The sequence below is a fragment of the Streptomyces sp. NPDC002754 genome (assembly GCF_053592315.1).
The window spans coordinates 1-55986 of sequence record NZ_JBSFVM010000029.1 but is presented as its reverse complement, the minus strand read 5'-3'; the positions used below and the strand labels follow the sequence as shown (position 1 = coordinate 55986).

53 protein-coding genes, 4 tRNA genes and 1 pseudogene (1 of these 58 only partly in view) are annotated in these 55986 nt (G+C 70.1%); 18 read left to right on the top strand and 40 right to left on the bottom strand.

Annotated features, from left to right (window positions below; genetic code table 11):
- From rplA to ACWD2L_RS33985, 5 genes are all read right to left on the bottom strand, one after another.
- A protein-coding gene (gene rplA / locus ACWD2L_RS34005) for a 50S ribosomal protein L1 (protein ID WP_351338310.1) crosses the window boundary here: on the bottom strand, nucleotides 1-677 show its 5' portion. Its footprint begins 55 nt before the window's first position; 677 of the gene's 732 nt are visible here — the first part of the coding sequence; the start codon lies at nucleotides 675-677; its stop codon lies off the left edge, out of view.
- 77 nt (nucleotides 678-754) lie between these two features.
- Entirely contained in the window at nucleotides 755-1189 is a 435-nt protein-coding gene (gene rplK, locus ACWD2L_RS34000; RefSeq protein ID WP_351338313.1) for a 50S ribosomal protein L11, read from the bottom strand.
- Between the two features lie 203 nt (nucleotides 1190-1392).
- On the bottom strand, nucleotides 1393-2274 hold the full coding sequence (nusG, locus tag ACWD2L_RS33995) for a transcription termination/antitermination protein NusG (protein ID WP_351338316.1): 882 nt from the start codon (nucleotides 2272-2274) through the stop codon (nucleotides 1393-1395).
- A 78-nt stretch (nucleotides 2275-2352) separates the two neighbouring features.
- A complete protein-coding gene (gene secE / locus ACWD2L_RS33990; RefSeq protein WP_351338318.1) occupies nucleotides 2353-2637 on the bottom strand; it encodes a preprotein translocase subunit SecE in 285 nt (94 codons plus the stop codon).
- Nucleotides 2638-2744: 107 nt separating this feature from the next.
- Nucleotides 2745-2817: transfer RNA gene (locus ACWD2L_RS33985), tRNA-Trp, on the bottom strand.
- A 201-nt stretch (nucleotides 2818-3018) separates the two neighbouring features.
- On the opposite strand from ACWD2L_RS33985, the gene ACWD2L_RS33980 reads away from it, so the two are divergent.
- The gene (locus tag ACWD2L_RS33980) at nucleotides 3019-4266 is read left to right on the top strand and encodes a pyridoxal phosphate-dependent aminotransferase (RefSeq protein ID WP_351338321.1); all 1248 of its coding nucleotides are present in this window, start codon (nucleotides 3019-3021) and stop codon (nucleotides 4264-4266) included.
- Nucleotides 4267-4392: 126 nt separating this feature from the next.
- The gene (locus ACWD2L_RS33975) at nucleotides 4393-5415 is read left to right on the top strand and encodes an adenosine deaminase (RefSeq protein WP_351338324.1); all 1023 of its coding nucleotides are present in this window, start codon (nucleotides 4393-4395) and stop codon (nucleotides 5413-5415) included.
- 12 nt (nucleotides 5416-5427) lie between these two features.
- Here the strand turns inward: ACWD2L_RS33975 and ACWD2L_RS33970 are convergent, their stop codons facing one another.
- The gene (locus ACWD2L_RS33970; RefSeq protein WP_351338326.1) at nucleotides 5428-6033 is read right to left on the bottom strand and encodes a TetR/AcrR family transcriptional regulator; all 606 of its coding nucleotides are present in this window, start codon (nucleotides 6031-6033) and stop codon (nucleotides 5428-5430) included.
- A gap of 106 nt (nucleotides 6034-6139) precedes the next feature.
- Between ACWD2L_RS33970 and ACWD2L_RS33965 the strand changes: the two genes are divergently transcribed.
- Entirely contained in the window at nucleotides 6140-6772 is a 633-nt protein-coding gene (locus tag ACWD2L_RS33965) for an NAD(P)-dependent oxidoreductase (RefSeq protein WP_351338329.1), read from the top strand.
- Nucleotides 6773-6787: 15 nt separating this feature from the next.
- Here the strand turns inward: ACWD2L_RS33965 and ACWD2L_RS33960 are convergent, their stop codons facing one another.
- The 9 genes from ACWD2L_RS33960 to ACWD2L_RS33920 form a co-directional block, all read right to left on the bottom strand.
- Nucleotides 6788-7909 (bottom strand): UDP-N-acetylmuramate dehydrogenase, encoded by a 1122-nt coding sequence (locus ACWD2L_RS33960; protein WP_351338332.1) that lies wholly within the window; start codon nucleotides 7907-7909, stop codon nucleotides 6788-6790.
- Nucleotides 7906-8286 carry a DUF3291 domain-containing protein gene (locus ACWD2L_RS33955; protein ID WP_351338334.1) on the bottom strand — a complete coding sequence of 127 codons (381 nt, stop codon included), beginning with the start codon at nucleotides 8284-8286 and terminating at the stop codon, nucleotides 7906-7908. The genes ACWD2L_RS33960 and ACWD2L_RS33955 overlap by 4 nt, the downstream gene beginning before the upstream one ends.
- Nucleotides 8287-8315: 29 nt before the next feature.
- Nucleotides 8316-9752, bottom strand: a complete 1437-nt coding sequence (locus ACWD2L_RS33950; RefSeq protein WP_351338336.1) for an MFS transporter — start codon at nucleotides 9750-9752, stop codon at nucleotides 8316-8318.
- A gap of 87 nt (nucleotides 9753-9839) precedes the next feature.
- Nucleotides 9840-10403 carry a TetR/AcrR family transcriptional regulator gene (locus ACWD2L_RS33945; protein ID WP_351338339.1) on the bottom strand — a complete coding sequence of 188 codons (564 nt, stop codon included), beginning with the start codon at nucleotides 10401-10403 and terminating at the stop codon, nucleotides 9840-9842.
- A 138-nt stretch (nucleotides 10404-10541) separates the two neighbouring features.
- Nucleotides 10542-10970 carry a MaoC family dehydratase gene (locus tag ACWD2L_RS33940; protein ID WP_351338342.1) on the bottom strand — a complete coding sequence of 143 codons (429 nt, stop codon included), beginning with the start codon at nucleotides 10968-10970 and terminating at the stop codon, nucleotides 10542-10544.
- A gap of 5 nt (nucleotides 10971-10975) precedes the next feature.
- Nucleotides 10976-11428: a MaoC family dehydratase N-terminal domain-containing protein gene (locus ACWD2L_RS33935; RefSeq protein ID WP_351338344.1), complete on the bottom strand. Its 453-nt coding sequence runs from the start codon at nucleotides 11426-11428 to the stop codon at nucleotides 10976-10978.
- Nucleotides 11429-11526: 98 nt separating this feature from the next.
- Nucleotides 11527-11691, bottom strand: coding sequence for a 50S ribosomal protein L33 (gene rpmG, locus ACWD2L_RS33930; protein ID WP_351338345.1), 165 nt, complete (start codon nucleotides 11689-11691; stop codon nucleotides 11527-11529).
- A gap of 89 nt (nucleotides 11692-11780) precedes the next feature.
- A tRNA-Met gene (locus tag ACWD2L_RS33925) sits at nucleotides 11781-11853 on the bottom strand.
- Nucleotides 11854-11887: 34 nt separating this feature from the next.
- Nucleotides 11888-11960, bottom strand: a tRNA-Thr gene (locus tag ACWD2L_RS33920).
- Between the two features lie 228 nt (nucleotides 11961-12188).
- Between ACWD2L_RS33920 and ACWD2L_RS33915 the strand changes: the two genes are divergently transcribed.
- Complete coding sequence (locus tag ACWD2L_RS33915; RefSeq protein ID WP_351338348.1) at nucleotides 12189-13439, top strand: amidohydrolase family protein; 1251 nt, start codon at nucleotides 12189-12191, stop codon at nucleotides 13437-13439.
- 70 nt (nucleotides 13440-13509) lie between these two features.
- Nucleotides 13510-14166: an SDR family oxidoreductase gene (locus tag ACWD2L_RS33910; RefSeq protein WP_351338351.1), complete on the top strand. Its 657-nt coding sequence runs from the start codon at nucleotides 13510-13512 to the stop codon at nucleotides 14164-14166.
- A gap of 33 nt (nucleotides 14167-14199) precedes the next feature.
- On the opposite strand, the gene ACWD2L_RS33905 is transcribed toward ACWD2L_RS33910, so the two are convergent.
- The 4 genes from ACWD2L_RS33905 to ACWD2L_RS33890 form a co-directional block, all read right to left on the bottom strand.
- The gene (locus tag ACWD2L_RS33905) at nucleotides 14200-14418 is read right to left on the bottom strand and encodes a hypothetical protein (protein WP_351338354.1); all 219 of its coding nucleotides are present in this window, start codon (nucleotides 14416-14418) and stop codon (nucleotides 14200-14202) included.
- 90 nt (nucleotides 14419-14508) lie between these two features.
- A complete protein-coding gene (locus ACWD2L_RS33900; RefSeq protein WP_351338356.1) occupies nucleotides 14509-15141 on the bottom strand; it encodes a DUF5825 family protein in 633 nt (210 codons plus the stop codon).
- Nucleotides 15138-17030: a RiPP maturation radical SAM C-methyltransferase gene (locus ACWD2L_RS33895; RefSeq protein WP_351338358.1), complete on the bottom strand. Its 1893-nt coding sequence runs from the start codon at nucleotides 17028-17030 to the stop codon at nucleotides 15138-15140. The genes ACWD2L_RS33900 and ACWD2L_RS33895 overlap by 4 nt, the downstream gene beginning before the upstream one ends.
- 220 nt (nucleotides 17031-17250) lie before the next feature.
- Nucleotides 17251-17332: transfer RNA gene (locus tag ACWD2L_RS33890), tRNA-Tyr, on the bottom strand.
- A 235-nt stretch (nucleotides 17333-17567) separates the two neighbouring features.
- Between ACWD2L_RS33890 and ACWD2L_RS33885 the strand changes: the two genes are divergently transcribed.
- A complete protein-coding gene (locus ACWD2L_RS33885; protein WP_351338360.1) occupies nucleotides 17568-18056 on the top strand; it encodes a YajQ family cyclic di-GMP-binding protein in 489 nt (162 codons plus the stop codon).
- 94 nt (nucleotides 18057-18150) lie between these two features.
- Here ACWD2L_RS33885 and ACWD2L_RS33880 read toward each other — a convergent pair whose 3' ends face one another.
- A complete protein-coding gene (locus tag ACWD2L_RS33880) occupies nucleotides 18151-18423 on the bottom strand; it encodes a GlsB/YeaQ/YmgE family stress response membrane protein (RefSeq protein ID WP_351338362.1) in 273 nt (90 codons plus the stop codon).
- A gap of 168 nt (nucleotides 18424-18591) precedes the next feature.
- Between ACWD2L_RS33880 and ACWD2L_RS33875 the strand changes: the two are divergent.
- Nucleotides 18592-19847 (top strand): annotated as a pseudogene (locus ACWD2L_RS33875) (APC family permease).
- On the opposite strand, the gene ACWD2L_RS33870 reads toward ACWD2L_RS33875, so the two are convergent.
- The 13 genes from ACWD2L_RS33870 to ACWD2L_RS33810 all read right to left on the bottom strand — a co-directional run bounded on the left by ACWD2L_RS33870 (nucleotide 19844) and on the right by ACWD2L_RS33810 (nucleotide 31516).
- A complete protein-coding gene (locus tag ACWD2L_RS33870) occupies nucleotides 19844-20236 on the bottom strand; it encodes a YccF domain-containing protein (protein WP_351342367.1) in 393 nt (130 codons plus the stop codon). The pseudogene ACWD2L_RS33875 and the gene ACWD2L_RS33870 sit on opposite strands and share 4 nt — an antisense overlap.
- Nucleotides 20233-21096, bottom strand: a complete 864-nt coding sequence (gene htpX / locus ACWD2L_RS33865; protein ID WP_351342365.1) for a zinc metalloprotease HtpX — start codon at nucleotides 21094-21096, stop codon at nucleotides 20233-20235. Before htpX ends, ACWD2L_RS33870 begins: the two co-directional genes overlap by 4 nt.
- Nucleotides 21097-21280: 184 nt before the next feature.
- Entirely contained in the window at nucleotides 21281-21736 is a 456-nt protein-coding gene (locus tag ACWD2L_RS33860) for a large conductance mechanosensitive channel protein MscL (RefSeq protein WP_351342363.1), read from the bottom strand.
- Between the two features lie 83 nt (nucleotides 21737-21819).
- Entirely contained in the window at nucleotides 21820-23331 is a 1512-nt protein-coding gene (locus tag ACWD2L_RS33855; protein WP_351342370.1) for an NADH-quinone oxidoreductase subunit N, read from the bottom strand.
- Between the two features lie 20 nt (nucleotides 23332-23351).
- Entirely contained in the window at nucleotides 23352-24944 is a 1593-nt protein-coding gene (locus ACWD2L_RS33850; RefSeq protein ID WP_351342361.1) for a complex I subunit 4 family protein, read from the bottom strand.
- Nucleotides 24945-24950: 6 nt separating this feature from the next.
- On the bottom strand, nucleotides 24951-26978 hold the full coding sequence (locus tag ACWD2L_RS33845; RefSeq protein WP_351342359.1) for an NADH-quinone oxidoreductase subunit 5 family protein: 2028 nt from the start codon (nucleotides 26976-26978) through the stop codon (nucleotides 24951-24953).
- A complete protein-coding gene (nuoK, locus tag ACWD2L_RS33840) occupies nucleotides 26975-27373 on the bottom strand; it encodes an NADH-quinone oxidoreductase subunit NuoK (protein ID WP_351342357.1) in 399 nt (132 codons plus the stop codon). Before nuoK ends, ACWD2L_RS33845 begins: the two co-directional genes overlap by 4 nt.
- Complete coding sequence (locus tag ACWD2L_RS33835; RefSeq protein ID WP_351342355.1) at nucleotides 27373-27984, bottom strand: NADH-quinone oxidoreductase subunit J family protein; 612 nt, start codon at nucleotides 27982-27984, stop codon at nucleotides 27373-27375. Before ACWD2L_RS33835 ends, nuoK begins: the two co-directional genes overlap by 1 nt.
- Nucleotides 27981-28589: a NuoI/complex I 23 kDa subunit family protein gene (locus ACWD2L_RS33830; protein ID WP_351342354.1), complete on the bottom strand. Its 609-nt coding sequence runs from the start codon at nucleotides 28587-28589 to the stop codon at nucleotides 27981-27983. Before ACWD2L_RS33830 ends, ACWD2L_RS33835 begins: the two co-directional genes overlap by 4 nt.
- Nucleotides 28589-29557, bottom strand: a complete 969-nt coding sequence (locus ACWD2L_RS33825) for a complex I subunit 1/NuoH family protein (protein WP_351342352.1) — start codon at nucleotides 29555-29557, stop codon at nucleotides 28589-28591. The genes ACWD2L_RS33830 and ACWD2L_RS33825 overlap by 1 nt, the downstream gene beginning before the upstream one ends.
- Entirely contained in the window at nucleotides 29554-30483 is a 930-nt protein-coding gene (locus tag ACWD2L_RS33820; protein ID WP_351342350.1) for an NADH-quinone oxidoreductase subunit C, read from the bottom strand. The genes ACWD2L_RS33825 and ACWD2L_RS33820 overlap by 4 nt, the downstream gene beginning before the upstream one ends.
- Complete coding sequence (locus ACWD2L_RS33815) at nucleotides 30480-31112, bottom strand: NADH-quinone oxidoreductase subunit B (protein ID WP_351342348.1); 633 nt, start codon at nucleotides 31110-31112, stop codon at nucleotides 30480-30482. Before ACWD2L_RS33815 ends, ACWD2L_RS33820 begins: the two co-directional genes overlap by 4 nt.
- A gap of 5 nt (nucleotides 31113-31117) precedes the next feature.
- On the bottom strand, nucleotides 31118-31516 hold the full coding sequence (locus ACWD2L_RS33810; protein WP_351342346.1) for an NADH-quinone oxidoreductase subunit A: 399 nt from the start codon (nucleotides 31514-31516) through the stop codon (nucleotides 31118-31120).
- 194 nt (nucleotides 31517-31710) lie between these two features.
- On the opposite strand from ACWD2L_RS33810, the gene ACWD2L_RS33805 reads away from it, so the two are divergent.
- The 8 genes from ACWD2L_RS33805 (at nucleotide 31711) to ACWD2L_RS33770 (ending at nucleotide 42467) form a co-directional block, all read left to right on the top strand.
- The gene (locus tag ACWD2L_RS33805) at nucleotides 31711-32904 is read left to right on the top strand and encodes a sensor histidine kinase (protein ID WP_351342344.1); all 1194 of its coding nucleotides are present in this window, start codon (nucleotides 31711-31713) and stop codon (nucleotides 32902-32904) included.
- Between the two features lie 167 nt (nucleotides 32905-33071).
- Entirely contained in the window at nucleotides 33072-34526 is a 1455-nt protein-coding gene (locus ACWD2L_RS33800) for a sensor histidine kinase (protein ID WP_351342342.1), read from the top strand.
- Between the two features lie 496 nt (nucleotides 34527-35022).
- Entirely contained in the window at nucleotides 35023-35682 is a 660-nt protein-coding gene (locus ACWD2L_RS33795; protein ID WP_351342368.1) for a response regulator transcription factor, read from the top strand.
- A 250-nt stretch (nucleotides 35683-35932) separates the two neighbouring features.
- Nucleotides 35933-37879, top strand: coding sequence for a 2-oxoacid:acceptor oxidoreductase subunit alpha (locus ACWD2L_RS33790; protein ID WP_351342340.1), 1947 nt, complete (start codon nucleotides 35933-35935; stop codon nucleotides 37877-37879).
- Nucleotides 37872-38957 (top strand): 2-oxoacid:ferredoxin oxidoreductase subunit beta, encoded by a 1086-nt coding sequence (locus ACWD2L_RS33785; RefSeq protein WP_351342339.1) that lies wholly within the window; start codon nucleotides 37872-37874, stop codon nucleotides 38955-38957. The genes ACWD2L_RS33790 and ACWD2L_RS33785 overlap by 8 nt, the downstream gene beginning before the upstream one ends.
- A gap of 192 nt (nucleotides 38958-39149) precedes the next feature.
- Nucleotides 39150-40163: an EamA family transporter RarD gene (gene rarD, locus ACWD2L_RS33780; protein WP_351342337.1), complete on the top strand. Its 1014-nt coding sequence runs from the start codon at nucleotides 39150-39152 to the stop codon at nucleotides 40161-40163.
- Entirely contained in the window at nucleotides 40160-40609 is a 450-nt protein-coding gene (locus ACWD2L_RS33775) for a VOC family protein (protein WP_351342336.1), read from the top strand. The genes rarD and ACWD2L_RS33775 overlap by 4 nt, the downstream gene beginning before the upstream one ends.
- 259 nt (nucleotides 40610-40868) lie before the next feature.
- On the top strand, nucleotides 40869-42467 hold the full coding sequence (locus ACWD2L_RS33770; protein ID WP_351342334.1) for an SLC5/6 family protein: 1599 nt from the start codon (nucleotides 40869-40871) through the stop codon (nucleotides 42465-42467).
- A 22-nt stretch (nucleotides 42468-42489) separates the two neighbouring features.
- On the opposite strand, the gene ACWD2L_RS33765 is transcribed toward ACWD2L_RS33770, so the two are convergent.
- From ACWD2L_RS33765 to ACWD2L_RS33750, 4 genes are all read right to left on the bottom strand, one after another.
- Nucleotides 42490-43359, bottom strand: a complete 870-nt coding sequence (locus ACWD2L_RS33765) for an ABC transporter permease (RefSeq protein ID WP_351342332.1) — start codon at nucleotides 43357-43359, stop codon at nucleotides 42490-42492.
- Nucleotides 43346-44302: an ABC transporter ATP-binding protein gene (locus ACWD2L_RS33760; protein WP_351342330.1), complete on the bottom strand. Its 957-nt coding sequence runs from the start codon at nucleotides 44300-44302 to the stop codon at nucleotides 43346-43348. Before ACWD2L_RS33760 ends, ACWD2L_RS33765 begins: the two co-directional genes overlap by 14 nt.
- 66 nt (nucleotides 44303-44368) lie before the next feature.
- On the bottom strand, nucleotides 44369-45619 hold the full coding sequence (locus ACWD2L_RS33755) for a LolA family protein (RefSeq protein WP_351342328.1): 1251 nt from the start codon (nucleotides 45617-45619) through the stop codon (nucleotides 44369-44371).
- Between the two features lie 334 nt (nucleotides 45620-45953).
- Nucleotides 45954-46964 (bottom strand): polyprenyl synthetase family protein, encoded by a 1011-nt coding sequence (locus ACWD2L_RS33750; protein WP_351345868.1) that lies wholly within the window; start codon nucleotides 46962-46964, stop codon nucleotides 45954-45956.
- A 215-nt stretch (nucleotides 46965-47179) separates the two neighbouring features.
- Here ACWD2L_RS33750 and ACWD2L_RS33745 point away from each other — a divergent pair, with 215 nt between their 5' ends.
- Nucleotides 47180-48676: a peptide MFS transporter gene (locus ACWD2L_RS33745; protein ID WP_351345871.1), complete on the top strand. Its 1497-nt coding sequence runs from the start codon at nucleotides 47180-47182 to the stop codon at nucleotides 48674-48676.
- Nucleotides 48677-48685: 9 nt separating this feature from the next.
- Nucleotides 48686-50695 carry a CocE/NonD family hydrolase gene (locus tag ACWD2L_RS33740; protein ID WP_351345874.1) on the top strand — a complete coding sequence of 670 codons (2010 nt, stop codon included), beginning with the start codon at nucleotides 48686-48688 and terminating at the stop codon, nucleotides 50693-50695.
- Nucleotides 50696-50858: 163 nt separating this feature from the next.
- Here the strand turns inward: ACWD2L_RS33740 and ACWD2L_RS33735 are convergent, their stop codons facing one another.
- The 3 genes from ACWD2L_RS33735 to ACWD2L_RS33725 all read right to left on the bottom strand — a co-directional run bounded on the left by ACWD2L_RS33735 (nucleotide 50859) and on the right by ACWD2L_RS33725 (nucleotide 54298).
- Nucleotides 50859-51662 (bottom strand): HAD family hydrolase, encoded by an 804-nt coding sequence (locus tag ACWD2L_RS33735; protein ID WP_351345829.1) that lies wholly within the window; start codon nucleotides 51660-51662, stop codon nucleotides 50859-50861.
- 164 nt (nucleotides 51663-51826) lie between these two features.
- Nucleotides 51827-53029 (bottom strand): FAD-dependent oxidoreductase, encoded by a 1203-nt coding sequence (locus tag ACWD2L_RS33730; protein ID WP_351345827.1) that lies wholly within the window; start codon nucleotides 53027-53029, stop codon nucleotides 51827-51829.
- Nucleotides 53030-53056: 27 nt separating this feature from the next.
- Nucleotides 53057-54298 carry a carboxylate--amine ligase gene (locus tag ACWD2L_RS33725; protein ID WP_351345832.1) on the bottom strand — a complete coding sequence of 414 codons (1242 nt, stop codon included), beginning with the start codon at nucleotides 54296-54298 and terminating at the stop codon, nucleotides 53057-53059.
- Between the two features lie 246 nt (nucleotides 54299-54544).
- Here ACWD2L_RS33725 and fahA point away from each other — a divergent pair, with 246 nt between their 5' ends.
- A complete protein-coding gene (gene fahA, locus ACWD2L_RS33720; protein ID WP_351345825.1) occupies nucleotides 54545-55861 on the top strand; it encodes a fumarylacetoacetase in 1317 nt (438 codons plus the stop codon).
- Nucleotides 55862-55986: the final 125 nt, after the last annotated feature.

Genomic DNA, 55986 nt, shown 5'->3' with positions numbered 1-55986 from the left:
AGCTGAATGCCGGGGCCCATCGTGGTGCTGATGGCGGCCCGCTTGATGTAGCGACCCTTGGCGGCGGACGGCTTCAGACGAAGGATCTCGTCCAGGGCCGCGCCGTAGTTCTCCACCAGCTTGGTGTCGTCGAAGGACACCTTGCCGATGATGAAGTGCAGGTTCGCGTGCTTGTCGACGCGGAACTCGATCTTGCCGCCCTTGATCTCGTTCACGGCCTTGACCACGTCCGGGGTCACCGTGCCGGTCTTCGGGTTCGGCATGAGGCCACGCGGGCCGAGCACGCGGCCGAGACGGCCGACCTTGCCCATGAGGTCCGGGGTGGCGACGACGGCGTCGAACTCGTTCAGGCGGTTGCCCTTGGCGATCTCGGCGATCAGTTCGTCGGAGCCGACGATGTCGGCGCCGGCGGCTTCCGCGGCCGCAGCACGGTCACCGGTCGCGAAGACCAGGACCCGGGCGGTCTTACCGGTGCCGTGCGGGAGGTTCACGGTGCCACGGACCATCTGGTCGGCCTTGCGCGGGTCAACGCCCAGGCGGAAGGCGACCTCGACGGTGCCGTCGAACTTCGACGTGGAGGTCTCCTTGGCGAGACGGACGGCCTCGAGCGGGGCGTAGGACTTGGCCCCGTCGATCTTGGCGTCCGCAGCGCGGAGAGACTTGCTGCGCTTGCTCACTTGCTTCTCCTGAGTTCTAGAGGAGGCGTGGTGCGGGCCGAGCAGGCCCTGCCACGGATGGATCTGCGAGGTGGAGGTCAGCCCTCGACCGTGACGCCCATGGAGCGGGCGGTGCCGGCAATGATCTTGGACGCGGCGTCCATGTCATTGGCGTTGAGGTCGGGCATCTTGGTGGTGGCGATCTCGCGGACCTGCGCCTCGGTGATCTTGGCGACCTTGGTCTTGTGCGGCTCGCCGGAGCCCTTCTCGACACCAGCGGCCTTGAGGATCATCTTCGCGGCCGGCGGGGTCTTGGTGATGAAGGTGAACGAACGGTCTTCGTAGACCGTGATCTCCACCGGGATGACCCAACCGCGCTGCGACTCGGTCGCGGCGTTGTAGGCCTTGCAGAACTCCATGATGTTCACGCCGTGCTGGCCCAGCGCGGGGCCGACAGGCGGGGCCGGGTTGGCGGCGCCGGCCTGGATCTGGAGCTTGATGAGCCCCGTGACCTTCTTCTTCTTGGGAGGCATGTGCTCTCTCTCCGGGTCTTAGTGAGAGTGTTCAGCCGCCATCCTGATCAAGGCTGATCGATGATCGTCCAGATCATCCGGATGGAGGCATACCGCACAACGATAACGGGTATCCATGCGCGGCTAAAAACCGAGCAGGTCAGACAGGCTTTGCAGCCCATCTGACCTGTTCGGAAGCGTGTGCCCAGAAGGCGCCGAAAGGGCTAGTTCTTCTGGATCTGGTCGAAGCTCAGCTCGACCGGGGTCTCGCGACCGAAGATCTCGACAAGGCCCTTGACCTTCTTCGAGTCGGCGTTGATCTCGTTGATCGTCGCCTGCAGCGTCGCGAACGGGCCGTCGGTGACGGTGACCGAGTCGCCGACCTCGAAGTCCAGGACCTGAACCTCGACCTTGCGCTGCGGCGCCGGCTTGCCCTCGGACTCGGCCGCCTCGCGGGCGGCCTTCTCCTCGGCCTCCGGGGCGAGCATCTTGACGATCTCGTCCAGGGTCAGCGGGTACGGGTCGTAGGCGTTGCCCACGAAGCCGGTGACACCAGGCGTGTTGCGGACGACGCCCCAGGACTCGTTCGTCAGATCCATGCGGACGAGCACGTAGCCGGGCAGCTTGTTCTGCCGGACGTTCTTGCGCTCGCCGTTCTTGATCTGGACGATCTCTTCCTCGGGCACCTCGGCCTGGTAGATGAACTCCTCGACGTTCAGCGAGACGGCGCGCTGCTCCAGGTTGGCCTTCACGCGCTTCTCGTAGCCCGCGTAGGTGTGGATCACGTACCACTCGCCGGGCAGGCCACGCAGCTCGTCGCGGAGCGCGGTGACCGGGTCGACCGGCTCTTCCTCGACGACCTCGACCTCAGCCTCGACGGCGTCCTCGGCCTCGGCCGGGGCCTCCTCCGTCCGGGCTTCCTCGGCGGCCTCGGCCTCGGTGTCCACCACGGTCTCGACCGCGGCTTCCTCGGCGGGCTCGCCGGCGGCGATGTCGGCAGCCTCTGCCTGGTCCGGGTCCTCGGCGTCCGCCGCCTCGACGATGTCGAGCTCGTCCTCAGCGGACTCGACCGGCTCGATCGCCTCGTTCAGGTTCGGGTCAGACACTGTGGCTGCTTCTTCCTGGATACATAGGGGTGGAACGCGCGAAAGGGGCGCCGGACTCGGCGCCCTCCGCTTTTCGGCTCAGCCGAATACGTACTTGACAAGGTGGTTGAAGCCATAGTCAATCACGGTGACAAGACCGATCATGATGACGACGAACACAATCACCACTGTGGTGTACGTCGAGAGCTGATTGCGAGTCGGCCAGACGACCTTGCGGAGTTCCGCGACGATCTGGCGGTAGAAGAGCGCGAGACGGCCGAAGGGGCCCTTCTTTCCGCGCTTGCCGCCCTTGCGGGCCTTCTTGGACCCCAGCGATTCGTCCTGGGCATCAGGTTTGTCGATGGAGCCCACGGCGTCCGTCACTCGTCCTCACCTGATTCCGGGTCGTGGCCGTGCCGCGCCCGGTGGAGCCGCACGGCGGTGCAATGCAGTACGTACATGCGCACACATCCTGGCGAAGGAGTGTGTAGCAGGGCCGGAGGGACTTGAACCCCCAACCGCTGGTTTTGGAGACCAGTGCTCTACCAATTGAGCTACGACCCTTTGTCTCCCCCAACGTACCGCATCCGCCCGGACGCACGGAGTGCAGTCGGAAGGCGCGGCCGGTGAAGGCCAACGAGCAGTGAGTGTACGTGTTCCGGAGCCCCCCGTCGAACGAGCAACATCCGCAAGTGGATCAAGAGTGGTTTCCCGCTCTTCGAAACCCGTGTGCCCCGCGCCATTCCGGTCTGGAACGATGGGGCCATGAGCGCTGCAACTCCTTCTCCGTCCGCAGGTTCCTCTCCCACCGAGCGTCGGGTGTCGGCCCGGGTCGGCTCGATCTCCGAGTCCGCGACCCTCGCCGTCGACGCCAAGGCCAAGGCCCTCAAGGCCGCCGGGCGTCCGGTGATCGGCTTCGGCGCCGGTGAACCCGACTTCCCGACGCCGGACTACGTGGTCGAGGCGGCCATCGAGGCCTGCAAGAACCCGAAGTTCCACCGCTACACCCCGGCCGGCGGTCTGCCCGAGCTGAAGGCCGCGATCGCCGCGAAGACGCTGCGCGACTCCGGCTACGAGGTCGACGCCTCGCAGATCCTGGTGACGAACGGCGGCAAGCAGGCCATCTACGAGGCGTTCGCCGCGATCCTCGACCCGGGCGACGAGGTCATCGTCCCGGCCCCGTACTGGACCACGTACCCGGAGTCGATCCGCCTCGCGGGCGGTGTGCCGGTGGAGGTCGTCGCCGACGAGACGACCGGCTACCGCGTCTCCGTGGAGCAGCTGGAGGCCGCGCGCACCGAGCGCACCAAGGTCGTCCTGTTCGTATCGCCCTCGAACCCGACGGGCGCCGTGTACAGCGAGGCCGACGCCGAGGCCATCGGCCGCTGGGCCGTGGAGCACGGCCTGTGGGTGATGACGGACGAGATCTACGAGCACCTCGTCTACGGAGACGCGAAGTTCACGTCGCTGCCCGCGCTGCTTCCGGAACTGCGCGACAAGTGCATCGTGGTCAACGGCGTGGCGAAGACGTACGCGATGACCGGCTGGCGCGTCGGGTGGATCGTCGGCCCGAAGGACGTCGTGAAGGCCGCGACGAACCTTCAGTCGCACGCCACGTCGAACGTCTCCAACGTGGCGCAGGCGGCCGCGCTCGCCGCCGTGTCCGGCGACCTGACGGCCGTGGAGAAGATGCGTGAGGCCTTCGACCGTCGTCGCAAGACGATCGTGCGGATGCTCAACGAGATCGACGGCTTCGTCTGCCCGGAGCCCGAGGGCGCGTTCTACGCGTACCCGTCGGTGAAGGGGCTGCTCGGCAAGGAGATCCGCGGCAAGCGTCCGCAGAGCTCCGTCGAGCTGGCGGCGCTCATCCTGGAGGAGGCCGAGGTCGCGGTGGTGCCGGGCGAGGCCTTCGGTACACCGGGCTACCTGCGGCTCTCGTACGCGCTCGGTGACGAGGACCTCGTCGAGGGCGTCTCGCGCATCCAGAAGCTGCTCGCCGAGGCGCGCGACTGAGCTTCTACGTAAGCGTGTGCAAGCGGGCCGTCTCCCTACGGAGGCGGCCCGCTTGTTCGTTCGGACGAGCCCCCGAAGGTGGAAAGGCGCTATCGGTACGACCGGTGTGTACGGCAGGATCTTGGGATGGAGCGTGTAGGACGTGATGTACGTCAGTTGCCGAAGGCCCACCTGCATCTGCACTTCACCGGGTCGATGCGGCCCACGACCCTGCTGGAACTCGCCGACAAGTACGGAGTGCGGCTCCCCGAGGCGCTGACCGGGGCCGAGCCGCCGAAGCTGCGGGCGACGGACGAGCGCGGCTGGTTCCGCTTCCAGCGGCTCTACGATGCGGCGCGTTCCTGCCTGCGGGCCCCCGAGGACATTCAGCGTCTCGTGCGGGAGGCCGCGGAGGAGGACATCGCGGACGGGTCCGGGTGGCTGGAGATCCAGGTCGACCCGACGTCGTACGCGCCGCGTCTCGGCGGCCTGATCCCGGCTCTGGAGATCATCCTCGACGCCGTGGACAGCGCCGCGCGGGAGACCGGGCTCGGGATGCGCGTCCTGGTCGCCGCGAACCGTATGAAGCATCCGTTGGACGCCCGTACGCTGGCGCGCCTCGCGGTGCGGTACGCGGACCGGGGCATCGTCGGCTTCGGGCTCTCCAACGACGAACGGCGGGGCATGGCGCGGGACTTCGACCGGGCCTTCAACATCGCGCGGGAGGGCGGGCTGCTGAGCGCGCCGCACGGGGGCGAGCTGTCCGGGCCCTCGTCCGTGCGCGACTGCCTCGACGACCTGGACGCGACGCGGGTCGGCCACGGCGTGCGGGCCGCCGAGGATCCGCGGCTGCTGAAGCGGCTCGCGGACCGGGGCGTCACCTGCGAGGTGTGCCCGGCCTCGAACGTCGCCCTCGGCGTCTACGAGAAGCCCGAGGACGTGCCGCTGCGCACGCTGTACGAGGCGGGGGTGCCGATGGCGCTGGGCGCGGACGACCCGCTCCTGTTCGGCTCGCGGCTCGCCGCCCAGTACGACATCGTGCGCCGCCACCACGGCTTCTCCGACGCCGAACTGGCCGACCTTGCCCGGCAGTCGGTGCGCGGCTCCGCGGCGCCGTACGACGTCAAGGAGAAGCTTCTGGGTGGCATTGAGGAGTGGCTGGCCGCCTGACGGGCGCTGGGCTCAGGCGATCCCGTTGAGGAGCGTGCGCGCGATGTGGGCCGCGAACTCGTCCACCGGCTGCGGCGGCTTGCGGTCCGGGGCCATGTCGTAGGCGAAGGCGCGCTGTGAGCATGCGCCCAGCAGGAGCGAGGCGGCCGCGTACGTATCGGCCGCGGCGCTGATGCGTCCGGACTTCCGTTCGGCCCGCAAGTAGGCGTCCAGTCCCTGGATCGGCTTGTGCGGCCCTGTGCCCAGTTCCCGCATCACCTCTTCGTGGCGGCGCTTGAGCTTGGGCTCCGCGTACAGGGACGCCGCCATCGGAAACGTCTGCTCGTAGAAGAGCGCCGCTTCGTGGGCGATGTCGGTGAGGTTCTGCTCGACCGTGCGATCGGGGTCCCCCGCCCCCTCCTTGAGGAGCCTGCCGAGCAGGGAACCGAGCTTCGGGAGGCGCTCGCCCAGCACCGTCACGAAGAGCTCCTCCTTGTTGGCGAAATACTTGTAGAGCGCCGCTTCGGAGCAGCCCGCCGCTTTGGCGATCTCCTTGGTGGTCGTCCGGGCGAGACCGATGCTCAGCATGAGTTCGTGGGCCGCGTCGACGATGCGGACACGGGCCGGCTTCTGGTCCATGCAGGCTCCAACCAAGCTTGACGCGGGGTGAGTACTCACTCACTCTAAAGGTGAATCGCGGTGAGTGAACACTCACCCACTACGCGAGCACACCTGGAGGCACGCCATGAAGCTCACGGTTTTCGGCGCGACGGGCGGCATCGGACAGGAGATCGTCAGGCAGGCCCTGGAGGCCGGGCACGAGGTCACGGCGGTGGTCCGCGATCCGGCGCGGTTCACGGTGACCGGTGAGCGCCTGGAGGTGGTGCGCGCCGACCTGAAGGACCCCGAGTCGCTGCGTCCGGCGGTCGCGGGCCGGGACGCCGTGCTGTCCGGCCTGGGCGCCCGCAGGCGCGCGGACGCGGGCATCGCCACCGAGCTCACACGGTCGGTCCTGAAGGCGATGGAGGCGGAGGGGGTGCGCCGGCTGGTGGTGGTCAGCGCGGGTCCGGTGGGGCCGCAGCCCGCCGACTCGCCGCTCGTCGACCGCGCGATGATCGGCATGATCGGCCGGCTCCTGAAGCCCGTCTACGTGGACCTGGCCAATATGGAGGGCGAGTTGGCGCGCAGCGCCACGGACTGGACCTCGGTGCGGCCGCCCCGCCTCCAGGACAAGCCGGTCACCGGTTCGTACCGCACGGTCGTCGGCGGCTTCCCGCGCGCGGGTCGCTTCGCCGGCCGCGCGGACGTCGCGCACGCGATGCTGGCGATGGTGGACGACCCTGCCACGGTGAAGCAGGGGGTCGGGGTCGCGTACTGACCGGGGCGGCCGTCGTCAGAGGCTGACGCCGACCGCCACCGGCTCGTTGACCAGCGTCACGCCGAAGACGTCCCTGACCCCGGCGACGACCTCGCGGGCGAGCGCGAGCAGGTCCTCCGTGGTGGCCTCGCCGCGGTTGGTCAGGGCGAGCGTGTGCTTGGTGGAGATGCGGGCCGGTCCTGTGCCGTAGCCCTTGGTGAAGCCCGCCTTGTCGATGAGCCAGGCCGCCGATGTCTTGGTGAGACCCTCCCCCGCGGGGAACGCGGGGGCCTTCGCGTTCGCCCCCAGACGCTCGACCACGCGCGCGTGGAAGGCCGCGAACTCCGTATCCGTAAGGATCGGGTTGGTGAAGAACGAGCCCGCCGACCATGTGTCGTGGTCCTCCGGGTCGAGCACCATGCCCTTGCCGCCGCGCAGCTTCAGGACGGTCTCGCGCGCGAGGACGGCCGACACCCGGTCGCCCGCCTCGACGCCGAGGGTGCGCGCGGTCTCCGGGTACTTCAGGGGAGCGCTGAGGCCGCCCGCGTCCTCCAGCTCGAATCGCACACGCAGCACTACGTAGCGGTCGGGTTCGGCCTTGAAGCGGCTGTGCCGGTAGGAGAAGGCGCACTCGGCGTTGGGGATCGTGACGGTCTCGCCGGTCGTGCGGTCGTAGGCGATCACCTCGGTGATCGTGGCGGAGACCTCCTGGCCGTACGCCCCCACGTTCTGGATCGGCGTCGCGCCCGCGGAGCCGGGGATCCCGGCGAGGCACTCGACACCCGCGAGTCCGGCTTCGACGGTCCGCTCTACGGCGTCGGTCCAGACCTCACCGGCCGCCAGTTCCAGCCGCGTGCCGTCGAGTTCGAAGCCCTTGGTGGCGATGCGCAGGGCGGTGCCCGCGAAGCCCTTGTCGCCGATGACGAGGTTGCTGCCGCCGCCGATGATCAGCAGCGGCGTGCCGGTGGCGTCGGCCTCGCGCACCGCGTCGACCACCTCGGCGTCGGTGGTCGCGGTGAGCAGCCGGGTGGCGGGCCCGCCGAGCCGGAAGGTGGTCAGGGGGGCGAGAGGGGCGTCGTGGAGTTCCTGCACGCGCTCAAGGGTACGAGAACGGCCCCGCCGCTCCGACGGGGCCGCCGCTGCCGTGGCCGGGCTCACTGGAAGCGCGACAGGACGTCCTTCCAGTGGAGCGGCAGCTCGTCGGTCGACGCCTTCCAGGTGAGGAAGGTCGAATCCTTCATCTGCCCCCGCAGTCCCGCGGAGATCGCCGCGTGCGGCTCGGTGACCGCGAAGTCCCGCAGGGCCTTGGGCGACTCCCATACGGACAGGGTCCAGAAGGTGCGCCGTAAGGGCGCCGCCTTCAGGGTCGCTCCGTAGACGCCCGGTGCCCGCCCCACCTGTCGCCAGATGGTGGGCGTACGGGCGAAGAACTTCAGGGAGCCCCACAGGGTCCGGGTCTCGAAGCGGGAGGCGAAGACATGGGCCTCCACGCGCGCGGGTGGGGTGTTCGGGGTGGTCCAGGGCAGGGTCGGCATGGCGTTCCTCCCGGTTGGATCTCCAGTGATCAGGCGTTTTCCAGGGCCGGAGCAGGCTCAGGATCCTGCGCGACGGGCTTGGCGCGCCCCGCTCGCGGGATGAACAGGGCGGCGACACCGGCCACGGCCACGATCCCGGCGCCGACCCACAGCGCGGGCTCGATCCCGTCCACGAAGTGCTGTGCGGAGTCGTAGCCGCCCTGAGCCGAGAAGACCGACGACATGACCGCGATGCCGAGCGCACCGCCGACCTCGCGCAGCGCGTTGTTGGCGCCGGAGGCGATGCCCTGCTCCTGCGGCAGGACGCTGGACATGACCAGGTTGGCGGCCGGGGCGAAGTAGAGAGCCATGCCGATGCCACTGACGATCAGGGCCGGCAGCTGGGCGGCGTACGAGACGTCGGCGGAGACCACGGCGGCGAACCAGCCGAGCCCGACGGCCTGGAGGAACAGCCCCGTCGCGACGACGGGACGGCCGCCTATCCGGTCCGAGAGGATCCCGGCGATCGGTGCGACGAGCATCGGCATGCCGGTCCAGGGCAGCATCCGCAGGCCCGCCTCGGTCGGCGAGTAGCCGAGCACGCCCTGCAGGAACTGGCTGAGCAGGAAGATCGAGCCGAACATCCCGAGGAACATCAGCAGGCTCGCGGCGTTGATCCCCGCGAAGGCCCGGGAGCGGAAGAGCCGCATGGGCAGCATGGAGTTCTCATTGCGGATCCCGTGGCGCACGAACCCGGCGAGCAGCGCCGTCCCCGCGAACAGGCCGGTCAGCACGAGGGTGTCGGTCCATCCGACGACGGGCGCGCGCACCAGGCCGTACACGATGCCGAACAGACCGCCGCTGGCGAGCAGGGTGCCCAGGAGGTCGAGCCGGGAGCCGGAGCCGTAGGACTCCTTCAGGCGCAGCCGGGCGAGCGGCAGCAGGGCGAGGCCCAGCGGAACGTTCAGCCAGAAGATCCAGTGCCAGGAGATGTGTTCGGTGAGGCTGCCGCCGATGAGCGGACCGGAGGCGACCGCGAGCCCGTTGACCGCGCCCCAGATCCCGTACGCCAGACCGCGCTTGGCCACCGGGACGGCCGCGGTGAGCAGGGTCAGGGTGAGCGGCATCATGATCGCGGCGCCGACGCCCTGCACGGCGCGGGCCGCGATCAGCGAGTCGATGCCGGGTGCCATGGCCGCGGCGGCGGAGGCCACGGTGAAGACCGTGAGCCCGACCAGGAAGAGCCGCCTGCGCCCGAAGCGGTCCCCCAGCGCCGCGCCGAACATCAGTAGAACGGCGAAGGTCAGCGTGTAGGCGCTGACCGTCCACTCCAGGTCGTCGAGGGCCCCGCCGAGATCCTCGCGGATGGACGGCAGGGCCGTGGTGACGACGAGGTTGTCGAGGGCCGCCATGAATCCGGCGACGCTGGTGATGAGGAGGGCCCACACGGCCCCTCCGCGATTCTGTTCGGCCGGCTGCTGTGACATTGCTTCCCCTTGGAATCCCTAGGTTAGTTATTGATTACTAACTTTCACGGGCATAAAAGTGCGCACCCCCGTGACACAGGTGATGGCTTACCGCCCCGGCTGCGCCGAGGTGTCGAATCCGGCCCAGACCCGGTGATCGGGCTGGAAGCCCATCGAGACAAGGACGTTGATCAGCATTCCGTAGGCGAGGAATCCGGTCGTCTCCCCCACGTCCGCACCCGTGGCCTCGCTGACCACGTCCCACATCTTCATCCACTCGACGCGCAGGGCCTCGCCGAACTCGTGGTCACCCGCCGCCTCGGCAGCGGAGACGGCCACGTACATCTGCATCTGCATGTGCAGCTTTTCGGGGTCGTCCGAGATGAGCGACTGGTACGCCTCACCCATGCACTGCATCGACTCCTCCCCCTCGGCCGCCGCCCCGTCGTACGCCTTGCGGAACACGTCGGTGACGTCCTGGCAGCAGCGCCGGGCAGCCGCGAAGAAGATGGCCTGCTTCCCCGGGAAGAGGCGGAAGAGGTACGGCTGGGAGACGCCGACCCGTTTGGCGATCGTCTCGGTCGAGGTGCCGTTGTAGCCACCCCGCGAGAACTCGGTGATCGCCGCACGGATGACGCTCTCGCGCCGCTCTTCCGCACTCATCCTGACCATGCGGCCAAGTTAGTGGCCAATCACTATCTACGTCAATCCCTCAGTGGACCGGCGCACGCAACCGGCGCGGGCAGCCGGCACACGTAAGGGGCGCCTCCCCATGAAGACGCCCCTTACTCACAGCTACGTAGACGGCGATCAGGCGAGCTGAACGACCGCCCGCGACATCCCGAGCACCTTCTGCCCCGCGCTCATGGCGGTCAGGTCGACCCGTACGCGGTTGTCGTCGAGCTTGGCCGCGACCTTGGCGCTGACCTCGATCTCGGCACCCTTGTCGTCGTTCGGCACCACGACCGGCTTGGTGAAGCGGACGCCGTACTCGACGACGGCGGCCGGGTCGCCGGCCCAGTCGGTCACGACACGGATCGCCTCGGCCATCGTGAACATGCCGTGCGCGATCACGTCCGGCAGGCCGACCGCGACCGCGAACTTCTCGTTCCAGTGGATCGGGTTGAAGTCGCCGGAGGCGCCCGCGTACTGCACGAGCGTGGCACGTGTCACAGGGAAGGACTGTGCGGGCAGCTCGGTGCCGACCTCGACATCGGCGTACTTGATGTTCGTCGCCATGGCGATCAGGCCTCCTCAGCGGCGCGCGAGACGAGCTTGGTCCAGGCGGTCACGACGTGCTCACCGGCCTCGTCGTGCACCTCACCCCGTACGTCGATGATGTCGTTGCCCGCGAGCGACTTGATGCCCTCGATGGTCGAGGTGATCGTCAGCCTGTCGCCGGCCCGCACCGGGCGCGTGTAGGCGAACTTCTGGTCGCCGTGCACGACGCGGCTGTAGTCGAGCCCCAGCTCCGGGTCGTGGATGACCTCGCCCGCGGCCTTGAAAGTGATCGCGAACACAAAGGTCGGCGGGGCGATCACATCGGGGTGACCGAGTTCCTCGGCGGCGGCACGGTCGACGTACGCGGGGTTCGTGTCCCCCACCGCCTCCGCGAACTCACGGATCTTCTCCCGGCCGACCTCGTACGGGTCGGTGGGCGGATAGGTCCGCCCCACGAAGGACTGGTCGAGCGCCATCGGCTCGGCACCTCCTGGATGTGTTCTCGATCTGCCTGATCCACAAAACGACACGAGGCCGCCCCCGTAGTGGGGACGGCCTCGTGTACGAGCCTGTTTTATCGCGTTTCGCGGTGCGCGGTGTGCGCGTTGCAACGCGGGCAGTGCTTGTTCATCTCAAGACGGTCCGGGTTGTTACGCCGGTTCTTCTTGGTGATGTAGTTCCGCTCCTTGCACTCCACGCAGGCCAGCGTGATCTTCGGGCGGACGTCGGTGGCAGCCACGTGAGTGCTCCTTGACGGACGGGACGGATGGTTTAACGCATAAAAGAGTAGCCGATCGAAGGACCGACCCCGCAATCGGCTACCGTTAGTAGCGGTGACCGGACTTGAACCGGTGACACAGCGATTATGAGCCGCTTGCTCTACCGACTGAGCTACACCGCTGCGATGCATGCGCTGCGTTGGACGCGTACACCAGAGCCCCAATGCGGAATCGAACCGCAGACCTTCTCCTTACCATGGAGACGCTCTACCGACTGAGCTATTGGGGCGAGCGAGGAAGACATTACACGGTCGCGCGCCGATCGCCCAAATCCGTTTCACGCCCCCACCCGCCGGGAACGATGCCGCGTTTCCGTGCCAGGCACATGAGCCCCTCGGGCCCCACCAGTACGACTATTTCGGCGGTCCTCGGAGCGCCTCTGTCGCAGTTCTAGGCTCGACCCACCTTGCGTGATCTTGTGACGCGACACGCGTCCTCGCCGAACCCCAGGAGCGCGATGCCCGACAGCCCCTCCCAACAGCCACCGTCACCCGGCGCGCCCGAGGGCTCCGGACTGTTGCTGAGCGGCGCCCGGCTCACCGACGGCCGGACCGTGGACGTGCGGCTCGACGGCGGGCACATCGACGCGGTCGGCACGGCCGGCAGCCTCACCGCGCGCGGCTCGCGCCTGGACCTCACCGGCTGCCTACTGCTCCCCGCCCCCGTCGAACCGCACGCGCACGCCGACACGGCCCTTTCGGCCGACTGCGAGGGCCCCGTCCCGTACGCCCCCGAGGACGTCCAGCGCCGGGCCACCGAGGGCACCCTGCTGCAGCTCGGCCACGGGGCCACCGCCCTGCGCTCCCATGTGCGGATCGGCGGCATGGAGGGGCTCGGTTCCATGGAGGCGGTGCTCCAGGCGCGGCGTTCGCTGGTGGGGCTCGCGGATCTGCGAACGGTGGCGATGCCCCGGCTGCTGACCGGGCTCGCCGGGGCCGACGGTCTCGCCATGTTGCGGGACGCCGTCAAAATGGGCGCCTCCGTAGTAGGCGGTTGCCCCGACCTGGACCCCGACCCAACGGGCTACGTAGAGGCGGTGCTTGAAGTCGCCGCCGAACACGGGTGTCCGGTCGACCTGCACACGGACGGAGCCGATCCAGTGCGGCTCGCGCGGCTCGCGGCGGCGGTGGGCGGGCTGCGCACGGGCGTCACGGTCGGACCGCTGGGCGGGCTCTCCCGGTTGCCGGAGGAAGCGGCACGGCCCGCCGTGGACCGGCTCGCGGCCGCCGGGGTGACGGTGACGTGCCTGCCGCAGGGAGGGTGCGCGGGGGTCGACGGGCGGGCCGTCGCGCCGGTGCGGCTGCTGCGGGCGGCCGGGGTGCCGATCGCGGCGGGCAGCGGGGCGCTGCGCGACGTCTCGAACCCTGTGGGGCGCGGCGACCCACTGGAGGCCGCCTACTTGTTGGCATCGCGCTACGGGATGCGGCCGGAGGACGCTTACGAAGCGGTGAGTTCGACGGCCAGGGCGGCGCTCGGCCTGCCGGAGGTACGCGTGGAGGCGGGATTCCCGGCAGAGCTGCTCGCGGTGCGGGGCGAACGGCTCTCGGGGGCGCTCTCCCTCGCGTACAGCCGGATCGTCGTGCACCGGGGGCGCGTCGTGGCGCGGACCAGCGCGGTGCGGGAGTACTGCGACTCGGCCGCCGTGGTCGCCCTGGATCTGCCGCGGCAGGGGCGGGCGGCCAAGTACGGCGGTGGGAGCCCCGCTTGAACACCCGTACGGGGCCCGGTCGCGCATGGTTGCACGGTGAACCGTCCGTCCCGGGCGTACCGTCGAAGACATGCGCATTGTCATCGCTGGGGGTCATGGTCAGATCGCGCTGCGGCTCGAGCGGTTGCTCTCCGCGCGCGGGGACGAAGTAGCGGGGATCATCCGCAGGCCGGAGCAGGGTGACGCCCTGCGGTCCGCCGGCGCGGAACCCGTCCTGTGCGACCTGGAGTCGGCGTCCGTGGAGGAGGTCGCGGCGCATCTGCAGGGTGCGGACGCGGCCATTTTCGCGGCAGGCGCGGGTCCGGGCAGCGGTGTCGGCCGAAAGGACACCGTGGACCGGGACGCCGCCGTGCTGTTCGCGGATGCCGCGGAGCGGGCCAAGGTGCGCCGCTACATCGTGGTGTCGGCGATGGCGGCGGACGCCGCGCACCAGGGCGACGACGTCTTCGACGTGTACCTGCGGGCCAAGGGTGCGGCAGACGACAACGTACGGCGCCGTACCGGGCTCGACTGGACGATCCTGCGGCCCGGTCAGCTGACGAACGACGCGGGGACCGGGCTCGTCCGTCTGGAGGCCTCGACCGGGCGCGGGCCGGTGCCGCGCGACGACGTGGCGGCCGTCCTGGCGGAGCTGGTGGACACGGCCGCCACGGCGGGGCTGACGCTGGAGCTGATCTCCGGCTCCACGCCGGTCACGGTGGCGGTGAAGTCGGTCGCGGGCAACTGAGTCGCGTACTCCCGCGAGGCTGCTGTACGGGCCTCAGAACAGCGGCATCTGGCCTGGCACGTGCGGGACCACGTACCCGTCGAGCGCGTCCTGGACGGCGCCCAGCTGGGCGGGGCGGCGGGAGCCGGGGCAGGAGACCAGCTCTCCCGCGGCGCGGGTGCCGGGCGGATCGTGGCGGGCGTAACGGCCTGCCACGACCGCGATCTCACGGCGGCATTCGGGGCAGTGTCGGCGGCGGGATGTGGTCGGCATGGGTTCAGTCTGCGTCGTGATCGCCGCGGGCACACGGTGAAACCCCCTCAGGAACGGCCCTGAGGGGGTTTCTTGCAGTGCGACGCGGCGTCAGATCCCCATGCACGGCACGGGCCAGCGGCGCATACGTGGCGGCAGCGCCACCGCCCATCCGTCCACGATCAGTGCGAGCCCTTCCTCGGCCAGGTGGCGGGCCGCCTCTTGGTGGGCGGGGGCGAGCGTGTCGAGCCGTGTGGCGTCGCTCAGCGTGTCGAACGCGGCGAGCAGATCGGGGTGGTCGAGCGTGAACCGCGCCGAGGCGGGGCGCTCTCGTCGGTCCATGATCGTGACGAATCCCGGACCGCGGCGGTGGTAGAGCATTCCGTAGGTGTGCTCGGCGCGCCAGGCCGCCAACTCGCCTGGCTCATCGGCCTGTTGGGTCGGAGGCGGAAGGTGGTGCAGCGTGCGGAGGTTATACGTAACACGGTCCGTGGGGGCGGCGCCGTCATACGTAACACCTGCCGCGCCCTCAGGAGCCCCGGATCCGTCATACGTATGACGCGGGACGCCGACCGCCTCCCAGTGGGTGCTCAGCCCCGCAGCCTGGCACTCGCGGAGGAACTGGACTGCCCGAGTGGTGGCGCGACCGTCGCAGGGCAGTGGCAGCGGCAGGGGCAGCGGCTCGCTCACGCGGACGCGGGTGCCGATGACGCGATGCGGGACGAGGGCGGGGAGCGCGGTCATCCGGAGGCCGCCGGGGCGGTCGGACCGGAGGGTTCGTTCGCGATGCGGATCGGCGCGGTGCGGGTCGGCAGGGACACGTAGGTGCCGGTGTCGCGGAAGAGGAGGCCGAACGTGACGGCCTGCGCGACCCACTCCCCCAGTTCCTCGGCCGGTACGTCGTGGCCCGCGTCGGCGAGTTTGCGCTGCAGGGCGGGTTCGCCGGCGCCCTCCTCCAGGATGCGCAGAGCGGCCGCCTCCCAGCCGTTGAACCAGTAGGTGCGGCGCGGCCAGCCCTCGCGGCGGTCGCGTACGAGGAGTGTGTTCTCGTCCTCGCCCGCCTGCTCCATGACGAGGGTCGACGAGGCGTGCTGGGCGCGCCATTGCGCCACGGCCCGCAACAGCCGGCCCTCCGTGTCGCCGCCGATACCGGCGTCCTCGGTGTCGAACAGGTAGACCAGATCGGCGAGTTCGGACTCCGGGAGCTCGTACACGTGCTGGTACATGTCAGCGGGGCGCCGCTTGCCGAAGCCCAGGGTGGGGTCGGTGAAGTGCGGGCTGAAGCGCTCCAGTTGGATGCGGAAGGCGCCGCTCGGCGGCTGGAGGTGCACGAGGGCGGGCATCTGGTCGAGCACGCGCGCGTAGTCGCGCACGGTCTCGCCAGGGAACCCGTAGAGGTAGTTCCAGGTGCAGGTGACCTCGTGGTTGTCGAACTCGCGCAGCGTGCGGATGTTGCGAGCGCCGGTGACGCCCTTGTCCATCAGGTCGAGGACGCGGTTGCTGAGACTCTCGATGCCGGGCTGGATCAGCACGACGCCGGCGGCGCCGAGTTGGGCGATCTGCTCCCGGTTGAGGTTGGACTTCACTTCGTAGTGGATCCGCAGGTCCCAGCCGCTGTCGGCGGCGAGCGGCAGGAAGTCCTTGAAGTACGCCATGTCGATGATGTTGTCGACGGTGACGATGTCGAGGATGCGATGGCGGCGCACGAGGTGTTCGATCTCGTCCCACAGCCGCTCGCCGGGCTTGGCGCGAAACGCCATGGTGCTGCCGTTGAGGCCGCAGAAGGTGCAGTGGTGCTTCTCGCCCCACCAGCAGCCGCGGGCTCCCTCCACAACCAGCTTGGGGTACACGTATTCGAGGACCGTCGACGCCTCGATGTCCGTCTGCCACTGGTCGTAATCGGGCGACGGTATGTGGGCCGGAGCCACCGTGCGCTGGGGGTCGGTGTTGGCCCGGGAGACGCCGCCGTCCCACCAGCAGAGGCCCGGGACGTCCTCGGGGGGCGTGCCCGAGTCCAGGTGGGCGAGGAGGGCCGGGAAGGCGTACTCCCCTTCGCCGCGCACGACATGGTCCACGTAGGGGTGGTTGCGGTGCAGTGCGTGACCCATGGGGCCCTCGCAGTTGCTGCCGCCGAAGACGACGGTCAACTTCGGGTGACGGCGCTTGAGCTCCCTGGCGAGGGCGAGGGACGCCACGTTCTGCATGAACGTGCTCGTGAATCCGACGACGTCGGGCTCGTGCGCCAGCACCTCGGTCGCGCAGCGCTCGATGTACTCGGCGGCATGGCGGCGCATCTCGAAGGCCGTGTCCAGGGTGTCGCCGGGCACACCGCGCTCGCGCGCATACGACCGCAGTTGTGCGGCTCCCCAGCCCTCGTCGTCGTAGAGGACTCCGGAGAACACCCAGTCGCCGATCCCATGGAAGATCGAGTCGCTGCCGATCGCCTCGTAGTCGCTGGGGCTCAGGCGACCGCCCGAGCGCTCGAGCAGCAGCTCCGCCCAGCGCAGCGAGCCGTGGAACTCGCGCACCTCGTCGGCCGGGCGGGCCTCGCGCAGCAGTTGGTGCAGCAGACCCACCTGAAGGGAGGGCAGGTCGATCGCGTGCCAGGGCATGGTCACCAGCCCAACGCGCATGACGTCCCGCCTCTTCTTGCCACCACAAGCCGGCTCACCCTATGAGCGCCCCATCCGCCGCACAAGGGCGTGCGGGCGGACCACATAGATCCCTCACACGTCCGCGCAATGTGATGCAGGTCACCGGGTTTCGATTCCATCGGAAAGATCACCGCCCGAACACGACGAAGCCCCCTCTGAACTGCGTAAACGCAGTTCAGAGGGGGCTTCCCCCAAAGTGTGGCGGCGCCAGGATTCGAACCTGGGAAGGCTGAGCCGGCAGATTTACAGTCTGCTCCCTTTGGCCGCTCGGGCACACCGCCTTGGGTTCGCTGCCCCGGGCCCCGCTTTGCGGCGGTGCTCGCTGGCAACGACGTAAACAATACCTGATGCACAGGGGTGCTTCGCCACCCGATTGATCGGCGGCCGGACGCGGCACGGTGGCTAGGCTGCTCTGGGTGCGACGTCCCCGGCGCGCAGCCCGAGCAGAACCCGGTCGGGACCCGAGCAGAACCCGACCAGTACCCGATCCACCCCCGATACAAGGAGCCACAGGACATGGCCGACTCCAGTTTCGACATCGTCTCGAAGGTCGAGCGGCAGGAGGTCGACAACGCACTCAACCAGGCCGCCAAGGAGATCGCACAGCGCTACGACTTCAAGAACGTGGGCGCCTCGATCTCCTGGTCCGGCGAGAAGATCCTGATGGAGGCCAATGGCGAGGAGCGGGTCAAGGCCATCCTCGACATCTTCCAGACCAAGCTGGTCAAGCGTGGGATCTCGCTGAAGTCGCTGGACGCCGGTGAGCCGCAGCTGTCCGGCAAGGAGTACAAGATCTTCGCCTCTATCGAGGAGGGCATCTCCCAGGAGAACGCCAAGAAGGTCGCGAAGACCGTCCGCGACGAGGGCCCGAAGGGCGTCAAGGCGCTGGTTCAGGGCGACGAACTGCGCGTCAGCTCCAAGAGCCGTGACGACCTGCAGTCCGTACAGCAGCTGCTCAAGGGCAAGGACTTCGACTTCGCGCTGCAGTTCGTGAACTACCGGTAGGACTGGACCGCCTACAGGGAAGCTTTGTAGCGGCCTACGTAAGCGAAGGGGCGGCACCCGACGGGTGCCGCCCCTCCTTGCTGCCGGCTGCAGCTCAGCGGCGACTGCGCGAGTTGCCGAAGAAGATGCGGTAGGCGACCAGGAGGACGAGGGCGCCGCCGATCGCGGCGACCCAGGTCGCGCCGTCGTAGAAGTCCGTGGATATGGGGCGGTCCAGCCAACGGGACGATATCCAGCCGCCGATGAAGGAGCCCGCGACCCCGATGAGGGTCGTGCCGACCAGGCCGCCCGGATCCTTGCCGGGCAACAGGAACTTGGCGATGGCACCGGCCAGCAGTCCAAGGATGATCCAGCCGATGATGCCCATGCCGCGTTCTGCCCCTCTGTAGTGCTGTGGCGCGTACTGCCTTGCCGTAGCGCCTTGTTACGTCATTCTTGCCGGGTCGCCGTGTGCGTCGACGCCCTGGCTCCCTGCTGCCCAGAAGGACGACAGGTAGGCATCGTGTGGTTGCACGAGCCCTTTAGTGTGCGGCACATGACACAGCCGGGAACTCCACTTCGCAGGGCGCTGGGTGTGCGGGACGCCGTCGTCGTCGGTCTCGGATCGATGATCGGGGCGGGTGTCTTCGCCGCGCTCGGGCCCGCGGCGCGGGCGGCCGGCACAGGGGTGTTGTACGCACTCGCGGTGGCTGCCGTGGTGGCCTACTGCAACGCGATGTCGTCGGCGCGGCTCGCGGCCGTGCATCCCTTTCCGGAGGCACGTACGTGTACGGGCGGGAGCGGCTGGGGCCCTTCTGGGGGTATCTGGCGGGCTGGGCGTTCGTCGTCGGCAAGTCGGCCTCGTGCGCGGCGATGGCGCTGACCGTGGGGACGTACGTGTGGCCGGGGCAGGCGCACGCGGTGGGAGTCACCGCGGTCGTGGCGCTGACCGCCGTGAACTGCTTCGGGGTGGAGAAGTCGGCCTGGCTGACGCGGATCGCCGTCGCGGTCGTGCTCGCCGTCCTGGCGGCCGTCGTGGTGGCGTGTGCGGGCTCGGGGAGCGCCGAGGGCGGGCGGCTCGGCCCGAGGCTCTCCGAGGGCGTGGGCGGCGTGTTGAGCGGCGCCGGGCTGCTGTTCTTCGCCTTCGCCGGGTACGCGCGCGTGGCGACGCTCGGCGAGGAGGTGCGGGATCCGGCGCGGACCATTCCGCGGGCGATCCCGATGGCGCTCGGGATCACCCTGGTCGTGTACGCCGCCGCCGTCGCCGTGCTCGGCGTGGACGGGCTCGCGCGGGCCTCGGCCCCGCTGGCCGACGCCGTACGGGAGGCGGGCGGCGACGGCCTCGTGCCGGTGGTGCGGGCGGGGGCCGCGGTGGCGGCGCTCGGGTCGCTGCTGGCGCTGATCCTGGGCGTGTCCCGGACGACGCTCGCGATGGCGCGGGACCGGCACCTGCCGGGCGCCCTGGCGGCCGCGGCACCCGCGCTTCCGGGTGCCGCGGCGGGCCGAGCTCGCGGTCGGGGTCGTGGTGGCTGTCGTGGCGGCCTTCGGCGACGTACGCGGGGCGATCGGGTTCTCGTCGTTCGGCGTGCGGGTGTACTACGCGATCGCCAACGCCTCGGCGTGGACGCTGAGTTCCGCGGTACGCGCGCGGGTGCTGCCGGCGTTCGGGGCCGCGGGGTGCCTGGCGCTGGCGTGCTCGCTGCCCGCGTCGTCCGTCGCGGCGGGTGCGGGTGTCATCGCCCTGGGGCGCTCGCCTACGTGGTCCGGCTACGCGCGCGTAGTGCGCACGGCACCGGAGGCCGCGAGGCCTAGCGTGCCGCGAACGGCTGGTCCGTGGGCACGATTTCGCGGCCGAGCGGCAGCAGTGAGACCGGGATCAGCTTGAAGTTGGCGATGCCGAACGGGATCCCGATGATCGTCACGCACAGGGCGAGGCCCGTGAAGATGTGCGCCAGGGCCAGCCACCAGCCCGCGAGGATCAGCCACAGGACGTTGCCCACGCAGGAGGGCGCGCCCGCGTCCCTGCGCTCGACGGTCGTCTTCCCGAAGGGCCACAGGGCGTAGACGCCGATCCTGAAGGAGGCGATACCGAACGGGATCCCGATGACCGTGATGCAGAGCAGCACGCCGGCCAGCAGGTAGCCGAGGAACAGCCAGAAGCCGCTCAGGATCAGCCAGATGACGTTGAGGATTGTCTTCACTGTTGGCGACCTGCCATCTGCTCGAGCCGGGAAATGCGCTCCGCCATCGGCGGGTGCGTGGAGAACATCTTCGACATTCCCTGGCCGGGGCGGAAGGGGTTCGCGATCATCATGTGGCTCGCCGTCTCGATGCGTGGCTCCGGGGGCAGGGGCAGCTGCTTCGTGCCCGCCTCGAGCTTGCGCAGGGCGCTCGCCAGGGCCAGCGGGTCCCCGGTCAGCTGGGCACCGGAGGCATCGGCCTCGTACTCGCGGGAGCGGCTGATGGCGAGCTGGATCAGGGACGCCGCGAGCGGCCCCAGGATCATGATCAGGAGCATTCCGAAGATGCCGGGTCCCTCGTCGTCGTTCGAGCGGCCGACCGGGATCAGCCACGCGAAGTTGACCAGGAACATGATCACGGAGGCGAGGGCTCCGGCGACCGAGGAGATCAGGATGTCCCGGTTGTAGACGTGGCTCAGCTCGTGCCCGATGACACCGCGCAGCTCGCGCTCGTCCAGGATGCGCAGGATTCCCTCGGTGCAGCACACCGCGGCGTTGCGCGGATTGCGGCCCGTCGCGAACGCGTTCGGCGCCTCCGTAGGAGAGATGTACAGGCGCGGCATGGGCTGACGCGCCTGTGTGGAGAGCTCGCGCACCATCCGGTACAGCGCGGGTGCCTCGAATTCGCTCACCGGGCGGGCGCGCATCGCACGCAGGGCCAGCTTGTCGCTGTTCCAGTACGCGTACGCATTCGTCCCCAGGGCGATGACGAGCCCGACGATGAGCCCCGTACGGCCGAAGAAGCTGCCGATGACGAGGATGAGGGCGGACAGGCCTCCGAGGAGTACGGCGGTCTTCAACCCGTTGTGCCGGCGGTGCACGGTACGTCCTCCTGATGGTGCGGCAGGGGAACCCACTGCTTGCTGATCTGCTGCTTCCACTGGGGCTGGAGTCTGTGTGTGTTTCCACGTCCAGTGGACCCTCCCTGACTGGTCAACGCCAGACGAGGAGGACGAGTTCCCTTGTCCGCCCGGGACGCGCCGTGCGGGCGGTAGGCCGACCGGGTCAGCGCTGCTGCGGCATACCCGCCAGCTCCAGGGCGTTCGAGTCCGCCTCGATCTCGCTCGTGCAGTGCGCACAGCGGGTGGCGATGCCGGGGATCTGGGTGTAGCAGCGCGGGCAGTCGCGCAGGGCCGCCTTGATGTCGACGGGCTTGCCGCGGTCCAGGCGTGCCTGGAGCTTCATCATCGGGACGACGATGCAGAAGTAGAGCACCGCGGCGGTGATCAGGAAGGCGATGATCGCGCTGACGAACTTGCCGTACGGGAAGTCGGTGCCCTCGACCGTGAAGTGCGCCTCACCGAAGTCGCCGGTGGACTTCGTGGCGACGCCGATGAGCGGCGCGATGAACGCCGTACTGAGTGCGGTGACCACAGCCGTGAACGCGGTTCCGACCGCGAGGCCGATGGCCATCGTGATGATGTTTCCGCGAAGGATGAAGTCCTTGAACCCGCTCAGCACGACGCCTGTCTCCTTGATGTGGGGCTGTGGTCATTGGTGTGGGGCCAGTGGCGGCCCGTACGTGTGGTGCCGTACGAGGGTGCCTAGAAGAGGCCCGTCGAGGCAAAACGAAGGACCAATTGGGGTGCGCCGGAGAGAGCCACTCCGATGACGGCTGTGACGGCGATCGCCGCGGTGAGCGGCCTGGACGCACGGTGGACGGCGGGTTCGCCTTCAGGAGCGCGGAAAAGGGTCGCGGTCCACTGGAGGTAGTAGACGAGCGCGATCACGACGTTCACGGCCATGACGACGGCGAGCCAGCCGAGCCCCGCGTCGACGGCCGCAGAGAAGACCGTGACCTTCGCGAACAGGCCGATGATGCCCGGCGGCAGGCCCGCAAGGCACAGCAGGAAGAAGCCCAGGACGAGCGCGGCGAGCGGGTGCGAGGCGTACAGGCCCCGATAGTCGCTGAGGCGGTTCAGCGGCTTCGTACGGGCGACCAGAGCGGCCACCGCGAACGCGCCGAGGTTCACTGCGGCGTACATGAGTGCGTACGCGAGGGTGGAGCCGATCGATTTCTGGGGGTCGTCCGAGTAGGCGGCCGCGGCGATCGGCACCAGGAGGTAGCCGGCCTGGCCGACGGAGGACCAGGCGAGCAAGCGGACGGCGCTGTACGCGCGCGTGGCCTGCTGGCGGATGGCGGCCACGTTTCCGACGGTCATGGTCAGCGCGGCGAGCGCGGCGAGGGCCGGACCCCACACGTCGGCGTACGAGGGGAACGCGACGACCGTGACGAGGATGAGGCCGGAGAAGCCGACGGCCTTGCCGATGACCGACAAGTAGGCGGCGATCGGCAAGGGCGCGCCTACGTAGGTGTCGGGTACCCAGAAGTGGAACGGTACGGCGGCCGTCTTGAAGGCGAAGCCCACGAGGGTGAGTGCGACGCCGGTCTGGGCCAGGGTGTGGAACTGCCCGTCCACGTGGGTGAGTTCGGTGGCGATCCGCGTCAGGTGCAGGGTGCCCGTGGAGGCGTACACGAAGCTCACGCCGAGCAGGGTGACGGCGGTCGCGGTGACCGAGGAGAGAAAGAACTTCAGGGCCGCGTCGGAGGAGCGCCTGTCACCGTGCTTGAGGCCCACGAGGGCGAAGGCGGGGAGCGAGGCGACTTCCAGGGCGACGACGAGCGTGGCCAGGTCGCGGGACGCGGGCAGCAGGGCCGCGCCCGCGGCGGAGGACAGCAGGAGGAACCAGAACTCCCCTTCGGGGAGAGGCTTCTTCGCGTCCTTCGCGTCTTTCAGGGAGCTGATCGAGAGCAGCGCGGTGAGCAGTGCGCCGGCCAGGACCAGGAACTGGATGACGAGCGTGAAGCGGTCCGCCGTGTAGCTGCAGGCGTCGTACGAGGCACCCTTGAGGCAGAACGTGGAGCGCTCGTCCCCGATCAGCGGCAGCAGCGCGAGCGCCGCGGCCACCAGGCCCGCGACGGAGATCCAGCCCAGGAGCGGCTTGCGGCGCTCTTCCACGAACAGGTCGGCGACCAGGACGACGAGGGCCACGACCGCCGCGATCGTGGGCGGCGCGATGGCGACCCAGTCGACGGACTGGACGAGGGACGCCACGGAGGGCGCGGCGACGGCGATCACTGGATGCCTCCTGCGAGGAGCTTCTGCACGGCGGGGTTCGTGAGGCCGAGCAGGGCGGCGGGCCACAGGCCCGCGAGGACGGTGAGGGCGACGAGCGGGGTCCAGGTGGCGAACTCGTAGCCGCGCACATCGGCGAGCACGGGTGCCTCAGGAGCCGCCGGGGCTTCCTTCGGGCGGGGGCCCATGCAGACGCGGCGGACCACGATGAGCATGTACGCGGCGGTGAGCAGTGTGCCGAAGGCCGCGATCGACATGAAGACCAGGAACGCCGGGCGGCTGAGGTCGTCGGCGGGCTTGAACGCGCCGAACAGCGCGAGCATTTCGCCCCAGAAACCGGCGAGCCCCGGCAGTCCGAGCGAGGCGACGGCGGCGAACGCGAGGAGGCCGCCGAGCCGGGGCGCCTTGCCGTACAAGGCCATGCCGCCCTGCCCGGCCAGCGCGTCGAGGTCGCTGGTACCGGCCCGGTCCTTGAGCGCGCCGACGAGGAAGAAGAGCAGGCCGGTGATGAGGCCGTGGGCGATGTTGGCGAACAGTGCGCCGTTCACGCCGGTCGGGCTCATCGTCGAGATGCCGAGCAGCACGAAGCCCATGTGACCGACGGAGGAGTACGCGATGAGGCGCTTGAGGTCGCCCTTCGCGCCCTGCTTGGCAAGGTTCAGGCAGGCCAGGGACCCGTAGATGATCCCGACGACGGCGAGCGCGGCTAGGTACGGCGCGAAGGTCAGCATCCCGTCGGGCGCGATGGGGAGCAGGATCCGGACGAACCCGTACGTGCCCATCTTCAGCATGACGCCGGCGAGGAGGACCGAGCCGACGGTCGGGGCGGCGGTGTGGGCGTCGGGCAGCCAGCTGTGCAGCGGCCACATCGGGGTCTTCACCGCGAGCCCGATCCCGATCGCCAGAACGGCGATGACCTGTACTGATGTGGTCAGGCCCCGGCCGTTGTCAGTGGCGAGTGCCATGATGTCGAACGTGCCCGACTTAACGCCGATAAGGAGAAGACCGAGCAGCATCACGACCGAGCCGAGCAGCGTGAAGAGGATGAACTTCCAGGCTGCCTGCGCTCGTTGCTCGCCGCCCCAGCGGGCGATGAGGAAGTACATCGGGATGAGGACCATCTCGAACGCGAGGAAGAAGAGAAGGAGGTCCAGGACGGCGAAGGTCGCGAGCGTGCCCGATTCCAGAACGAGGATCAGGGCGACGAAAGCCTTGGGGGACGGCCCGGCCGGCATGTGGAAGTAGGAGTACAGCGCGCACAGGAACGTCAGCAGCGCCGTGAGCACGAGGAGGGGGAGGGAGATGCCGTCGATGCCGAGGTGGATACGCACGTCGAGCGCGGGGATCCAGCTGATGTCGGTCGTCGCCTGCATCCTTGACGGCTGGTCGTGGTCGAAGCCGAGCGTGAGGACGATCGCGGCGATGAGGATCACGCCGGTCACGGTCACGCCGTGGCGGAGCACGGCCTGGTCCGGGGAGTTCCCCTTCAGCCCTGGAGGGGCCGGGAGGAGAGCGAGAGCGGCACCGATGAGCGGGCCGACGACGATCAATGCGAGAAGGAACTGCATCACGGATTCGCTGATATCGATCACGGCTGCTCACGCTCCGGCGGTGGCGACGAGGACGACGGCGACCACCAGAACGACGGTGCCTGCGAGCAGTGCGCTGAGGTAGGTCTGCACGTTTCCGGTCTGGGCCCTGCGCACGGCCCAGCCCAGCGCCTTCGGTGCTTCGGCCGCCCCGCGTACGTAGGTGTCGACGACGGTGCGGTCGAGGAAGCGGACCAGTGCGGCGCCGGCCTGCACCGGACGGACGAAGAGCGCCGCGTAAACAGCGTCGAGGTGGAAACCGACGGCCGCGTGGCGGTGCAGTGGGCCGAGCAGGAGACGACCGGGGTCGGCCGGGTCGGGGGCGGCGGCGATGTCCCCGTACGCGGGGGTGTGTGTCGCGATGGCCTCGGCTTCGACCAGGCCGGCGTCGCCGGACTCGGTGTCGACCGCGACGGCGCCGATCGGGGTGCGGTGGGCCGCCATCGCGGTGGTGTGGCGCCAGGCCGCGTAGGTGACCAGGCCGCCGACGAGCGCGAAGCCGGTGCCGAGGACGGAGGTGGTCAGCGTCGGGGTGAGGGATGTGCCGTCGAACCAGTCGGGGAGCACGCCCGCGAGCAGCCCGAAGCCGAGGGAGGGGATCGCCAGGACCCACAGGACGACGTTCATCGTGACCGGCTGCTTGCCGTGGTCGGGGGCCTCGGCACCGCTGCCCTTGAACGCGAGGAGCCAGAACCGGGTCGCGTAGGCGGCGGTGAGCAGGGCCGTGATCAGGCCTGCCACGAGGACGATCCAGCCGGACGCGGTCGGCGCGGTCAGCGCTCCGTTCTCGTGACCGGTGGCGGTGTGCTCGGCGGCGCCGAGGACGGCCTCCTTGGAGAAGAAGCCGCTGAACGGCGGGATCGCGGCGAGTGCGAGCAGCGCCACGGTCATGGTCCAGAAGGCGTCCGGCACGCGGTCGCGCAGGCCCTTCATGCGGGACATCGCGGCCAGCGAGTTGGTGCCCGCGGCATGGATGATCACGCCCGCACCGAGGAACAGCAGCGCCTTGAAGGCGCCGTGCGAGAGGAGGTGGAAGACGGCGGCGTCGCGGCTGCCGACAGCCAGGGCCCCGGTCATGTAGCCGAGTTGGCCGACCGTGGAGTACGCGAGGACGCGCTTGATGTCGTCCTGGGCGAGCGCGGCGAGGGCCGAGCCGAGCATGGTCACGGCGGCCATGAGCGCGAGGACGATCAGCGCTGCCTGCGAGGCGGCGAAGACCGGGAGGAGACGGGCGACGAAGTAGACGCCGGCGGCGACCATCGTCGCGGCGTGGATCAGGGCGGAGACGGGTGTGGGGCCCGCCATCGCGTCGGGCAGCCAGGTGTGCAGCGGGAACTGCGCGGACTTGCCCGCCACACCGGCAAGCAACAGGAGGGCGATCAGGGTCGGGTGGTCGAGGCCACCCTCGCTCGTGACCTTGCCCAGGATCGTCGTGATGCGGAACGAGCCCGTGTCCACTGCGAGCGCGAACAGGCCGATGAGGAAGGGGACGTCGCCGAGCTTCGTGACCAGGAACGCCTTGAGGGAAGCGGAGCGCGCCTCGGGGGTCTCCCAGTAGTGGCCGACGAGGAAGTACGAACAGATGCCCATGACTTCCCAGCCGACCAGCAGGACCATCAGGTCGCCGGAGTAGACGACCAGAAGCATCGCGGAGGTGAAGAGGGAGACGAGGGCGGCGTACGAGGGGTAGCGCGGGTCGTCGCGCAGATAGCCCGTCGAGTAGATCTGCACGCAGGTCGAGACCAGGCCGACGAGGACGGCGACGAGGGCGGCGAAGCCGTCGATGTGCAGGGCGAGTTCGATCGGCACGGAGCCGGTCGGGGCGAGCTGCGTGTGCGCGTCGAGGGCGGTGGTGCCGTTGCCCGTGCCGCCGCCCTGGTCGAGGGCGACGACGACGGCGAGGGCCAGCGTCGCCAGCGTCGGCAGGACGGCCAGCGGGCGGGCGAAAGCGGGGGCCGTGCGGCCGAGGAGCAGGCCGGCGACGGCGCCGAGGAACGGCAGGAGGGGGACGAGGACGGCGAGGTTCGTCGTGGTCACGCGGTGGCCTCGGCCTTCTCGTCCGTGCTGCCGGCGGTGGCGGCCGCCGGGGTCTCGGACGGGTCGTGCGGGTCGTCGTCCGGGTCGTGGGGCTCGGCGGAGTCGCGCAGCTTGTCGATGTCCGACGTGCCGCGATTCCGGTGGACGGCCAGGACGATCGCCAGGCCGATGCCGATCTCGGCGGCGGCGATGGCGATGGTGAACAAGGTCAGGGCCTGGCCCGCGTGCAGGGTGTCGCGCAGCCAGACGTCGAAGGCGACGAGGTTCAGGTTGACGGCGTTGAGCATCAGCTCGACCGACATCAGGACCAGGATCGCGTTGCGGCGGGCCAGTACGCCGTACAGGCCCGTGCAGAAGAGGAGGGAGGAGAGGACGGCGGGGTAGGCGAGGTGCATCAGCGGGTTCCCTCACCCTCGGACGTCGCGGGGGCCGTGCCGGTGTTCTTCCTGCGGGACAGGACGATCGCGCCGACCAGGGCGGCGAGGAGCAGGACCGACAGCGCCTCGAACGGCAGGACCCAGTGCTTGAAGAGGATCGAGCCGGTCACGTCCGTGCTGCCCTGCACAGGGCCGTCGAGGTCGATCCAGGTCGTGCGGAACGCGTCGACGACGACCCAGATCAGGGCGGCGGCGGAGGCGATGGCCACGGTCAGGGCGGCCCAGCGGTTGGGGCTGTCCGCGTCCGGGGAGCGGCCGATGGGCGCGCGGGTCAGCATCAGGCCGAACAGGAGGAGGACCACGACGGAACCGACGTAGATGAGGACCTGCACCCAGGCGATGAACTCGGCTGTGAGCAGGAGGTACTCGACGGCGAGGCCGCCGAGGGCGACGACCAGCCACAGGGCGGCGTGCACCAGTTGCTTCGTGGTGACGGTGACGATCGCCGCGGCGAAGGTCACGAGGCCCACGAGCACGAAGGCGATCTCGACGCCCGACGGGGAGAGGAAGCCAGGACTGTCGGCTGCCGTGGCGACGGCCGTCGATGCGGCGAGGTTCGTCGTGGTCACGCGGTGGGCTCCTCTCCGGACTCGGGCGGGGCGGCGACCGGGGGGTCCTGGGCGGATGCCTCCTGGGCTGATGCCTCCTCGGCAGCCGCCAGTTTGTCGGCGGTTTTGCGGGCTGCCGTCAGTTCCTTGGGGTCCTCGGCCGCGGGGTCGAGGGCAGGTGGGGACGGGACCGTCCACATCCACTCGCGGAGCTTGTCGCGTTCGTGGGTGAGCTCGCGGATGTCGGTCTCGGCGTACTCGAACTCCGGGGACCAGAACAGTGCGTCGAAGGGGCACACCTCGATGCAGATACCGCAGTACATGCAGAGGGAGAAGTCGATGGCGAAGCGGTCGAGGACGTTGCGGCTGCGCTCGCGGCCGCCCTCGACGGACGGTGGCACCGTCTCCTTGTGGGAGTCGATGTAGATGCACCAGTCGGGGCACTCGCGGGCGCACAGCATGCAGACCGTGCAGTTCTCCTCGAACAGACCGATCACGCCGCGGGTGCGGGGCGGGAGTTCGGGCTGGTGCTCCGGGTACTGCTCGGTGACGGTCTTCTCCGTCATCGTGCGGAGGGTGACGGCGAGGCCCTTGGCCAGGCCGGACCCCGGGAAGTTCGCGGGCATCAGTTGATCGCCACCTTCACGATTCCGGTGAGCGCGATCTGCGCGAGGGCGAGGGGGACGAGGGTGGTCCAGGCGAGCTTCTGCAGCTGGTCCTCGCGCAGTCGCGGGTACGTGACGCGGAGCCAGATGACGACGAAGGCCAGGACGGCGGTCTTGAGCAGGGTCCACACCCAGCCCAGGCCGTCGGCGCCCCACGGGCCGTGCCAGCCGCCCAGGAACAGCACCGTGGTCAGCCCGCAGAGCACCACGATGCCCGCGTACTCGGCGAGCAGGAACAGGGCGAAGCGCAGGCCCGTGTACTCGGTGTACGCGCCGAAGATGATCTCCGAGTCGGCGACCGGCATGTCGAAGGGAGGCCGTTGCAGTTCAGCGAGACCCGCCACGAAGAAGACCAGGGCGCCGGCGATCTGCCAGGGCAGCCACCACCACTCGAAGGCGTCGAGGATGCCGGGAAGGGAGACCGTTCCCGCGGCCATGGCCACGGAGGCCGCCGCGAGCAGCATCGGCAATTCGTACGCCAGGAGTTGGGCGGCCGTACGCAGACCGCCCAGGAGGGAGAACTTGTTGGCGCTCGCCCAGCCCGCCATCAGCGAGCCGAGGACGCCGACGCCCATGACCGCGAGGACGAAGAAGATGCCCGCGTCGATGGCCGCGCCGACCGCGCCGTCGCCGGGGCCGACCGGGATGGCGAGCAGCACGAGGAGGTACGGGAGGAGGGCCACGGCGGGGGCGATTTGGAAGACGCGGCGGTCGGCGTCGGCCGGGACCACGTCCTCCTTCTGCGCGAACTTGACGCCGTCGGCGACCAGTTGGGCCCAGCCGTGGAAGCCGCCCGCGTACATGGGGCCGAGGCGGCCCTGCATGTGCGCCATGACCTTGTGTTCGGTCTGACCGACGACCAGAGGCAGCACCAGGAAGGCGACGAAGACGACGACGAGGCGCAGGGCGACGTCGAGAGCGTCGTTCACTCGTGGCCTCCGTTGTTGTCCGTCGGGTTCTCTTCCGGGGTGGCTTCTGGGGCGGTCTCCGGAGTGGCCTCCGGAGTGGCTTCAGAGCCGCCTTCCGAGGCGGCTTCAGAGGCGGCTTCCGGCTTCGGTGACTCCTCGTCGAAGGCCGGCTTGGCGTGGTGCCAAGGGGCGTCGTTCGAGGGAGGCTTCGACGCGGGCGCAGGCACGGGCTCCGGGGCCTCCGCAGGCGCGGCCGCCTGACTCGCCGAGCCCTGACTCGCGGACCTGGTGCGCCGCGGCGGACGCTCCCCCGCCGCGCGCCCTGCGGCGCCGGCGCCCGCGGCGCGCGCGCCCCGCGCGGGTCGGGCCGGTGCGGGCGGCAACTGCCCCTTCATCGGCCCCCATTCGTTCGGGTCGGGAACGCCGGGTGGCAGCATCTGGCGCCGCTTGGGGCCGCCGTGCTCGGATTCGCCCGGCTCCTTGGCGCCGGGCCACGCCTTCGCGACGCGGGCCGCGAGCACGAAGTCCTTGCGCAGCGGATGGCCTTCGAAGCCGTCGGGCAGGAGGAGCGGGTCGAGGCCCGGGTGGTCGGTGAAGTCGACGCCGAACATCTCGTGCGTCTCGCGCTCGTGCCAGGCCGCGCCCGCGTACACGTCGACCGCGGACGCGAGCACGGGTGCCGCGTGCGGAACGGTCGTGCGCAGCAGCAGACGGCGTACGACGCCGGGGCCCACCACAGCGACGTGCGCGCACACACGGAACCCGGCCTCCGGCTCGTCGACCGCGCTCAGCCAGTCGAAATACGTGCACCCCAGCGTCGTACGTGCCGTCGTCAGAGCCGCGATCCACTCGGCCGCCGGCACATCGACGGTCAGCAGGTCGTACGCCTCCTCGACCGTGGCCTCGGCGCCGAACAGTTCCTCCACAGGAGCCGGGAGCCAGCTCATCGGTCACCCCCGGCGTCCGAACCCGCTTCCCCGGAAGGCGCCGGCGGCGCCACGAGACCGCTGCTCAGCGCCGCCGTCGAGGGCCGGCCCGCCGCCGCGTCGGCGGACGCGTACCGCTCGCCGAGCGACTCGCGGGCGATCTTCTCCTGGAGCTTGAGAATGCCCTGGAGCAGCGCCTCGGGACGGGGCGGGCAGCCGGGCACGTACACGTCGACGGGGATGATCTGGTCGACGCCCTTGGTCACCGAGTACGAATCCCAGTACGGGCCACCGCAGTTGGAGCAGGCGCCGAACGAGATGACGTACTTCGGCTCGGGCATCTGCTCGTACAGCCGCTTCACGGCGGGCGCCATCTTGTCGGTGACCGTGCCGGACACGACCATCAGGTCGGCCTGGCGCGGGCCCGGGGCGAACGGGATCACGCCCAGCCGGATGAAGTCGTGGCGCGCCATGGACGCGGCGATGAACTCGATGGCACAGCAGGCCAGGCCGAAGTTGAAGACCCAGAGCGAGTACCGGCGGCCCCAGTTGAGGACCACCTTCATCGGCTCGGGGGCCAGGCGCGAGAGCACGCCCAGCTTCTTCGGTTCGGGCAGGTACACCGGCTCCGAGGGGGTCACGTCACTCACGTCATTCACGCCCACGTAAGGACGCCCTTCTTGTATGCGTACAGCAGGCCCACGGTGAGGAAGCCGAGGAAGATGAACATCTCGACGAGGGTCGTCGCGCCGTATCCCGGCGCGGCGAAGACCGTGGCCCAAGGGAAGAGGAAGATCGAGTCGACCGCGAAGATCACGTAGAGGAAGGCGTACACGTAGTAGCGGACTTGGGTGTGGGCCCAGCCGTCCCCGACGGGGTCGACGCCGCATTCGTACGTGAGGAATTTTTCCCTGGTGGGAACCACCGGGCGCAACAGCTTCCCCGAGCCGAAGGCGACGGCGACGAAGAGCACGCCGACGACGGCGAGCAGCCCGACGACCGAGTACGACTGGAAGTAGTCCGCCGCGATGACGGTCACGTCCGATCCCGTCACGTACCTGCGCCCCTCGCGAGTTCGTTGTGTTCGACGATCTGTACGCACGGGAGTCTAGGCCCTGTTAAAGGGACGGTAAGCAGTCCGGGGCCGAGGGGCCTCGGCGAACGGGGCCTCGTGGTGGGGTTAACCCCCGCTCAACTTGGCGGCCGTCCTCATGGTGCCGCGCCCCGGGCCAGGGCATTCTTGCCGCTATGACCGAGCCACTCGACACTCCCGAAGACCAACCGGTGCTGCCCCCGCCACGACTCGGGTACGACAGCGCCACGTGGAAGGAGATCGCCTATCTCCTGAGCAGCTTCCCGCTGTCCATCTTCGGGTTCGTGTACGCCGTCACGATGGTGGCCCTCGGCGCGGGGCTCACGGTCACGGTGATCGGGCTCCCGCTGATCGCCGCCGGACTCAGGGGCGCACGGCTGCTCGGCAAGGCGGAGCGCGGGCGGGCGCGGGCGCTGCTCGGCGTGCGCATCGAGGAGCCGAGCCCGCTTCCGATGCGGCGCACGGGCGGCTTCTTCGGCTGGCTGTGGACCGGGCTCAAGGACCCGGTGGGCTGGCGCACGGTGCTGTACGAAGTGATCCGGTTGCCGTGGGCCGTGCTGACGTTCACGATCACGCTGGTCGGCCTCTTCGTGCTGTGGCCGGTGCTGCCGTTCATCGCGCGCGGTCTGGGGAACGCGGACCGGGCGATAGTGCGGGCATTGCTCTCCCCCTCCGACGAGTTGGAGCGGCGGATCGCCGAACTCGAGTCGGACCGGGGCGTCGTCGTCGACACGGCTGCCGCCGACCTGCGGCGCATCGAGCGCGATCTGCACGACGGGGCGCAGGCCCGGCTTGTCAATCTGGCCATGGGACTCGGCCTCGCGAAGGAGAAGCTCCTGGAGGGCCAGGCCGACGACGTGGTGGCGGCGATGGTCGACGAGGCGCACGGCGAGGTCAAGCTCGCTCTGCAGGAACTCCGGGACCTGGCGCGCGGAATCCACCCCGCGGTGCTCACCGACCGCGGGCTCGACGCGGCCCTGTCCGCCGTGGCCTCGCGTTGCACGGTGCCGGTGAAGGTGACGGCCGAGCTGTCGGGCCGGCCGGCGGAGGCGATCGAGGGCATCGCGTACTTCACGGTCTCCGAGCTGCTCCAGAACGTGAGCAAGCACAGCGGCGCGCGGTCCGCCTCGGTGGACGTGTGGCGCTCCCAGGACCGGCTGCTCATACAGGTGTGGGACGACGGGCGGGGCGGCGCGAGCCTGGACAAGGGGACCGGCATGTCGGGCCTCGCGGAGCGGCTCGACGCAGTCGACGGTCTGTTCGTCGTGGACTCGCCGGACGGCGGTCCGACCACGGTCACGGCGGAGCTTCCGTGGCGCGACAGGACCGAGCCGATACGGCACGGGTAGGGAAAACCCCCGGTCGAAGACGCCGACCCGTCGCATGGTCGCGGGACGCGCCCGCGAGGAGGCTTGTAGCAGAGCCGGAGAAAGCAGAGCCCGAGAAAGCAGAGCGACGGCTCCCCCGGCGGGCCTCAGCAGCCCCGAGCAGACCCGAGCAGAACGGACGGACACCGATGGCCACGCACCAGTACGGATATCGCGAGCAGAGCGACGCGCCGGCGTATTCGTCCACGAACTCGTCCGCGTACTCGTCCTCCTACGAGGACCGCGGCTACGACTCGGACTCCGGCCGCGGCTACGACCACGACGGCGGTCGCGGCGCCGGTTCCGGCCCCCGCCGGGGTCTGCGGCGGCTGCCGGCCGGGCTGCGGGCGCCGATCGAGGGGCGGGCGTGGCGGGAGTTCGGGTATCTGATGCTCAGCCTGCCGCTCAGCATCATCGGGTTCGTGTGGGCCGTGACGATGACCTCGCTGGGTGTGGGCCTGCTGATCACGTTCATCGGGGTCCCGGTGCTCGCGGCGGCGCTCGCCGGGTCGCGCGGGCTCGGGGCGCTGGAGCGGGTGCGGGCGCGCGGGCTGCTCGGCGTCGAGGTCGGTACGCCGGAGCCGCTGCGGCCGCGCACGGGCGGGCCGATGGGATGGGTGGGGGCGACGCTCAAAAGCGGCGTCTCGTGGCGGCATCTGCTGTACGGGGTGCTGCACATGCCGTGGGCGGTGTTCGGGTTCGCCGTGGGGCTGAGCTTCTGGGCGACCGGCTGGACGATGCTCACGTATCCGGTGTGGCGGTGGGTGTTCCCCACGTACGTGGGGCAGGACGGGATTCAGTTGTACGGCGACTCCGGCCACGCCGTGTATCTGGACAACCCCTTCGAGATCACGGTGACCGCGGGGCTCGGGCTGCTCGTCACGCTGGCCACGCCGTGGGTGATCCGGGCGCTGACGACGGTGGACCGGCTGATGGTGGTGGGGCTGCTCGGCCCCTCGCGGCTCCAGTCGCGCGTGGTGGAGCTGGAGTCGGACCGGGGCGTCGTGGCCGACACGGCGGCGGCCGACCTGCGCCGCATCGAGCGCGATCTGCACGACGGGGCGCAGGCCCGCCTTGTCAACCTGGCCATGGACCTCGGGGTGGCCAAGGAGAAGCTCGGCGAGGACCCGGCGACGGCGGCGCGCATGGTGGACGAGGCGCACGGCGAGGTGAAGACGGCGCTGCAGGAGTTGCGGGACCTGGCGCGCGGGATCCATCCGGCGGTGCTCACGGACCGGGGGCTCGACGCGGCGTTGTCGGCGGTGGCGTCGCGGTGTGCGGTGCCGGTGCAGGTGGAGGTCGACCTGGCGGAGCGGCCGGCGCCGGCCATCGAGGGCATCGCCTACTTCACGGTGTCCGAGCTCCTGCGGAACGTGAGCGAGCACAGCCGGGCCACGCGGGCGATGGTCGACGTGTGGCGGTCGCAGGACCGGTTGATGGTGCAGGTGTACGACAACGGGAGCGGCGGAGCGGTGGCCTCCGGCGGTTCGGGGTTGGCGGCGCTGGCCGGGAGGCTCGACGCGGTCGACGGAATCTTGGTGGTCGAGTCGCCCGAGGGTGGGCCGACGCGGGTGACGGCGGAGCTGCCGTGGCGTCGGGCCTGACACGGGGTTGAGCCCCCGGTCACCCTCGCCCGGCCCCGCGGCCTTCGCCGCACCGTGGCCGGGCCCCTTGGCTGCCGTCGCGCCGCACCGTGGTGCCGCCTTGCCCACCCTGCCGCCCAAGGCGGCAGATTGCCCAGGCGGGACGGCACCTTTTGCCCAGGCGGGACGGCACCATTTACCCAAGGCGGGACGGCACCATCAAGCCCGAGCCGGCAAATCAAGCCCTGCCGGCGGGCAATCAAGCCCCGTCGGCGGACAATCAAGCCCCGCTTGTGGACGAGAGCCCGCGGGGTCCGGGGCGGAGCCCCGTGACGTGGGAACGGCCGGCCGCCACCACGCGGGGCGCCAAAGCACCCACCCGCACCCCCCACCCGCACATTGCCCCACGCACACCCCCCGATCCTGGAATGCTGGGGGCATCAGGATCGATCGATCCCGGCGCGCACCGTGCCGGGACGCTCGTGCGGCTGGGGGGCCTAAGAACGTGGAGGACAAGGTGCGGGTCGTCATCGCAGAGGATTCGGTGCTGCTGAGGGAGGGCCTGACCCGCTTGCTCACGGACCGCGGACACGAGGTCGTCGCGGGCGTCGGCGACGGGGAAGCGCTGGTCAAGACCATCATCGAGCTGGCGGAACTGGCACAGCTGCCGGACGTGGTCGTCGCGGACGTGCGGATGCCGCCGACGCACACGGACGAGGGCGTGCGCGCCGCGGTGCGCCTGCGGGCCCGGTTCCCCGACCTCGGGGTGCTGGTCCTGTCGCAGTACGTGGAGGAGCAGTACGCCACGGAACTGCTCGCCGGATCGAGCCGTGGCGTCGGGTACCTGCTCAAGGACCGGGTCGCCGAGGTCCGGGAGTTCGTGGACGCGGTGGTGCGGGTCGCCGAGGGCGGCACCGCGCTCGACCCCGAGGTCGTCGCGCAGCTGCTCGGCCGCAGCCGTAAGCAGGACGTGCTGGCGAAGCTCACGCCGCGCGAGCGCGAGGTGCTCGGGCTGATGGCGGAGGGGCGTACGAACTCGGCGATCGCCCGGCAGCTCGTGGTGAGCGACGGCGCGGTCGAGAAGCACGTCAGCAACATCTTCCTGAAGCTGGGACTGTCCCAGAGTGACGGGGATCACCGCCGCGTACTGGCGGTCCTGACCTACCTCAATTCATGAACATCTGACACCCTGTCAGATACCGCGAGCACCGTAGGGCGCCACAGAACCATCGACCGACCGAGCGCGTCTCCACAGGGGAACCACCCAGGGGAATCCCCACACAAATCGGGGCGACCCGCCGTCTCATTTGGCGGTCCACCATGCGAATCGCCTCAGGAAGGCACCCCTTACAGACGTAGGGTGGGGCTGTGGTAGGGCCGGTGGGCCGGCCGTGCCCGCACAGCCGCCTCGAGGGAGGTCCAGTTCAGTGACCAGCCAGGTCAATAGCACCACCGAGCAGGCCGACGGGACCGACAGCGCTGTTGTCGGCGGGCAGCGCACGTCGGCGGGACAATCGAGCAAGGACGTACGGCGTGTGGACCGGGTGATCATCCGGTTCGCGGGTGACTCCGGTGACGGCATGCAGCTCACGGGCGACCGCTTCACTTCGGAGACCGCGTCGTTCGGCAACGATCTCTCCACGCTGCCGAACTTCCCGGCCGAGATCCGCGCCCCCGCAGGAACGCTGCCGGGCGTGTCCTCCTTCCAGCTGCACTTCGCCGACCACGACATCCTCACGCCGGGCGACGCGCCGAACGTACTGGTGGCGATGAACCCGGCCGCGTTGAAGGCGAACATCGCGGACGTGCCGCGCGGCGCCGAAGTCATCGTGAACACCGATGAGTTCACCAAGCGGGCGATGCAGAAGGTGGGTTACGCGGACAGCCCCCTGGAGGACGGGTCGCTCGACGGGTATCACGTGCACCCGGTGCCGCTGACGACGCTGACCGTCGAGGCGCTGAAGGAGTTCGAGCTCTCGCGCAAGGACGCGGGCCGCTCGAAGAACATGTTCGCGCTCGGCCTGCTGTCGTGGATGTACCACCGGCCGACCGAGGGCACGGAGAAGTTCCTCAAGGCCAAGTTCGCCAAGAAGCCCGAAATCATGAAGGCGAACCTGGCGGCGTTCCACGCGGGCTGGAACTTCGGCGAGACGACCGAGGACTTCGCGGTCTCCTACGAGGTCGCGCCCGCCTCCACCGCCTTCCCGACCGGCACGTACCGCAACATCTCCGGGAACCTGGCCCTCTCGTACGGGCTGATCGCGGCCTCGAAACAGGCGGACCTGCCGCTGTACCTGGGCTCGTACCCGATCACGCCGGCGAGCGACATCCTGCACGAGCTCAGCAAGCACAAGAACTTCGGCGTGCGCACCTTCCAGGCCGAGGACGAGATCGCCGGGATCGGCGCCGCGCTCGGCGCGGCCTTCGGCGGCAGCCTGGGCGTCACCACGACGAGCGGCCCCGGCGTCGCTCTCAAGTCCGAGACCATCGGGCTCGCCGTGTCGCTCGAACTCCCCCTCCTCGTCATCGACATCCAGCGCGGCGGCCCCTCTACCGGGCTGCCGACCAAGACCGAGCAGGCGGACCTGCTCCAGGCCATGTTCGGGCGCAACGGCGAGGCCCCGGTCCCGGTCGTCGCACCGAAGACCCCGGCCGACTGCTTCGACGCGGCACTCGAAGCCGCCCGGATCGCGGTCACCTACCGCACCCCGGTCATGCTGCTCTCGGACGGCTACCTGGCCAACGGCTCGGAACCGTGGCGCATCCCCGAGGTCGACGAACTCCCGGACCTGCGCGTCCAGTTCGCCTCCGGCCCGAACCACACCACCGAGGACGGCACCGAGGTCTACTGGCCGTACAAGCGCGACCCGCAGACCCTCGCCCGCCCGTGGGCGATCCCCGGCACGCCGGGCCTCGAGCACCGCATCGGCGGCATCGAGAAGCAGGACGGCACGGGCAATATCTCGTACGACCCGGCCAACCACGACTTCATGGTCCGCACCCGGCAGGCGAAGATCGACGGCATCGACGTGCCCGACATCGAGGTCGACGACGCCACCGGCGAGGCCCGCACGCTCGTCCTCGGCTGGGGCTCGACGTACGGCCCGATCACGGCCGCGGTGCGCCGCCTGCGCACCGCCGGTGAGCACATCGCGCAGGCCCATCTGCGCCACCTCAACCCGTTCCCGCGGAATCTGGGCGAGGTCCTGAAGCGTTACGACCAGGTGGTGATCCCCGAGATGAACCTCGGCCAGCTCGCCACGCTCGTACGGGCGAGGTATCTGGTGGACGCGCACAGCTACAACCAGGTCAACGGAATGCCGTTCAAGGCTGAGCAGCTCGCCACCGCTCTCAAGGAGACCATCGATGGCTGAGACGACCACTGAGGCAAGCGGGGACAGCGCGGACACGCTTCTGTCGCTGGTCCCCAAGGCCGAGGCCAAGCAGTCCATGAAGGACTTCAAGTCCGACCAGGAAGTGCGCTGGTGCCCCGGCTGCGGCGACTACGCGGTCCTCGCCGCCGTGCAGGGCTTCATGCCCGAGCTCGGCCTGGCGAAGGAGAACATCGTCTTCGTCTCCGGGATCGGCTGCTCGTCCCGCTTCCCGTACTACATGAACACGTACGGGATGCACTCCATCCACGGCCGTGCCCCGGCCATCGCGACCGGACTCGCCTCCTCCAGGCGGGACTTGAGCGTGTGGGTCGTGACCGGTGACGGCGACGCGCTGTCCATTGGCGGCAACCACCTCATCCACGCGCTGCGGCGCAATGTGAACCTGAAGATCCTGCTGTTCAACAACCGGATCTACGGACTCACCAAGGGCCAGTACAGCCCGACATCCGAGGTCGGCAAGATCACCAAGTCGACGCCGATGGGTTCGCTCGACGCGCCCTTCAACCCGGTGTCGCTCGCGATCGGCGCCGAGGCGTCCTTCGTGGCGCGCACCGTCGACTCCGACCGCAAGCACCTCACGTCGGTGCTCCGGGCGGCCGCCGACCACCAGGGCACGGCGCTCGTCGAGATCTACCAGAACTGCAACATCTTCAACGACGGCGCCTTCGAGGTCCTCAAGGACAAGCAGCAGGCCGAGGAAGCCGTCATCCGCCTCGAACACGGGCAGCCGATCACCTTCGGGGCCGAGGCCTCGAAGGGCGTCGTGCGCGACGCGGCCACCGGCGACCTCAGGATCGTGCCGGTCACGGAGGAGAACAAGGCGGACATCCTGGTCCACGACGCCCACACGGCGTCCCCGACCACGGCCTTCGCGCTCTCCCGGCTCGCCGACCCCGACACCCTGCACCACACCCCGATCGGCGTCCTGCGCGATGTCGAACGGCCCGTCTACGACGTGCAGATGGGCGACCAGCTCGACGCCGCGATCGAGCGGGACGGCAAGGGCGAACTGGGCGCACTGCTCGCCGGCGGCGACACCTGGACCGTCGCGGGCTGAGCACCCCGCGGACGCACGAAGAGGTCCGGACGCGGAGTACCGCGTCCGGACCTCGCGCGTTTCCCGGACCTCGCACGTTCCACGGCGCGGGCGTCAGGACCGTATGGCGATACGGGCATGACGGGCGGGGCCCGGCGGGGCTACCTTCGTGGGGGCCGCCGCTGGGCTGCCGTGTGTCACGAGGGAGGGTTCATGCAGGACGGAGCGGGCGCGGCACCCGACGGGCGGGACGAGAGCCGGAAAGAGGCGCGCACCGGGCTCCTCAACGGGTTCGCGGCGTACGGGATGTGGGGCCTCGTCCCCCTGTTCTGGCCGCTGCTCAAGCCCGCGGGCGCCGTGGAGGTGCTGGCCCACCGGATGGTGTGGGCGCTGGTCGTCGTCGGCATCGCGCTGCTCTTCGTACGGAAGTGGGACTGGGCGCGCGAGCTGATCCGGCAGCCGAAGCGGCTGGGGCTCGTCACGATCGCCGCGACCGTCATCACCATCAACTGGGGCGTCTACATCTGGTCCGTGAACTCCGGCCATGTCGTCGAGGCCTCCCTCGGGTACTTCATCAACCCGCTCGTCTCGATCGCGCTCGGCGTCCTGCTGCTGAAGGAGCGGCTGCGGCCCGCGCAGTGGGCGGCCGTCGGGACCGGCGTCGTCGCCGTCCTGGTGCTCGCCGTCGGGTACGGGCAGCCGCCGTGGATCTCGCTGGTGCTCGCGTTCTCGTTCGGCACGTACGGGCTCGTGAAGAAGAAGGTGAACATGAGCGGCCTGGAGTCGCTCGCCGCCGAGACCACCGTGCAGTTCCTGCCCGCACTCGCCTACCTGCTGTGGCTGGGGGCGCAGGGCCGCTCGACCTTCGGGACGGAGGGAGTGGGACACGCCGCGCTGCTCGCGTCGTCCGGGCTCATCACGGCCCTTCCGCTGGTGTGCTTCGGCGCGGCGGCGATCCGGGTGCCGCTGTCGACACTGGGGCTCCTTCAGTACCTGACGCCCGTCTTCCAGTTCGTGCTGGGCGTCTGGTACTTCCACGAGGCGATGCCCGCCGAGCGGCTGGCCGGCTTCTCCCTGGTGTGGCTGGCGCTCGCCGTTCTGACCTGGGACGCGCTGCGCACGGCGCGGATCAACCGGACCCGACTGGCCGAGGCGGCGGCAGAATCGGCGCGCCAAACGCCAACTTCCGCCCCGGCGGAGGAAGTTCGGCCTATAACTGGTGCATGACCCTGCACTGGAAGCTCGTCGTGGACGCCGCCGATCCGCACACACAGGCCGAGTTCTGGGCGGCCACCCTCGGCTACGAGATCGAGGACAACGCCGCACTGATCGAGCGGCTCCTCGGGTTCGGCGCCGTGGCCGAGGCCGACACCGTGACACGGTGGGAGCGCCGGTCCTTCCGCGACCTGGTCGCCGTCCGCCACCCTGACGACCCGGTGGACGCGGACACCGGCACCGGGCTCGGCCGCCGGATCCTGTTCCAGCGGGTGCCCGAGGCCAAGGAAGGCAAGAACCGGCTGCACATCGACGTACACACACAGGCCGGGCAGCGGGCGGCCGAGGCCGAGCGGCTCACCGGTCTCGGCGCGCGCCTCCTGAACGAGGTGAAGGGGCAGGGCGGGGAGTGGCTGCTGATGGCCGACCCCGAGGGGAACGAGTTCTGCCTGCACTGACCCGGCGCGTACCCGGCGCGTACCGGGCCGACCGGTCGGCGGCCCGTCCGGTCACCAACTCTTCGCCGAATCCCCTCCGTTCGACTCTCAGCGCTCCTCCTAACCGCCAGTAACCTGTGGTCGACCCTACGGGCGGTCGATGCCCACGTCGCGTCCCGCCCGCGACTGAAGCAACTTGTTCTGCTCCTGGAGGAGCCTTGACCTACGGACGCCTCCTGGGCGCCACCGGCCCGCGCCCGGACCACGGGGACGGTGCGTGATGGGGGACTTCAACGGCAGCCTCACCGTCGCCCTGCTCCTGTTCCTTCTCTTCATCGGCGCCTGCCTGTTCCTGTCGATGTGGGCCAGCCCCGACCTCCGCGTCGGGGACGAGTTCTTCCGCGTCGGCGAGGGCAACCGACTCGGGGCCCGCCTGATCGGGCTCGCCTACGCCGGTGACATCGCGAACGCCGCCGCGATCATGTTCCTCGTCGGGGTCGTGGCCGTGGCCGGCGGCGACGGTGTGGCCGTCGCCACGTGCGCCGCACTCTCACCGCTCCTGATGCGGCAGTGGCTGGCGAAGCGCCTCGCGGGCATCGGCGGGCGGTCGTTCGGCGAGACCGTCACCCGTCATCTGCCCCCGGGGCCCGGCCGCCGTGCCGCCGGCGTCGCCCTGCTCACCGCGACGGTGCCGCTGATCACCGCCCAGTTGCAGCCCATCGGCGACACGGCCCGGATGGTCGGCATCGACGACCTCGCGACCCGGCAGATCCTCATCGTGCTGATGGGTGCCCTGATCGTCGCCTGCGCGGCGATCGGCGCCACTCGGGGCGCGACCGTGCTGCAGCTCGTCAAGATCGGCGGGCTGATGCTCATCGCCCCGATCCTCGCGCTCCTGGTCGTGATCAGGTTCAGCGGGGACTTCGGCGCGCTGGTCAACGCCGCCGACCGGCACCGGAGCGGATCGGCCGGCTTTCTGGAGATGGGCCAGCTCTTCGGCAACGGCCCCATCGGATTCATCGACCTCGCCGCGTTCTGCTCCTGCGTACTGACGGGCGCGGCCTTCATGCCGTACCTCATCGCGCGCTTCACCGACGCTCCGCATCCGCGCGCCGCCCGCCGCGTCGCGGGCGTGGGCTTCGCCGTCATCGCCCCGCTGTGCGCCCTGGCGGCCCTCATCGGCGTCGGCGCGGCGGCCCTCGTGCCCCAGAAGGACCTCGTGTCCCAGGGGCAGTTCGGCGGAAACATCATCACCCGCCTCGCCATCGCCCTGGACGGCTCGGAGGACGGGCTCGGCAAGTGGCTGCTGTTCGGGCTCTGCACCACCTTCCTGACGGTCCTCGCGGCCGCCTCCGTCCTCCTGCTGTCCACGGCCGCCTCCGTCGTCCGCGACCTCGGCGCCGGCGGCCCGGTGGCCAAGCCGGAAGGGCTCAAGGCCGACGGCACGACGAGCATCAGCGCGGGCCGCGCCCGCCTCACCATGAGCATCGTCGGCGGGGTGAGCATTCTGCTCGCCGCCCTCACTCCCGACGTCAGCCCGATGTTCTGGCTGGTCCTGTCCTACACGGTGACGACCTCGTCGGTCCTCCCGCTCGTGATCCACTCGCTGCGCAGCGACCGCCCCATGTCCGCGGCGGCCATGAAGCGCTGCGTCTACGGGAGCACGGCGGCGATCCTGGTCGCCACCTTCTTCTCCCCCTCGGTCTCGGGAAACCCGTACGCGGTCTTCCCCGGCCTGGACTGGAGCTTCTGGCCGTTCTACTCCTCGGTCCTGGTGAGCGCCCCCGTCGGCTTCCTCCTCGCCCGCCCCCGGCGTGGCGACCAGCCGCCGCGGAACGCCGCCCGGTCCGAGACCCCGTATCCCACCAGGACCGTCTGACCGACACTGTCCGCTGCGCGGTTCACGACGTGATGTCCTTCGCCGTGAACCGCGCCCACGCCGCGGAGCCGAACACCGCCGCGTACAAGGCCTGCAGTTCGAGGTTCTTGACCACGTCGTCCCAGTACACCGGCGCGCGCATCAGGTCGGCGAAGGACAGCCACTGGTGCGAGAACAGATAGGGCTGGATCGCGTGCAGCTGCGGGATCTGGTCGAGGATCTGGACGGTGATCAGCAGGCCCACCGTCGTCGCCATCGCCGCGATGCCGCTGCCGGTGAGCGTCGAGACGAACAGGCCGACGGCCGCGATACCGACCAGGGACGCCGCGACCACCAGCGCGATCAGGAACGCGCGCCACAGCCCTTCGCCGAAGCCGATCCGCGTGCCGGAGATGGTGACCACGTCGCCGAGCGGGAACAGCAGCATCCCGGTGAGGAGCGCGGAGACCGCCACCACCAGCGTCGCGAGCAGGCAGAAGGCGAGCACCGTCGCGTATTTGGTGAGCAGCAGACGGGTCCGGCCCGCGGGGGCGACGAGCAGATAGCGCAGCGTCCCGGAGCTCGCCTCGCCCGCCACGGCGTCGCCCGCGACGACGCCGACCGACATGGGCAGGAAGAACGGGAGCGTCGCGGCGAGCGCGGTGAACACCAGGAACAGGCCGTTGTTGGTGATCTGCGCGATGAACGCGGGACCGCCGCCTCCGCCCGCCGACCCGTCCCCGCCCGTCTCGATCTTCACGGCGACACCGATCAGGATCGGCACACCGGCGAGGACCGCGAGCAGGGCGAGCGTGCGCCAGCGGCGCAGGGTCACGGTCAGCTCGCTGCGCAGCAGCCCGAACGTCCACAAGGCCTTCGGCCGGGGCGCCTCAAGCGTCTCAACCCGCGACATCGAAGCCCTCCCCCGTCAGCGCGACGAACGCGTCCTCCAGCGAGGCCCGCTCGACGCCGAAGCCGCGCACGCGCACGCCCGCGGTGACCAGTGCCGTGTTCAGTTCCGCCACGTCCATTTCGGGAGGGGGTGGTTCGGCCGTGACCCGCTCGTCCTCCGTTTCGAGGACGGTCAGCCCGTGCTCCTTGAGGACGCGCGCGGCGTCGGCCGGGTCCGGGGTCGTGACGGCGAGCTTTCCGCGTACGCCCGCGGCCAGTTCGGCGACGGGCCCCTGAGTCAGGAGGCGGCCCTTGGCCATCACCGCGGCGTGCGTACAGACCTGCTCGATCTCGTCGAGAAGGTGCGAGGAGAGAAAGACGGTCGTGCCGTCGGAGGCCAACTCCCGTACCAGGCTTCTGATCTCCCGCATGCCCTGCGGGTCGAGCCCGTTCGTCGGCTCGTCGAGGACGAGCAGCCGGCGCGGTGTGAGCAGGGCCGCGGCAAGGCCGAGCCGCTGCTTCATGCCGAGCGAGTACGCCCTGGCCTTCTTGCCCGCCGCCGCCTCCAGGCCCACCCGGTCGAGGGCCTGTTCGACCCGCGCCCTGCGGGTGCGGGGGTCGGCGGTCGGGTCGGCGGAGTCGTAGCGCAGCAGGTTGTCCCGGCCGGTGAGGAAGCCGTACAGGGCGGGCCCCTCGATCAGCGCGCCCACCTGCGGCAGCACGGTCGACGCCGCGCGCGGCATGGAGTGGCCGAGGACTCGGGCAGCGCCCGAGGTCGGCTCGATCAGCCCCATCAGCATCCGGATGGTGGTCGTCTTGCCGGAGCCGTTCGGCCCGAGGAAGCCGAAGACGGCGCCCTGCGGGACGCTCAGACTGAGCCCGTCGACGGCGAGCTGCCCGCCCCGGTACCGCTTGCTGAGCTCCCGCGTCTCGATGGCCGGATCCGTGACCGGTTGCTCCTCCATGCCCCTCCTCCGCATACGGGTGAGGGGGTGGTGCGCACCACCCCCTCACCGTGAACCACCGCTGAATCAGCCCGCGTTGGCCGCCTTCACCAGCGCGTCCTTGGTGACCGCACCGGCGTACGCCTTCCCGTCCTCGGTGACCAGTACGTTCACGAGGCGGGTCGAGTAGACGGTCCCGGAGCCGAACTCGCCCTTCACCTGGTCACCCAGCGAGCTCAGGAACTTCTGCGCGTCGGGCGGCATCTCGGCCGAGCCCTTGCCCGCGGCCAGGCCACCGGCCTCCTTCGGCAGCTTCAGCTCGGCGATCGAGGTCCAGCCCTTGCCGATGACGTTCAGGTCGTCGAGGCCGCCGGCCTTGAGGTCCTTGGCCTTGAGGTCCTCGGGTGTGGCCCCCCGCTCGTTGCGCTGCGCCTTCGCGACGTCGTCCGCCTCGGTGACCTTCGTGCCCTTCGACGGCTTGAAGTCGAAGGTGGAGGCGGCCGGCTTCGCGAAGTCGACCTTGGTGAAGCCCGCGTCGACCACGGCCGCGCCGCCGCCCGCCGGGGTCAGGCTGAACTTGAGCGGCGTGCCGGTCTTCGCGTCCACGGACACGGTGATCGCGCCGACCGTCGAACCGGACTGCTTCGGCTTGATCTGCAACCGGTACGCGTCCCGGCCCGCGACCTGCGAGGTCCCGTCGACGGTGAACGACGTGGTGTCGCCGCCTGCCTTGAGGACCTCGTCCGTGAGCTCCTTCGGCGTGGCGGGAACGCCCTTCGGGGCCTTCTTCGCGTGGTCGCCCGAGCTGCCGTGGTCCGCGCCCTGCTTCTGCTTCGCGTGGTACGCCTCGTCCGACTTGCTGTCGTAGGCCCACACGTCGTCGCCGTTGTGGATCACGCTGTACTCGGACGTGTCGTCGAGCACCGACAGCTTCTGCCGGTCCGCGCCGTCCGCCGCGACGCGCAGCGTGTGCGAACCGGTGGCCAGCTCGGTCAGCTTCGACTGCGGGTCGGCCGATGAGCCGCCCTCGCCGCCACCCTCGCTGCCGCCACCCATCAGGCCGCCGCCCGCGGCGCCGCCGACGGAGGGCAGGCCCAGGTCCGTGTTGATCTTCACGGTGCCGGAGAGCTGCTCGGTGTCCGACTTGGCGATCTTCTCGATGAGCTGTCGCGCTGTGACCTTCGGAAGGTCCGGGTCGCCCGAGCTGGCGAGCGCCGGAACGAGCCCGATCGTCGCCGCGGCCACCCCCACCACGGCCACGGGGACCGCGTAGCGGAAGACCTTCCGCCGCCCGGCGCCCTCGGTGTCTCCGTTGTCTTCGGATGCGTACGGTGCCATGTTCTTGCCCTACCTCCGTGATCGGCGGCGGCTTACCGTCCTGTGCACTCGTCCAGTCTGCGTCCACCCCGAGCCGCCATTCTCACCCGGATTGGTCTGGGATGGTGTACCCAATCTGACCAAACCGGCCACAAGGAAGCGTCAGACCCCGGGATCAACTCCGCGTACGCCTACGGGATGACACACAGCGGCGGCGTCTCCCCCGCCCCTTAGGGGAGACGCCGCCGACCGAGGTACGTGGCCCGGGCCCCGAGGTCACAGCTGCCCGAAGGGGCCACGCCGCCCACGGTGTTGAGGCGCGGGGTCCGGGGCAGAGCCCCGCGACCGGCGGAGGTCAACCCGCCCGATGCACCACCGCATCGCACAACTCCACCAACGCCACCTTCGCCTCACACTCCCGCAACGGCGCCAACACCGCCCTCGCCTCCTCCGCGAAGCGCACCGTGTCACGCCGCGCCTGCTCCAGCGCCGGATGCCCCCGCAACCGCGCGACCGCCTCGGCGAGCCGCTCGTCGTCCCCGAGGTCCGAGTCCAGGAGCTCGACCAGCTCCTTGTCCTCGGCGAGCCCGAGCCGCTCGGCCCGTTCCCGCAACCGCAGGACCGGCAGCGTGGCGATCCCCTCACGCAGATCCGTCCCGGGCGTCTTCCCGGACTCGTGCGAGTCGGACGCGATGTCGAGCACGTCGTCGGCGAGCTGGAAGGCGACGCCGAGCCGCTCCCCGTACTGGGTGAGCACATCCACCACGGTCTCGTCGGCCCCGGACATCATCGCGCCGAAGCGGCACGCCACGGCGATGAGCGAGCCGGTCTTCCCGCTGAGCACGTCCAGATAGTGGTCGACCGGGTCCCGCCCGTCGGCCGGTCCGGCCGTCTCCAGGATCTGGCCGGTGACGAGCCGCTCGAACGCCTCCGCCTGGATCCGGACGACGTCCGGGCCGAGGTCGGCGAGCGTGTGCGACGCGCGCGCGAAGAGAAAATCGCCGGTGAGGACGGCCACCGAGTTGTCCCAGCGCTGGTTGGCGCTCGGCACCCCGCGCCGTACGTCCGCCTCGTCCATCACGTCGTCGTGGTACAGCGTCGCGAGGTGGGTGAGCTCGACGCCGACGGCGGAGGGCACGATCCCCGGCGCGTACGGGTCGCCGAACTGGGCCGCGAGGGTCACGAGCAGCGGCCTGAACCGCTTGCCACCGGCGCGTACCAGATGCTGGGCGGCCTCCGTGATGAAGGGAACCTCGCTCTTGGTGGCTTCGAGCAGTCCCTCCTCGACAGCCGCCAATCCGGCCTGGACATCGGCTTCGAGAGCCTGGTCCCGCACGCTAAGACCGAAAGTCCCGACGACGGTCACGAGTGGGTCTCCTGTCTGCTGACGATCACATGGCGAACTCGGTCGATCAGTCGGTCGATGACACGGTTTGTCGATGTGTCGCTGCCATCACTCAAGTCAGCGTATCCGGTCGCGTTTCGATCACAGGTGGCGCCCGCCCGAACACCCCGGACCAGGCGGCCTCGCGACACCACCGGTATGTTCTTGATCAGCACAGACGACCTGGAGTACGTACTTTGTCCCGCACCGAGACCGACACGGGCAGCACACCGCCCCCTGAGGACGACACGGCCTTCTTCGGCCAGCCAAAGGGCCTGCTCACCCTCTCCGGCCTGGAGGTCTGGGAACGGTTCTCGTTCCTCGGCATGCAGGCCATCCTCGTCCTGTACTTCGCCGACACCGTCGCGCACGGCGGCATGGGCATGGACCCCGGCAACGCGGCCTCGGTCTCGGCGGCGTACGGCACGCTCGTCTACCTCGTCTCGGTCGCGGGCGGCTGGCTCGCCGACCGGATCCTCGGCTCGTACCGCGCCGTCCTGCTGGGCGGCATCCTCATCGCCTGCGGACATTACTCGATGGCGGTGCCCACGCCCACGATGACGTGGGTCGGGCTCGGCCTGATCAGTGCCGGTACCGGCCTGCTCAAGCCGAATGTCGCCTCGATGGTCGGCAAGCTGTACCGGACCGCCGACGAACGCCGCGACGCCGGCTTCGCGCTCTACTACATGGGCATCAACATCGGCGCGTTCGCGGGACCGCTGATCACCGGCTGGCTCGGCGACCACAAGGGCTGGCACTGGGGCTTCTCCGCCGCCGCCGTCGGCATGACGTTCGGCCTGATCCAGTACGTCGCGGGCCGCCGTCACCTGGCCGGGCGCACGGACGCCGCCGAGTACGCGCTGCCGCCCGAGGGGATGCGCCGGGCGGTGCGGCTGATGATCGTGGGCGCGGTCGTGGTGGCCGCCGTCGCGGTGGCCCTGGCCCTGGCCGGGTGGCTGACGATGGGCCGCTTCGTCGACGTCCTCACGTACATCTCGGTGATCGCGCCGATCGTGTACTTCGTGGTGATGTTCAGGAGCCCCCGGGTCACGGCGGAGGAACGCGGCCGCCTCAAGCCCTACCTGGTCCTCTTCATCGCCTCCGTCGCCTTCAACTTCATCCTGTTCCAGGCGTACTCGACGATGATGCTGCTGGCCGCCTCGAACGCCGAGTCGACCATCCTCGGCTTCGACTTCCCCACCAGCTGGTACGCCTCCGCGCTCGGCGCCTTCGAGGTGGCGCTGGCCCCCGTCGTGGCGGGCCTGTGGGTGCGGATGGGCAAGCGCCAGCCGCACGCCTCCAACAAGATCGCGATCGGCGTGATCCTGGGCGGCCTGTCGTTCGTGCTGATGGCGCTGCCGACGTCCGGCCACAGCGGTGACACGTACAAGATGGCGGCCTGGTGGATCGTCGGCTCGTACCTGCTGCTCGGGCTCGGCGACATCCTCGTCGAGACGTCCGGCATGTCGGCGACGACCAAGCTCGCCCCGAAGGCCTTCGCCAGCCAGACCATGTCGCTCTGGTTCCTCTCGCTCGCACTCGCGAACGGAATCCAGGCCCAGGTGGTCAAGGTCTACGGCGAGGTCTCGACCCCCGCCTACTTCGGCGTCAACGGCGCGATCGCGGTCGCGGTCGGTATCGCCGTGATCGCCCTGGCGCCGTGGCTGCGCCGCACCATGCACCCCGTTCACTGAGGTACTCCCATGAGCCCTGCTTCCCCCCACATCCGATCCGAGTTCCCGTACGGAACGGTCCGCGAGGACATCCGCGTACCCCTGTCCGACGGGACGACGCTCTTCGCCCGCGTATGGCGCCCGGTGACGGACGATCCCGTGCCGGTGCTCCTGGAGTACCTCCCCTACCGGACCTCCGACTGGACGGCGCCGCGCGACTGGCAGCGGCACCCCTGGTACGCGGGTCATGGCTACGCCTCCGTACGCGTGGACGTGCGCGGGCACGGCAACAGCGAGGGCATGCCGACCGACGAGTACTCCGAGACGGAGCTCGCCGACGGCGTGGAGGTCGTGAACTGGCTCGCCGCGCAGCCCTGGTCGTCCGGCAAGGTCGGCATGTTCGGCATCTCCTGGGGCGGCTTCAACTCCCTCCAGATCGCGGCCCTCGCCCCCGAGCCGCTGAAGGCGATCGTGACCGTCTGCTCGGCGGACGACCGCTACGACAACGACGTGCACTACATGGGCGGCTCCGTGCTCGCCGTCGACATGCACGCGTGGGCGGCGACGATGCTCGCGTTCGTGTCGCGACCGCCGGACCCGAAGTACGTGGGCGACGGCTGGAAGGACATGTGGACGAAGCGCCTCGACGCCGTCGACCCGTTCATCCACACCTGGCTCGACCACCAGACCCGCGACGACTACTGGCGGCACGGCAGCGTCTGCGAGGACTACTCCGCGATCAAGGCGGGCGTGCTCGCGGTCGGCGGCTGGCACGACCCGTACCGGGACACGGTGCTGCGCCTCGCCGAGCACCTCCCGGCCGAGCAGATGCGCGGCATCATCGGCCCCTGGTCGCACCAGTACCCGGACCGCGGCCTGCCGCCGGGCCCGGCCATCGGCTTCCTCCAGGAGACGCTGCGCTGGTGGGACCACTGGCTCAAGGGCGAGGACACAGGGGTCATGGCCGAGCCCAAGCTCCGCTCCTGGATCAGCGACTCGCACCCGCCGGCCACCGTCTACGACCGGCTGCCGGGCCACTGGGTCGGCGACACGTCATGGCCCTCGCCGAACGTCTCCCCCCTCTCGTACGCACTTCAGGGCCCGCCCCAGCTCGTGCGTTCGCCGCAGCACACCGGCCTGGACGCGGGCCGCTTCTTCCCGTTCGGGAACGATGCGGATCTGCCGCCCGACCAGCGGGAGGAGGACGCGAAGTCGGCGTGCTTCGAGTTCGAGGTGCCGCAGGACGTACGGGTACTCGGCAGGCCGCGCGTGACGCTGCGGCTGACGTGCCCGGTGGAGCGCGGGCAGGTCGTGGCGCGGGTGTGCGACGTGGCGCCGGACGGCTCCTCGACGCTCGTGACGCGCGGCGTCCTCAACCTGTCCTCCCGGCATGGTCGTTCCGAGAACGTGCCGTGGGAGCCGGACACCACGGAGGATGTCACCTTCGAGCTGAACGGCATCGGCCACGCCTTCCCGGCGGGACACCGCATCCGGCTCGCGGTCTCGTCCGCGTACTGGCCGTGGATCTGGCCCCAGCCGGGTTCGGAGGCCGGATTCACGCTCGACCCGGTGGGCAGCGCGCTCGAACTTCCCGTACGGAGCGGTGGGCCGGGCGCGGACATCACCTTCGCCGAACCGGAGCAGTCCGAGCCTCTCGGCGTCGTCTACCCGGAGACACTGGAGGGGCCGCGGCCCGAGCGGCTGGTCGTACGGGACGTGGCCGAGGGCGAGTGGAAGCTGGAGGTCGACCCGCGCTACGGCGGCACGCGTCTGTACCCGGACGGCCTGGAGTTCACCGAGGACGCGCTGGAGACGTACGTCATCAACGAGTCCGACCCGCTGTCCGCCCGCACCCGCTCCGACTGGACGATCCGCCTGCATCGCCCGGACACGGGCTGGGACGCGAAGGTCACCACCCGCTCCGAAATCACCTGCACGGACCGGGAGTTCATCACGTCCAGCGAGGTGATCTGCCGCGACGGCGAGGAAGTCGTCTTCCACCGCACATGGGAGCGACGGATCCCGCGCACGGCGGGGTGAGAGGCCTCCCGAAGGTCCTGCCGGACGGGCCTGCTCAATCGCCGCAGGGGCTATAAATAGCCCCTGCGGCGATTGAGGCGCGTCTTTCAAGCCCCGATCTTTCAAGCCCCGCCGGCGATTGAGGCGCGGGGTCCGGGGCGGAGCCCCGTGGCCGGGGGACGGGTTACCGGTAGAGGCGGTCGAGGACCTCCGCCACCCCGTCCGCCTCGTTCGACGAAGTCACCTCGTCGGCGACCGCCTTCAGCTCAGGATGCGCATTGGCCACCGCCACCCCCCGCCCCGCCCACACGAACATCGGCACGTCGTTCGGCATGTCACCGAACGCGATCGTCTCACCGGCCCCCACCCCCAACCTCCGCGCCGCGAGACTCAGCCCCGTCGCCTTCGTCACCCCACGCGGCTGCAGCTCCACCGTCCCGGGCCCGGACATCGTGACGGTCGCGAGCGGCCCCACCGCGGCCCTCGCCACCGCCGCCAACGCGTCGTCGGACAGCGACGGATGCCGCAACAGCACCTTGCTGATCGGCCGCTCCCAGAGCGCCGCCCGCCCCCGCACCCGTACCGCGGGCAGCGTCGGATGCGGCATGAGGTAGCCGGGCTCGATGAGCGTGAGGCCCTCCACCCCGTCCTGGTCGACGGCCGCGTACACCTGACCGACCTCGGCCTCGATCTTCCCGAGGGCCTGCTCGGCGAGGTCCCGGTCGATCGTCAGCGACCACAGCAGCCGGTCCGCCACGCCGTCGTACAGCTGCGCCCCCTGCGCGCACACGGCGAGCCCGCTCCCGCCGAGGTCGTCGAGGATCGGCTTCACGCGGGGCGCGGGCCGCCCCGTCACCACGATGTGCCGCGCGCCCGCGGCGACGGCCGCCGCCAGGGCGTCGCGGGTCCGGTCGGAGACCGTGTCGTCGCCGCGCAGCAGCGTGCCGTCCAGGTCAGTGGCGATGAGTGCATATGCGGGTGCGGGCATGATCCGAAGAATACGGACCGGCCGCGCCCCCGAGCCGTCGAGTACCGGCCACCCTGGCGAGGAACGGCCGGTCACGACGCGGTGATGTCATCTGTTCGGGTTACTTCCCGACAGGGTCAACCGGGTTGAGCACACCGGTAGTTGTCGGTGACACCGGCACCGCCTCACCCGTGCGCCGACGCCAGATGCCCGGCGAGCCGGGGCGAGGCGAACTCCGTGCCGCAGACGAAGCGCATGACGGGACCGTACGAGGATCCGCCCAGCATCCCGGTGAAGTACAGGCCGGGAACGGACGACACATACCCGGCGCCGAGCCGCGGCGTACCCCGGCTGGAGGCGAGCCGCGTGCGCAACCCCTCCCCCAGGAACGGCATCGCCGCCAGGTCCACCCGGTACCCCGTCGCCCCGATGACATGGTCGGCGGACAGGTCGGCGGCGCGGCCGCCTAGCGTCCGCACGCCCAGGACGGGCACGCCCCGGGACACCGTCACCCGCTCGATCCCCGCGATGTCCCGCACCGCGACCTTGCCCTCGAACCGCTCCTTCAGCCACCACGCGCCCAACGGTCCGAGCACCCGCCTGACCAGGAAGTGCCGTGCCTGCGGCGGGAGATGGCGGTACGGGTGCGGGTAGTACGTGAGCGCGTACAACGACCACGCATTGCCGAACGGGGTCTCCGGGCGGAACCTCGGCTGCTGCCACGGCGGCGCCCCGAAGCGGACCCGGCCCCTGCCGCGCGCGACCACCGTCACGCTCGCGCCCGCCTCCGCCGCGAGCGCCGCCGTCTCCAGGGCGGACTGGCCCGCCCCGACGACGATCAGCTCCTTGCCCGCGAACCGGGACAGGTCGTGGTGCTGCGCGCTGTGCGAGACCGGGCCCGTGGGGGCGGGTCCGTCCGGCACGGCCGCGGTGAACTCCCCCGGCAGGTACTCAAGTCCTGACAGGCCGGTGGCGACGACCACCGCCCGCGCCGTGAACTGCTCGCCCGAGTCCAGCTTCAGCTCGAAGCCCTCGCGCCCGCGCCGGTCCACGGAGACCACCCGCACCCGCTCCAGGTCGGGCACCAGCTTCTTCTGGAACCAGTCGCCGTACGCCACGAACGTGTCGGCGGATATCAGGTCCTCGTCCGTGACGAGGCGCTTGATCCCGGCCGCGTCGCAGTAGTCGACCAGCTTGTGTCCGCGCTGCGGCGCGTCGATGTTCGACGCGGACGGCACGGACTTGAGGATCATGCCTTCGGGCATGTGCGAGCGCCAGCTCACCATGGGTTCCCCGAAGACCCTGACGGGTATGTCGCGCGCCCTCAAGTGCGCCGCGGTGGACAGGCCGTAGGGGCCCGCCCCTATGACTGCTACCGGATGATTCACGAAGCCCCTCCCCAGGACGACGACGCGTCATCTACTTCGGCTGCCGCGGCGGTTGGTCCGCCACAGCTGGTACAGATGCCTCGCCCCGGGCCGTACGAGCCGGGCGAGCATCGTGAAGAACGGCCGCGGATCGTCGGCCGCCCACCACGCCAGCTCCGTGCCGCTCGCGCGGGACGGGGCGTGCGGGGTCGTATAGCCGCTGCGCCGGTACGCCAGCAGGGCCGGCAGGTCGATGTTCTCGACGACGTAGCGGTGTCCCGCCCGCTGTTCCCCCTCCGGAACGGTGCGGCCGGTGAGTGCGAGGTGCATGGCACGGACGACATCGACGCCCGCCTCGTTCTCGAAGAGGCGGAACTGGGCGCCCATCCGCGGATTGAAGTCGAGCAGCTTGTACTGTCCGTCGCGCCGGTCGAAGCGCAGGTCGAGGTCGATGATTCCGGTGAAACCGATCTGTTTGATGAAACGTGCGGCGACGTCCGCGAGTTCCGGATTGTCGACGACGTACGCGTTCGCCGTCATGCCCGCGTGCGGCGGCCAGGAGCGGACCTTGACCCCGGTGAACATCGCGAGCGGCGTGGAGTCCTGGTCGAAGTACGCGTGCACGATCCAGTCCTCGGCGTCCTCGCGCGGCAGGTACTCCTGGAGGATCACTCCGGGCTCCTCGCCCCAGTCCAGGGCGAGTTGACGCAAGTCCTCCGGGGTCGCGATCCTCGTGGTCCCGTTGACGGCGGGCCGCGAGCGGCGGGTGAACGCCTCCCGGTTCTTCGCCACGACCGGAAACCGGGCCTTCAGCGCGAACTCCTCGATGTCCGCGTACGAGGCCGGGAACGCGGCCGTCGGCGACGGGATGCCGTGCTCCACGCACAGTTCGTGCAGGCCCTGCTTGCTCGCGAGGCGGCGCGGCAACTCCCGCTCCACCCGCGGGAAGAGCAGGCCCGCACCGGCGAGCGGGTCCTGGTGCTCGGCGATGAGGACCGCGGCCTCCTCGTCGGTCGGGATCAGCACCGTCGGCCGGCCGATCCGGCGGGCGACGCGCAGCAGTCCTTCGACGAGCCGCTCAGGTCCCTCCGTCCCCGTCGTGCGCCACGGAAAGGCCCGGCACAGATAGCGCGAGGCCGCGGCGGGCGTGTACCGGTCCTCGGTGATCGCGTACATCGGCACGCCGAGCCGCCCCAGGCTGCGGATCGCGCCCACCCCTCCGTGGTGCAGCGGGTAGTCGCCGAACTTCACGATCAGGCCCGGGACATCACGGTCCACGGCGAACGGCACGCTTCCGGCACTGCTGACACTCCCGGCGCTCCCGGCCACGGGTCCCCCCACGTGTCCCCCCTCGGACCCGGACCTTGAATACGGGGCCTCAGCCCCGTCCGTGCCCACCGGACAATGACGCTAAGCCGGAACCCACCACTCCATCAACGGGTCATTCGGACATTGCGAACTCTTTAGGCACTGCCGCTCACCGGCACCTCCCACGTAACGTGTGGCGCACCCGAATGGAAAGCGAGGCCCGCAGGCATGGCACCCGCAGGCACCTCCGAGTCCGCGTACGCGTCCGAGCACACCCCGCTCGACGGTCTCGACCCACTCGACCTCCCAGAAAGCCACCCCTTCGGCCCGCACAACCTTCCGTACGGAGTCTTCTCCCTGGGGGACGACACCTCGGGCGACGCATCAGGCGCCTCGGGTGACCGCGGGCGCTCGGTGGGTGTCCGGATCGGGGACCACGTCCTGGACGCGGGCGCCGCCGCCGCGGCCCTCGGCTCCCCGTACGTCACGGTCCTGGCCCGCCCGAGCCTCAACTCCCTGCTGGCCGCCGGTCGTACGACCTGGTCGGACGTGCGCCGCGCCCTGACGGCCTGGGTCACGGTCCCGGCCCACCGCGAGGCCGTCCGCCCCTTCCTGCACCCCCTCTCCTCGGTCACCCTGCACCTCCCGTTCGAGGTCGCGGACTACGTCGACTTCTACGCTTCCGAGAACCACGCCTCGAACCTCGGCCGGCTCTTCCGTCCCGACGAGGAGCCGCTGAAGCCCAACTGGAAGCACCTTCCGGTGGGTTACCACGGCCGCTCCGGCACGGTCGTCGTCTCCGGCACGGACGTGGTGCGGCCCTCGGGCCAGCGCAAGGCCCCGGCCGACGCGGCCCCGGTCTTCGGCCCGTCCGTCCGCCTCGACATCGAGACGGAGGTCGGCTACGTGGTCGGCGTCCCGTCACGGCAGGGCACCTCGGTACCGCTGACGGGGTTCCGGGACCACGTCTTCGGCCTCTGCCTCCTCAACGATTGGTCTGCGCGCGACATCCAGAACTGGGAGACGGTGCCGCTCGGCCCGCATCTCGGCAAGTCGTTCGCGACGTCGATCTCCGCGTGGATCACGCCACTTGAGGCCCTGGACGCGGCCCGTGTGCCCCCGCCGGAGCGGACGGTGCCGCTGCTGCCGTACCTGGACGACACGGGTGCGGACGCCGCCGACGAACCGGCCGGCTACGACCTCCACATCACGGTCACCCTCAACGGCCAGGTCATCTCCGAACCCCCCTTCTCCGGTATGTACTGGACGGGCGCCCAGATGCTCGCCCATATGACGGTGGGCGGCGCCTCCCTGCGCACCGGCGACCTCTACGGCTCGGGCACGATCAGCGGCACGGAGGACAACGAGCGCGGCTCCCTCATCGAGATCACCTGGAACGGCCAACAGCCCCTCGACCTCCCCACCGGCAAACGCGGCTTCCTGGAAAACGACGACGTAGTCACCCTCACCGCCTGGGCCCCCGCCCCGTCCGACTCCCGCATCCACCTGGGCGAGGTCACGGGCCGCATCGTGGCTGGGGCCTGACGCCGGCGCCGCGGCACCGCCTAAAAGATCGGGGCTCTGCCCCGGACCCCGCGCCTCAATCGCCGGCGGGGCTTGATCTATCAAGCCCCGCCGGCGATTGAGGCGATCTTTCAAGCCCCTGCGGC

Excerpts from the sequence above, each read along its gene's own strand:
- rplK (WP_351338313.1), bottom strand. The coding sequence starts at position 1,189 with ATGCCTCCCAAGAAGAAGAAGGTCACGGGGCTCATCAAGCTCCAGATC.
- ACWD2L_RS33980 (WP_351338321.1), top strand. The coding sequence starts at position 3,019 with ATGAGCGCTGCAACTCCTTCTCCGTCCGCAGGTTCCTCTCCCACCGAG.
- ACWD2L_RS33975 (WP_351338324.1), top strand. The coding sequence starts at position 4,393 with ATGGAGCGTGTAGGACGTGATGTACGTCAGTTGCCGAAGGCCCACCTG.
- ACWD2L_RS33970 (WP_351338326.1), bottom strand. The coding sequence starts at position 6,033 with ATGGACCAGAAGCCGGCCCGTGTCCGCATCGTCGACGCGGCCCACGAA.
- ACWD2L_RS33965 (WP_351338329.1), top strand. The coding sequence starts at position 6,140 with ATGAAGCTCACGGTTTTCGGCGCGACGGGCGGCATCGGACAGGAGATC.
- ACWD2L_RS33955 (WP_351338334.1), bottom strand. The coding sequence starts at position 8,286 with ATGCCGACCCTGCCCTGGACCACCCCGAACACCCCACCCGCGCGCGTG.
- ACWD2L_RS33950 (WP_351338336.1), bottom strand. The coding sequence starts at position 9,752 with ATGTCACAGCAGCCGGCCGAACAGAATCGCGGAGGGGCCGTGTGGGCC.
- ACWD2L_RS33945 (WP_351338339.1), bottom strand. The coding sequence starts at position 10,403 with ATGGTCAGGATGAGTGCGGAAGAGCGGCGCGAGAGCGTCATCCGTGCG.
- ACWD2L_RS33940 (WP_351338342.1), bottom strand. The coding sequence starts at position 10,970 with ATGGCGACGAACATCAAGTACGCCGATGTCGAGGTCGGCACCGAGCTG.
- ACWD2L_RS33935 (WP_351338344.1), bottom strand. The coding sequence starts at position 11,428 with ATGGCGCTCGACCAGTCCTTCGTGGGGCGGACCTATCCGCCCACCGAC.
- ACWD2L_RS33915 (WP_351338348.1), top strand. The coding sequence starts at position 12,189 with ATGCCCGACAGCCCCTCCCAACAGCCACCGTCACCCGGCGCGCCCGAG.
- ACWD2L_RS33910 (WP_351338351.1), top strand. The coding sequence starts at position 13,510 with ATGCGCATTGTCATCGCTGGGGGTCATGGTCAGATCGCGCTGCGGCTC.
- ACWD2L_RS33905 (WP_351338354.1), bottom strand. The coding sequence starts at position 14,418 with ATGCCGACCACATCCCGCCGCCGACACTGCCCCGAATGCCGCCGTGAG.
- ACWD2L_RS33900 (WP_351338356.1), bottom strand. The coding sequence starts at position 15,141 with ATGACCGCGCTCCCCGCCCTCGTCCCGCATCGCGTCATCGGCACCCGC.
- ACWD2L_RS33895 (WP_351338358.1), bottom strand. The coding sequence starts at position 17,030 with ATGCGCGTTGGGCTGGTGACCATGCCCTGGCACGCGATCGACCTGCCC.
- ACWD2L_RS33885 (WP_351338360.1), top strand. The coding sequence starts at position 17,568 with ATGGCCGACTCCAGTTTCGACATCGTCTCGAAGGTCGAGCGGCAGGAG.
- ACWD2L_RS33880 (WP_351338362.1), bottom strand. The coding sequence starts at position 18,423 with ATGGGCATCATCGGCTGGATCATCCTTGGACTGCTGGCCGGTGCCATC.
- nuoK (WP_351342357.1), bottom strand. The coding sequence starts at position 27,373 with ATGCACCTCGCCTACCCCGCCGTCCTCTCCTCCCTCCTCTTCTGCACG.
- ACWD2L_RS33830 (WP_351342354.1), bottom strand. The coding sequence starts at position 28,589 with ATGCCCGCGAACTTCCCGGGGTCCGGCCTGGCCAAGGGCCTCGCCGTC.
- ACWD2L_RS33820 (WP_351342350.1), bottom strand. The coding sequence starts at position 30,483 with ATGAGCTGGCTCCCGGCTCCTGTGGAGGAACTGTTCGGCGCCGAGGCC.
- ACWD2L_RS33805 (WP_351342344.1), top strand. The coding sequence starts at position 31,711 with ATGACCGAGCCACTCGACACTCCCGAAGACCAACCGGTGCTGCCCCCG.
- ACWD2L_RS33800 (WP_351342342.1), top strand. The coding sequence starts at position 33,072 with ATGGCCACGCACCAGTACGGATATCGCGAGCAGAGCGACGCGCCGGCG.
- ACWD2L_RS33785 (WP_351342339.1), top strand. The coding sequence starts at position 37,872 with ATGGCTGAGACGACCACTGAGGCAAGCGGGGACAGCGCGGACACGCTT.
- rarD (WP_351342337.1), top strand. The coding sequence starts at position 39,150 with ATGCAGGACGGAGCGGGCGCGGCACCCGACGGGCGGGACGAGAGCCGG.
- ACWD2L_RS33775 (WP_351342336.1), top strand. The coding sequence starts at position 40,160 with ATGACCCTGCACTGGAAGCTCGTCGTGGACGCCGCCGATCCGCACACA.
- ACWD2L_RS33770 (WP_351342334.1), top strand. The coding sequence starts at position 40,869 with ATGGGGGACTTCAACGGCAGCCTCACCGTCGCCCTGCTCCTGTTCCTT.
- ACWD2L_RS33765 (WP_351342332.1), bottom strand. The coding sequence starts at position 43,359 with ATGTCGCGGGTTGAGACGCTTGAGGCGCCCCGGCCGAAGGCCTTGTGG.
- ACWD2L_RS33760 (WP_351342330.1), bottom strand. The coding sequence starts at position 44,302 with ATGGAGGAGCAACCGGTCACGGATCCGGCCATCGAGACGCGGGAGCTC.
- ACWD2L_RS33755 (WP_351342328.1), bottom strand. The coding sequence starts at position 45,619 with ATGGCACCGTACGCATCCGAAGACAACGGAGACACCGAGGGCGCCGGG.
- ACWD2L_RS33740 (WP_351345874.1), top strand. The coding sequence starts at position 48,686 with ATGAGCCCTGCTTCCCCCCACATCCGATCCGAGTTCCCGTACGGAACG.
- ACWD2L_RS33735 (WP_351345829.1), bottom strand. The coding sequence starts at position 51,662 with ATGCCCGCACCCGCATATGCACTCATCGCCACTGACCTGGACGGCACG.
- fahA (WP_351345825.1), top strand. The coding sequence starts at position 54,545 with ATGGCACCCGCAGGCACCTCCGAGTCCGCGTACGCGTCCGAGCACACC.